Here is a 55,382-nt window from a genome sequence, read left to right as displayed (position 1 = left end):
ACGGCCGGGCCGACCACCCCGGACGGCACGACGAGCGCGACGTCCCCCACCACGACGACGACCAGTCCTGCGACGACCAGGGCGACCACCACGGCGAAGCCCCGGCCGACCGTGAAGCCCACCTCGCGGGCGACGACCCCGAAGCCTTCCGCGACCGGCCTCACCAGCCTGCGCGGCAACACCCGCAACGCGATCGCCTGGGCCCCGCTCTCGAACCCCGCCGACGTGCACGTCGAGGGCTCGGTCCCCAGCTACCGCGCCTGGTCGACGTCGAAGGTCCTCGTCGTTGCGGCGTACCTCGACACCGTCGTCGACGGCGACCCGAGCCGCATCCCCGCCCGGGAGCGCGGCTGGATCAAGGCCGCCCTCACCGCCTCCGACGGCGACGCCGTCGTGGCCATCCGGAACGAGATCCCCGGCCGGCCCGGCCCCGCCATCGACCGCGTCCTGCGCAGCATCGGCGACACCACGACCTCGGCCCCCGACACCTCGCAGGGCTCGATGCAGTGGACGGTGCGCCAGCAGCTGCGCTTCATGACGGCCCTGCACTCCGGCCGCGTCGTCTCCCCGGAGGCCAGCGCCTTCCTGCTCGGCCAGATGCACCCCATCGCGGCGCACCGGTGGGGGCTCGGCCGGATCGGGGCCGGGTCGTTCAAGGGTGGCTGGCTGCGCGCGGACACCGAGACCCGCCAGATGGGCATCGTCGGTGGGTATGCCGTGGCCATCATCACCGCGGGTGACGGCCCGGCGGTGCTCCAGACCGACGGCGACTCCGCGCACGTGCAGCAGATGGACCGGCTGGCCGCCCTCCTCGCCACCCGCCTGCGCTGAGAGGATGCCGACCATGGCTTCCGAGGCGAAGAAGTTCCCCGACCTGTGGGTCGACCCCGAGGACGACCCCAGGGCGGCGGCGGGCAGCTCGGCGACCGACGAGCGCAGCGTCCTGCTCGAATACCTGCGCCACTTCCGGATGACGTTCGAGCTCAAGTGCGACGGCCTCGACGCCGAGCAGATGGCGCGCCGGTCGGTGGAGCCGTCGACCATGTCGCTGCTGGGACTCCTGCGGCACCTGGCCCACGTCGAGCAGGTGTGGTTCCGGATCACCATGGAGGGCAACGAGATCCCGCGCCTGTGGGGCAAGGACCAGGACCGGGACGCTGACTTCGACGGCGCGGTCGCGGACGACGCGGTCGTGACCGAGGCGTGGGAGGCGTGGCGTCGCGAGGTGGCCCACGCCGAGCAGTTCGTCGACCGGGCGGACAGTCTCGACATCGTCAGCCAGCACCCGACCCGCGACCCGATCACCCTGCGCGAGCTGCTCGTGCACCTCATCGAGGAGTACGCGCGGCACTGCGGCCACGCCGACCTGATCCGGGAGCGGATCGACGGGCGCACGGGCCAATAGCCTGTCGGGGTGAGCGACGAGCAGCGAGACGACCCCGTCCAGCGGTATGCCGTGCTCCGGCCCGGGCTGGTCGAGGTCACCGAGGGCTTCACCGCGCTCGTGCGCGAGCTGCTCGACGACGCGGGCATCAACTACCTGAGCGTGACCGGCCGCACCAAGAGCGTGGAGTCGTTCGCGGCCAAGGCGGCGCGCACGGTCGACGGCCAGCCGGTCTACGCCGACCCGCTCAAGGACGTCACCGACCAGATCGGCGTCCGGGTGGTCACCTACCTGCGCGGTGATGTCACGGCCGTGGCCGACGTCCTCGCCGACCAGTTCAGCGTGATCGACGACCGCGACATGGGTCGCGAGACCGCCCGCCAGGGACGGTTCGGGTATGCCAGCCGGCACCTGCTCGTGGCACCCGACCCGCTCAAGGCGCTGCCCCCGGCATACGAGGGGCTCAAGGGGCGCACCGCCTCGGTGCAGGTGCGCACGATCCTCCAGCACGCGTGGGCGGAGTTCGAGCACGACATCCGCTACAAGGGCACGGTGCCGCAGGAGCACGTGCCCGACCTCGACCGCCGGTTCACGCTGGCCGCGGGGCTGCTCGAGCTGGCCGACCGGGAGTTCTCGGAGATCCGTGACCGGCTGCAGGCGAGCATGGAGGGCCAGCAGGTGCCGACCGGGCAGGACGACCCGCGGATCAGCGCCGCCGACCTCGCGACGTTCCTCGCGGGCCAGTTCCAGGGCGCGCGCTGGTCGCGGACCGACCACTACGCGTGGATCTCGGGGCTGCTGCTCGAGCTGGGCATCACCTCGCTCGACGAGCTGGCGGGGCTGCTGCGCTCGATCGACGTCGACGGCATCACCGCGCGGATGGGGTACCGGCACGCGCCGGCCGCCGTCCGCCGGCTCGACGACGCCCTGCTCGCCGTCTTCGGCCAGCGGTACATCGGCCTGCACGGCAACGCCCACCGCGAGGCGGCGCTGCGGGCCAGGCTGGAGAAGCTCCGCGCCTGACCCGCTGCCCCCTCAGCGGGTCTTTGAGCGATCCCGGTGGTCAGGACCGCTGCGACCGCTCAAAGACCGTGGTGCCCGGGACCGTTCAGCGGCGGGTGGCCGTCACGAGCAGGTACTCCCAGGGCATGACGCCGTCGTCGAGGTGCCGGTCGCCGAGCTCCGCCAGGGCGGTGTCGAGGGCGGCCACCTGGTCGGGGTCGTCGGCGATGCGGCGGTAGGTCGCGATCGTCGGGCCGTAGTACGCCTTGAAGAAGTCGCGGAACTCGCCACCGTCGGCGAACCGGTCGACCGGCAGCTCCTCGCGCACGGCTTCCAGGCCCGTGACCCGGTCGCCGAACAGCTCGCGGACGTGGTCCTCGTCGCCCCACAGCGGCGGGGGCTGGGCTCCGGGCGGCGGCGGCGCGGCATACGGCTTCATCGTCGCGAACATCTGCCCGATAAAACCTGCGGGCGTCCAGTTGACCAGTGCCACGCGGCCGCCCGGGCGGCAGACCCGCAGCAGCTCGTCGGCGGCGGGCTGGTGGTGCGGCGCGAACATCACGCCGACGCACGAGGTGACGGCGTCGAAGGTGGCGTCGTCGTACGGCAGGCGCTCGGCGTCACCGACCTCCCACGCGAGCTCGACCCCCGCCTCGCGTGCCAGGGCCCGGCCGGCGTCGAGCAGCTCGGGCGTCAGGTCGCTCGCGGTCACGGCGGCGCCCGTTGCGGCGGCCGGGACGGCGACGTTGCCCGAGCCCGCGGCGACGTCGAGCACCCGGTGGCCGGGCCCGATCCCCGCGGCGGCGACGAGCCGCGGCCCGAGCGCGGCGATGACCTCGGACGCGACGGCGGGGTAGTCGCCGAGCGCCCACAGGGCGCGGTGGGCGGCCTTGAGCGCCGTGTCGTCGACGGCGGTGGTGGTGGTGGTCCCGGCGGTGCCGGTCTGTGCAGTCATGGTGTTCTCCTCGCTGGTCCGTCCTGCCGGACCAGCGTGCGGCCGGGGCCCAGGCCCGCTCCAGTGCCGGATGTGTACCGGGAGCAGTTCTCGATCTGTACTAGCCGGGGGCTCGCCGCCGGGCGTCTACTGGTGGGCACGAGCCGAGGAGTGTGCGCGATGACGTCGTACGGCCAGTTCTGCCCGGTGGCCAAGGCCATGGAGGTCCTCGACGAGCGGTGGACCCTGCTCGTCGTGCGCGAGCTGCTCATGGGCAGCACGCACTTCAACGAGCTGCGGCGTGGTGTGCCGAAGATGTCGCCGGCGCTGCTGAGCAAGCGGCTGCGGTCGCTGGAGCGGGCCGGGATCGTCGCCCGCTCGGTGCGCGGGCAGCGGGTCGTCTACGAGCTCACCGACTGCGGCCGCGAGCTGGAGCCGGTCGTGAACACGTTGGGGCAGTGGGGACTTCGCTGGATCGGGGACCTCGGCGAGGAGGACTACGACCCCCACCTGCTGCTCTGGGACGTCCGGCGCTCGATCCCGGTCGACCGCTGGCCGCGCTCGCGGACCGTCCTGCGGATCTCCTTCGACGACGTGGCGCGGCCCGTGTCGCACTGGTGGCTCGTCGTGGCCCACGGGGAGGTCGACCTGTGCGACTACGACCCCGGCCACGAGGTCACCGCGACGCTCGAGACGAGCCTGCGGACGCTGACCCGCATCTGGCGCGGCGAGCTGGTCTGGCCCCAGGCGCTGCGCTCGGGCCAGGTGGTGGTCGAGGGCCCGGCATCGGTGCGCCGCGAGGTGCCGGAGTGGCTGGGGTACTCGCTGCTGGCCCAGTCGCTGCAGCCCGCCTGACGCGGGGTGCCCGGCGCGGAGTGCCCGGCGCGACGTCGCCTAGGGTGGCCCGATGACGTGGGGGCGTTGGGGGAGCAGGCTGCTCGTCGCGGGCGGGCTCGTCGGCATGCTCGTCGTCGGGTGGTCCTGGGGCCGGTACCAGACCGTCTGGGGTGACACCCCCTGCGAGCGAGACCGTGCACTGTGCGACGAGGTCGCGAACGTCGCCGCCCAGCGCCAGCTCGGGTGGTGGTATGCCGTGTGCGCGTCCCTCCTGATCGCCGGCCTCCTCGCGACGCTGGTCCGCCGGGGGCTCGCTCCCCGCGCCCCGGCCGAGCCCGGGGCGGCTGGGGGTGCAGCGACCGTTTGACCGCCCGCGGTGGTGGACGAGGGGTCGGTCGCGGCTGTCGTGGCCGGACCCGGCGCGGGGACGTGGCGGGTGGCGGTCTCCGCAGCCGGCCGGGCTGCGGCGGTCGCCGTGGGAGTGCTCGCGGCGGCGCCCTTCTGGCTGTTCGGCGGGTCCGCCCTCCTCCTCGCCGCAGGCGTCACCGCCATGCTGCTCCTGGCCTGGCTGGTCGACCTGCGCCTCCGCGGGTCCGGGCGGGCGGGTGACCTCGGCTCCCTGCTCGGCGCGGGGCTGGCGGCGGTCGGGGCGGTGGTGCTCTCCACCGTGGTGGTGGCGGCCACCGTGCACTGGTCGGCCCCGGGACGGCCCGGCGGCGACTCGTGGGGCTGGCTGCTGGCGGGCCTCGTCCTCGGCGCGGCCGCTGGTGCCGCAGCCGTGGTCGCGGGCCTCGTGCGCCTCGACCGGCGGGGCCTTCGGGTCGCTGCGACCACCGGGTGGGCCGTCGTCCTCCTGGCCGCCCTGGTGGGTGCCGCCAGCCCGCCGGGGCTGGCGGCCCTCGAGACCCTGCAGCGTGACCTGTACCCGACGGCCCTCGCCGCGCCGACCTCCCGCCCGCCGGTCGTGGAGCCCACGCCGGAGGCCGTCCCGACCATGCCGTCGCCCTCGGCCGCCCCGACCGATGAGCCCCGGGCCGTGCCGGCAGCGAGGGCGTGCACGCCCGGCGACCTCGCCCTGTCGGCACGCGGCTGGGACTCGGCGATGGGCACGTCCGCGGTCACGCTGGTCGTCAGCAACGGCAGCGACACCGCCTGCTGGGTCGAGGGGTTCCCGACCGTGGCGCTCGCCCAGGCGGGACGAGACCTCGGCGTCGACGTGCGCCGGTCGACCACGACGGCATACGGCACCGTTGTCCCGGCGCGGCGCATCGGGCTGCTCCCGAGGGGCGGTGAGGCGGTCGCCGCGCTCTCGTGGAAGGGCTACCGCGCCATGGCCGACACGACGAGCCCACAGCTCGTTTCCGTGACGTTGCCCGGCGCGAAGGCGCCGATACGGCTCCCGCTCGACGGCACGGCGCCGCGCATCGACGTCGTCGAGGGCGCGGTCATGGACGTGACCGCCTGGCAGTACCCGCCTGCGGGCTGACGGGCAGGCGGCGCGGGTCAGCCCTCGTGGATGGGCTGCTTGGGCAGCTTGCGCACCTTGGCCCGGCGGCGACGGCGCTCGGGGATCATCGACCGCATCTCCTCGAGCTTGCCGAAGCACAGCAGCCGGTCCTCGGCCTCGAGCAGCTGGCCGGGCTTGGGGTTGGGGACGACCTGCGTCCCCCGGTGCAGCGTCAGCACCGTGATGTCGCGGTCGGTCAGGCCCGAGTCCCGCAGCGGCTGCCCGACGAGGTCGGACGCCGAGTGCACGACGAGCTCGGCCACGCCGTACCCCGTCGACACCGTGAGCCGCTGGCGGACGTCGATCTCGGGGAACGCGACCTGGTTGGAGACGTAGTCGATGATCGCGCCGGCGACGTCGAGCTTGGTCGCGGTCTCGATGCCCTGGAGCCCGGGCGAGGAGTTGACCTCCATCACGAGCGGTCCCTCGTTGCCCTCGAGCATGTCCACGCCCGCGACCCGCAGGCCCATGATCTGGGCCGCCCGCACCGCCGTCTGCTCGTACTCGGGGGTCAGCTCGACGCCCTCCACCGTGCCGCCACGGTGCACGTTCGACCGGAACTCCCCGCCCTGCGCCGTGCGGCGCATGGCCGCCACGACGCGGTCGCCGACGACCAGGGCGCGGATGTCCCGGCCGCGGCTCTCGGTGACGAACGCCTGGATCAGCACGTTCTGCTGCGTGCTCTGGAGCGTCTCGATGATGGCCTCGGCGACCTTGATCTCCGGGGCGAGGATGACGCCGATGCCCTGCGTGCCCTCGAGCAGCTTGATGACGACCGGCGCTCCGCCGACACGGTTGATGGCGGCGTTCACGTCGGCGCGGTTGCGCACGAACGTGGTGGCCGGCATACCGATGTTGTGCCGCGACAGGATCTGCGTGGCGCGCAGCTTGTCGCGGGAGTTGGCGATCCCGTTGGCGGTGTTGGGCGTGTAGACGTCCATCTGCTCGAACTGGCGCACGACGGCCGTGCCGAAGTACGTGATCGAGTTGCCGATGCGCGGGACGACCGCGTCGTAGTCGGACAGCGGCCGGCCACGGAACTGCAGGTCCGGCTCGGGCCCGGACAGGTCGATGGCGAACCGGAGGGTGTTGAGCACCTTGACGTCGTGCCCGCGGTCGAGGGCCGCGGTGCGCAGGCGCTGGGTGGAGTACGTGCGGGGGGCACGCGAGAGGATTGCCAGTTTCACGGGGACGTCCCTGCCAAGATGGACCGGTGTCGAAGCCGAACCATCTAAGCACCCCCGTCGGGTGGCGCGAGTGGGTGAGCCTGCCCGGGGTGGGTGTCCCGTGGCTCAAGGCCAAGCTCGACACCGGGGCACGCACGTCGGCCCTGCACGCGTTCGACGTCGAGGAGCAGGACCGGGACGGTGAGGACTGGGTGCGCTTCTCCGTGCACCCCTGGCAGCGCTCGCCCCAGGACGCCGTCACCGTCGAGCGCCCGGTCCACGACCGGCGCACGGTCCGCAGCTCCTCGGGCCACCTCGAGGACCGGCTGGTCGTGCAGCTCGAGCTGTCCCTGGTCGGCCGCCCGGTGACCGCCGAGGTCACCCTCACGAACCGGGACGCGATGGGCTTCCGGATGCTCGTCGGCCGGGAGGCGCTGCGGCAGGGCTTCCTCGTCGACTCCTCCCGGTCCTACCTCGGCGGCCGCCCGCCGCTGTCGGTGCGGCGCCAGAACCGGGGTCGCTGATGGCCCGCCCGTCCTTCGCGATCGGCCCCGTCCGGGTCCGTGCCGGCAGCAAGCAGGACGTCGGCCTCCCGATCACCCGCCTCGTCACCGGCGCCGAGCTCAGCCTGCCCGTGCAGGTGATGCACGGCCGCGAGGACGGCCCGACCGTGTGGGTCAACGCCGCCATCCACGGGGACGAGGTCGTCGGGGTCGAGGTCGTGCGGCGCGTGCTCGCCGGGCTGTCGCCGAAGACCCTGCGCGGCACCCTGATCGCCGTCCCCATCGTCAACGTCCACGGCTTCATGGCGGGCGACCGCTACCTGCCCGACCGCCGCGACCTCAACCGGTCGTTCCCCGGCTCCTCGCGCGGGTCGCTGGCCGGGCGGATCGCGCACCTGATGATGACCGAGGTGGTCGCGCCCTGCGAGGTCGGCATCGACCTGCACACCGGCTCCGACGGGCGCACGAACCTGCCGCAGGTGCGCGCCGACCTCGACGACCCGAAGACCGTGGCGCTCGCCGAGGCGTTCGGTGCCCCGGTCATGCTGCACGCCAAGCTGCGCGACGGCTCGCTGCGCTCGGCCGCCCGGGAGACGGGGGCGACCGTCCTGCTCTACGAGGCCGGGGAGCCGTGGCGGTTCGACGAGTGGGCGATCACCGCGGGGGTCGTGGGCGTACGCCGCGTGCTGGCTGCCCTGGGCATGACCGATCCCGTGGACCTCGCCGAGGAGCCGAGCCTCGCCTGCCGCACGAGCGGCTGGGTCCGCGCGCGCGCCACCGGCATCCTGCACCTCGAGGTCGGGCTCGGCCGCCGGGTCGCGCAGGGGGACCGGCTCGGTGCCCTCTCGGACTCGTTCGGCCGGACGCTGCGGCTGGTGCGGGCCGACCGCGACGGCATCGTCATCGGCCACAGCCGCGCGCCGCTGGTGAACCGCGGCGACGCGCTCGTGCACATCGCGTCGGCCTGAGCCGGGACCTGCCGTGCCGCTGCAGTCCGTCGAGCTCGTGCTCGACGCCGCCACCGACGAGGCGGTGCGCGGGCTGTGGCAGGCCCTGGCCGAGGCCGGCCTGCCCAGCCAGGCCGACCACCGCGGCCCGACGAACGCGCCCCACGTCACCCTCGCAGCCGTCCCGGTCGTCTCCGCAGCGGCGGAGGAGGCGCTGGTGCCGCTCGCGGCCCGGTTGCCGCTGCAGCTCGAGCTCGCCGCGCCGGCGCTCCTGGGCGAGCGGCGGCCGGCGCTCGTCCTGCCCGTGCGGCCCGGTGCGGAGCTGGGCCGCCTCCACGTCGACGTGGACTCCGCGCTCGCGGCAGACCGCGCGGTTCCTGCTGGCGGTGCGGTCGCAGGGGACGGCCCGGGAGTGCCGGACGGCGGCGATGCGGAGCTGCCGTGGGTGCCGCACGTCACGCTCGCGCGACGGCTGCGGCCCGAGGTGTGCGGGGCGGCCCTGGCCCTTGTGCAGTCGCTGGACTCGCCCACCGCGGCCATCGGCACTGCCCTGCGGCGCTGGGACCCGGAGCTCCGCCGGGCCTGGCTGGTGGGCTGACCGACCGGCATACGTCATCGGGCCCTCGCCACCGTCGGTGGTCGCTCCTAGCCTCGGAGGACGACCCACCACCGTAGGAGGACGACGATGACGTCACGGCTCAACCCGTACATCGGGTTCAAGGACACCGCCCGCGAGGCGCTCACGTTCTACCAGCAGGTCTTCGGCGGCGACCTCACCATGAGCACGTTCGGTGAGTTCGGGCAGGCCGACCAGCCCTTCGCCGACGGCATCATGCACGGCCAGCTCGAGACGCCGCAGGGCTTCACGCTCATGGTGTCCGACACCCCGCCCGGCATGGAGTACCGCGAGGGCAGCCGCATCTCGGTCAGCCTCTCGGGCGACGACGGCGAGGAGCTGCACGGCTTCTGGGACAAGCTCTCGGAGGGTGGCAGCGTGTCGGTCCCGATGGACAGGCAGCCGTGGGGCGACGAGTTCGGGATGTGCACCGACCGGTTCGGTGTGGACTGGATGGTCAACATCGCCGGCGACCACTCCGGCGCGGCTGCCCAGGGCTGACCCTCCCCAGACCAGCCCGGATGCGCTGGCCTCAGTCCGCCGGTCCGCGGTTGCGCTCCTGGAAGGCGAGTGCGGGGCCGGCCAGGATGCCGCCGTCCACCGGCAGGGTGATCCCGGTGACCCAGGACGCGTCGTCGGAGGCGAGGAACGCGACGGCCGCCGCGATGTCCTCGGGCTCACCGACGCGCCCCAACGGGTAGAGGGGGACGAGGGCGTCCGGGTCCTGGTCGTCCCAGACGCGGGTGCGCACCGTGCCGGGGGCGACGACGTTGAACCGCACCGGCCGCTGCCCCTCGCCGACGCGGGTGGCCGAGTACTCGACCGCGAGGTTCTGGGCCAGGTTGGGCAGGGCCGCCTTGGCCAGCGAGTAGCCGACGTTGCCGAACGCGGCCAGCCCGTTCACCGACCCGGTCATGACCACCGAACCGCCCCACGGGGAGGCGAGCAGCTGGGGCAGGGCCGCCTGGATGGTGCGCACGGTGCCGTGCAGGGTCGGCTCGAGCTGGATCGACCACGACGCGTCGTCGAGCCCGTCGAACCCTTCGCCGGTGGCGACCCCGACGTTGCACACCAGCACGTCGAGGGCGCCGAACTGCTCCACGACGGCGGTCACCGCGCGCTCGAGGGCGTCCGCGTCGGTGACATCGCACTCCACGGCCAGGGCGCGGTCGCCCAGGGCGGTGGCAGCCTCCTTCGCCGCGGCCGGGTCGAGGTCGGCGAGCACGATGTTCGCGCCCTCCGCGTGCAGGCGCGTCGCGATGGCGCGGCCGATGCCGTGGGCGGCACCGGTCACCAGGGCGGTCCGGCCGGCGAACCGGGCGAGGGCGGGCGTCGAGGGGGAGGTCATGCCCCGAGTCTGTCGGATCCGCCCTCCCCGAGGGCGAACGCCACCAGCCCGTCGGGTGACAGCTGCCCGGCCAGGACGTCGACCGACCACCGGCGGTCCGCCTCCGGCAGCCGCTCCGTCGCCAGCACGTCGTCCGCGAAGTCGAGGAAGTCGTGCAGCGCCCGGGTGGCCTGGGCGTACCGGAGCCGCACCGGGTCGAGCCGCGCCGGTCCGTACCCCTCGACGAACGCCGCCTGGTCGGCCGGGGTCGGCGTCGCCAGCACGCCACCCACCACGAACATGAGGTCCCACTCCGGGGTCGCCAGCGCCGCGTCGTCCCAGTCCACCAGCCAGACGCCCGGCTCGTCGTCGGCCAGCAGCACGTTGCCCGGGTGTGGGTCGGTGTGCGCGACCACGCTGGGCGCGTCGGCCCAGGCGCGCGACTCGGCCGCCGTCGTGCGTGCCACCTCCCCGACCGCGAGCACGCGCTCGCGCCCGGCCTCCCACAGCCGCAGCAGCGCGGCGACGTGCGGGTCGCCGACGCCGGTGTCCTCGGTCTCCAGGTCCGCAACTGCGCTCGTCGCGTGCGGCCGCGCCCCGACCGCCCCCAGCCGCCGGTCGAGCTCGGTCAACCGCAGCAGGAGCGGTTCGGGGTCATGGCCCGCGGACGGCAGGTCCCGCAGCCCGGGGGTGTCGACCGGCACCCGGTGCAGGGCGGCGAGCAGGGCGCCGAGCGAACGCCAGTGACCCGGCTCGAGCCCGACCTCGATGCCCCGGCGGTCCGAGACCCACGGCACGACGCTCAGCCGCACCCCGAGGCGCTCGGACGTCAGTCCCACCCTCGTGCGACGGAAGCGGGGCCGGGACGCCGGGGACGCCTGCCTCCGCCAGGTGGCCCGCCACCGCGACGCCGGGCTGCGGACCGGTGCTGGTCTTCACGGCATACGCACGGCCGTCACCGGCGACGCCTCGAAACAGGGACGCACGCGGGTCGGCGCCCACCCCGACGGGGTGGACGCCGACGAGCCTGACACCGAACTCCTCGCGGACCCGGCGCAGGAGGTCCTGCGTCAGTGGACCATCACCGGCGGTGCCCCCTCGGTGTCCGCGTCGTCGAGCAGGTGCGACTCCTCGTGCCGGCGCGGCAGGAACAGTGCGGCGACCAGCGACAGGCTCACCAGCGAGGCGGCCACCCAGAAGGTGTGGGCGTACGCGTCGGCAGCCAGCTTGGCGACCTGGCCGGTCAGCGCCTGGGCCGCCGCCTGCGGGCTGCCGCCGTGGTCGGCGAAGAACTGGCCGACGAGGGGCAGCTTCGCGGCTGCCGCCTGGGCCGCCTTCGGGCCCTGCGTGGCGGCGACCTCGAGGTACTGGCCACCCTGGGCCGCCAGCGGCCGGCTGTTGATCTGGTTGGTCAGGACGACCGAGAAGGTCGCCACACCCACCGAGCTCGCGATCTGCTGGGTGATGTTGAGCAGGGTCGACCCGCGGGCGACGTCGTGGTGGGTCAGCGTCTTCAGCGCCGAGGTCATGATCGGCATCATCGTGCCGCCCATGCCCAGCCCCATGACGAACAGCACCGGGATGAGGAAGCCCCAGTGCGAGGAGTCGGCCTGGATCTGGGTGAGGGTGAACATGCCGCCGATGATGAGCACGAGACCGAACGGGACGATCCGGCCCACCGGGAACCGGTCGGCGAGGGCGCCCGCGATCGGCATGGTGAGCATCGCGCCGACACCCTGCGGTGCGACGAGCCAGCCGGCGTTGAGCGGCGTCTCGTGCTGGACCTGCTGGAGGAACTGCGGGATCAGCAGCAGGCCGCCGAAGAACGACGCCGCGAAGATGAACATCGTGATGATCGAGACCGTGAGGTCGCGGTTGCTGAACAGCCGCAGGTCGAGCAGCGGGTGCTTCGGCTTGAAGCTGTAGAGCACGAACGCGACCATCAGCGCGAGCCCGACCAGGCCGGGCAGCAGGACCTTGGTGTGGCCGATGCCGCCCTCGCCCGGGATCGAGGAGACGCCGTAGAGGAACAGCGCCAGGCCCGGGCTCATCATGAGCATGCCGACGAAGTCGAAGGACTCCGAGGGCTGCGGGTTGTCCTTGGGCAGGGCGAAGAACGCGTAGACCAGGGCGACGAGGCCGATCGGCGCGTTGATGAGGAAGATCCAGTGCCACGTGAAGTGGTCGATCAGCCAGCCGCCGAGGATGGGGCCGAAGATCGGGCCGAGCAGCATCGGGATGCCGAGGATCGCCATGAGGCGGCCCATCCGCTTCGGGCCGGCCGCGCGGGTCATGATCGTCATGCCGAGCGGCATGAGCATGCCGCCGCCGAGGCCCTGCAGGACCCGGAAGCTGATGAGCATGCCGATCGAGCTCGCGGTCGCGCACAGCACCGAGCCGAGGGTGAAGAGCAGGATCGCCATCATGTACAGGCGCTTGGTGCCGAACCGGTCGGCCGCCCAGCCGGACATCGGGATGACGGTGGCGAGGGCGAGGGTGTAGCCGGTGACGGTCCACGCGACGGTGGAGTACGCCAGCGGCTCGCCGCCGAACGCGGTCTGGAACGTGCGCAGGGCGACGTTGACCACAGTGATGTCGAGGATCGACATGATCGCCCCGAGGACGACGACACCGGCGACCTTGAGGACGGCGGCGTCGATCTTCTCGGGGTACACGGGTGTCGTGCCTGGTGCTGACATCGGCACCTCTCCGGGTGAGGAGGGACGGGCGGGCTCGCGGCGGACGTCGCGAGGTCGGGGACCCCCTGCGCGACGCTGCGCCGGCCCCTCGGTCGAGGCTAGTACCGGCCCCCGACAGCGCGCCCCCTCTTTTTGGAGGGTCTCCCCGAGGGGGTCGGTCGTGCCCGACCCCTCGCCACCGGGCGGGTCCGGCGCTGCCGGGTTAGCGTCGTGCCCATGGTCGACGTCGTCCGCTCCTTCCCGGTCAGCCGCCCACCCGCCGAGGTGGTCGCCTACCTCGCCGACTTCTCCAACGCCGTGGCCTGGGACCCCGGCACGGTGCGCTGCGAACGCGTCGACCCCGGACCCGTCCAGGTCGGCTCGCAGTGGCACAACGTCTCCAAGGTGCTGGGCCGGGAGACCGAGCTCGAGTACCGGCTGGTGACGATGGACAGCGACCACGTGGTCCTGCGCGGCACCAACAAGACCGCGACCTCGACCGACGACATCCGCGTCGTGGCGTCGCCGACCGGCAGCACGGTCACCTACTCGGCGCACATCGAGTTCAACGGCGTCGCCAAGCTGGCCGAGCCGCTGATGCAGCGGGTCTTCGAGAAGCTGGGCGACGAGACGGTGGAGGGCATCCAGCGCGAGCTCGGCGCTCCGTAGCCGTCGTCGCGGTGTCCGTGGGCCCACGCCCCTGTATGCCGTAGCGTCGCCACCGTGCCCCCGTCACCACGCGCGCCGCGGACGGACGCCGAGGTCCCGGCATACTGGCGCGGCCTCGGGCTCCCCGGGCTCGCCGACATCCACGTGCACTTCCTGCCCGAGCCGATGCTGGCGAAGGTGTGGGCCTACTTCGACGAGGCGGCGCAGCACTACGGGCAGCCGTGGCCGATCCACTACCGCGACGACGAGCCCACGCGGCTGGCCACCCTGCGGGCGCTCGGGGTGCGCGCGATCCCGTCGCTGACGTACCCGCACAAGCCGGGCATGGTGCAGTGGCTCAACGACTGGTGCGCCGACTTCGCCGCCCGCGTCCCGGACGCCGTCCACAGTGCGACGCTCTACCCCGAGCCCGGGGTCGGCGACCTGGTCGAGCGAGCGCTGGCCGGCGGCGCCCGGCTGTTCAAGATGCACGTGCAGGTCGGCCGCTACGCCCCGGACGACCCCCTGCTCGACCCCGGGTGGGCGGCCCTCGAGTCGGCCGGGGTGCCGGTCGTCCTGCACGCCGGCTCGGCCCCCAAGGACGGCGAGCACACGGGCCCGCGGCCGGTCGAGGCGGTGCTCGAACGGTTCCCCGAGCTCGTGCTCGTCATCGCGCACCTCGGCATGGGCGAGTACGACGCGTTCGCCGACATCGCCGAGCGCTACCCACGTGTGCACCTCGACACGACCATGGCCGGCACCGACTACGCCAACGCGTTCGCGCCGCTGCCACCCGCCTACGTCGAGCGGTTGGGCGGCCTGGCCGACCGGGTCGTCCTGGGTTCGGACTTCCCCAACATCCCCTACCCCTACGCCCACCAGCTCGAGGCTCTCGACCGGCTCGGCCTCGGCGACGACTGGCTGCGGAAGGTGCTGTGGCACAACGGCGCCCGCCTCCTGGGGTTGGACGAAGCGGGCCGCGCGGAGGTGGCCCCGGAGGGGGCCGCGTCGGAGGTGCACGGTGGCTGACCGCGTCGCCGAGGCCATGCAGGACCTGTATGCCGTGGGCCCGGACGAGTTCATGGCGACCCGGTCGCGCCTGGTCGCCGACGCGAAGGCGGCCTCGGACAAGGCGGCGGCGACCGAGATCGGCAGGCTGCGCAAGCCGAGCCTCGCTGCGTGGGCCGTGAACCTCACGGCCCGCGAGGCCGAGGACGTCGTGGCCGACCTCGTCGACCTGGGGGAGCGGATGCGGTCGGCCCAGTCGCGGCTCGACGCGGCGGCCCTGACCGGCATGCGCAAGGAGCGGGACGCCACCGTCGAGGTGTACGTGCGGGCTGCGACGCGGGCGGTCTCCGACGCGGGCCGGTCGCTGAGCCCGGCCGCGCAGCAGGAGGTTCGGGCCACGGCGATCGCGGCGCTCGCCGACGAGCGGGCGTCCGCTGCGGTCACGTCGGGGCAGCTCACGCGCTCGCTGTCCTACAGCGGGTTCGGTGAGGTCGACCTGGCCGAAGCCCTGGCGCGGACCACCGGTGGCGCGATCCTCACGGTGGTGCCGGGCGGCCGCGGCTCCCGGCCCGCCGGCCGCCCAGGTGGTGGCCGCAAGCCCCGCGACCAGCAGGTCGACGACGCGACGGCCGGGGTCGAGCGTGCCGGCGACGAGGGGGCGGACGAGGCGGCCGGTGACGGCGCGACCGGCGACGCGGCGGCCGAGCTCCGGGCCGAGCGCGAGGCCGAGCTGGAGGAGGCGGAGCGTCGGCTGTCCGACGCCGAGCGCGCAGTCGCCGCCGCGAGGGAGCGCGCCGAGGAGACCCGTGAGCGGCTGGCCGTGGTCGAGCGGCAGCTGGCCAAGGCGCGGGAGGCGGACGAGCGCGCGCTCGAGGCGGTCACCGACGCCGTCCGCGAGCGCAAGCAGGCCCAGGCCGCCCGGGACGACGCCCGGCAGGCGCTCGCCGACTAGTACGCGGCGTGCCGGACCCGCGTCCTGACCGGCCGGGTCCGTCGATCCGTGCGGGTCACCAGCCGTGCGTGCCCGGACCGCCCTTGAAGGGGCCGACCACCGCGTCGGTGACCCAGCCGCCGTAGAAGCCGCCCTCCTGCGGGCGGACCGTCTCGCCGTCGACGACGCACCGGTCGACCGAGCCCGGCATCACGGCATACGCACCGGCCAGGACCTCGAACCCGCGCGTCGGCTCGGGGTACGTCCACACGGCACGCGGCGCGACGACGTCGCCCGCGACGAGGTCGAGGTAGGCGGCGCGGCCCTTCCACTCGCACCACGACGAGCCCTCGGCCGGCCGCAGCGCGCCGGGGACGAACGCGTCGGCCGGCAGGTAGTACGTCGGCGGGTGGCTGGTCTCCAGGACCCGCCAGGAGCGGGTCGTGTCCGCCACGCGCACACCTCCCAGCCACACCTCGACGTGCTGGCTGCTGGTCTCGACGCGCGGCGGGCGGGGGTAGTCCCAGACGGACTCCTGTCCGGGACCCGGGGGCAGCGGCGTGGGGCGGCGCATGGCGCCACGGTAGGTCGCCGCGGGCGATCCCGCCGGTTGCGTCCTACGGTGGGGGCCGGAGGTGGTCCGATGACCGAGCAGCAGGCCGACCCGCCCCGGGAGGGGATCGACCCGGACGTCCCCCCGAGCGGCACCGGGTGCGTCGAGTGCCTCGAGGCCGGCGGGTGGTGGGTGCACCTGCGCCGGTGCGCGCAGTGCGGCCACATCGGGTGCTGCGACACCTCGCCGTCGCAGCACGCGACAGCCCACCACCGGCAGACCGGGCACCCGGTCATCACGAGCTTCGAGCCGGGTGAGGACTGGTTCTGGGACTTCCCGAGCGGGGAGGGCTTCCTCGGCCCGCGGCTCGCGGACCCCCAGAGCCACCCGGCGGACCAGCCCGTCCCGGGTCCCGCCGGCGCCGTGCCGGCCGACTGGCGCGACCACCTGCACTAGCCCGTCCTGGGGACGACCCGGGGCGCCGGTCTCGACGCGCCACCGGCGGCCGACTCGCCGCGCCGCCGGCCGCCGGACGTCCCCACGGCTCAGGGTCGACCCTGAGGTGACTAGTCCGTGGTGGGGGTCGAGATGGGTAGAAAGCCGGATGTGCCCGCACCCGCACGGGCGTCACCGTGGGGCCATGGCCCTCCACACCGAGCCGCACCCGTCGACGGCGACGACCGCAGACCTGCGTCGTCCGACCGCGCGGGACCGGCTCGCCCGCCGCGCACCGGGGGGTCGCGGCGGGGGGAGGGCCGCCAAGCTCCTGCTGTCCGGCGGCCTGGCGGTCGGCATCCTCGCCATCGCGCTGCCGAAGGTGGCCGGCGCCGGCTGGTCGCAGATCGCGGCCGTCCTCGGCGGGCTCAGCCTGCTCCAGGTCGCCGTGCTGACCGCCGTCTGGCTCGCGGGCCTGTGGGCGCAGACGCCCGCTCTCACGGCAGCCATGCCTGGCCTGTCGCACCGCCGGGCGCTGCTGCTCAACCTCACCGGCTCGTTCGTCTCGAACCTCCTGCCGCTCGGTGGCGCGGCCGGCACCGTCGCCAACTGGCGGATGGCCCGGTCCTGGGGGTTCACCACGGCCGCGTTCGGCCGCTGGGCCGTGATCACCAACCTCGTCGACACCCTGCTCAAGTTCGTCCTGCCCGGCCTGGCGCTCGTCTGGCTGGGCGTCGCGCGGGTGGAGGTGTCGAGCAGCGTCAGCACCGCGGCATACGTCGGGCTCGGGCTGCTCACCGCCAGCGTCCTCGTGGTGTGGCTCGTCGCCCGCGACGACCGCGCGGTCCGCTGGCTCGGCCGGTGCGCCGACCGCGTGGTGGCCCGGGTGCGGTTCCTGCCGCGCGCCGAGGAGGGGTATGCCGAGCGCGCGGCGTCGTTCCGCCGTGAGAGCGCCGGCCTCGTCGCCGCCGGCTGGGGCCGGATGGTCGGTGCCAAGCTCGCGTATGCCGCGCTGCAGGCGCTGCTCCTCTGGGCCGGTCTGCGGATGATCGGCGCCGACGTGCACCCGGCGGTCGTGGCCGCGGCGTTCGCGGTGGAACGGATCCTCACGATGGCCGCGATCACGCCCGGGGCCTCGGGGATCGTGGAGCTGGGGATGGTGGGGGTGCTCGTCGCGTTCGGGGTCGAGCCGGCGCTCGCCGCGGCCGGGGTGCTGCTGTACCGGGGCTTCATCTTCGGTGCGGAGATCCCGGTGGGCGGGCTGTCGATGCTCGCGTGGTCGCTGCGCCGCCGGCCGCTGCCTGCCTAGGCTCGTCGGGTGACGCCCGACCCGACACCGCAGGACGACACCCCGGAGGGGTCTCGCGCCGACCTGCTCGCGTGGGCGCGGACCCGGCTCGAGCAGGAGCGGGAACAGACGCTCGCTGCGCTGCGGGACCGCGAGGCCGACGTGGCCGCCATCGTCGCGGCGTCCGAGGGGTCGAACGCCGACGACGAGCACGACCCCGAGGGCGCCACGATCGCCTTCGAGCGCGCCCAGGTCGACGCCCTCGCCCGGCACGCGCTGGCCCACCTCGAGGAGGTCGCGGCGGCGCTGCGCCGGGTCGAGGACAGGAGCTACGGCACCTGCACGGTGTGCGGACGGCCCATCCCACAGGAACGGCTCGAGGCCCGGCCGACGGCGACGACCCACGTCGCCTGCGCCGGCTGACGGCCGTCGCCCGCGGGCCTGCCCGCCCTCACCCGGCTTTGGGGGTGCAGAGGTGACGGATACGCCACCTCTGCACCCCCAAAACCCGGGACCGAGGAGCGCGGCCGTCAGCGGGTCGGCTGGAAGCCGCGCAGCCGCAGGCTGTTCGTCACGACGAATACGGACGACAGCGCCATCGCACCACCGGCGATCATCGGGCTGAGCAGCCCCGACGCCGCCAGCGGGATCGCGGCCACGTTGTAGGCGAAGGCCCAGAACAGGTTGCCGCGGATCGTCCCGAGGGTGCGCCGGGCCAGCCGGATCGCGTCCGGAGCCGCACGCAGGTCACCCCGGACCAGCGTCAGGTCGCTGGCCTCGATCGCGACGTCGCTGCCGGTACCCATCGCGAGACCGAGGTCGGCCTGGGCCAGGGCGGCCGCGTCGTTGACGCCGTCGCCGACCATCGCGACCACGCGGCCCTCGTCCTGCAGGCGGCGCACCACGTCCACCTTGTCCTGGGGCAGGACGTCGGCGACGACCTCGTCGATGCCGACCGCCCTGGCCACCTCGTGTGCCGCGGCCTCGTGGTCGCCGGTGAGCAGGACCGGGCGCAGCCCGAGGTCCCGCAGCCGGCGCACCGCCTCGGCCGAGGTCTCCTTGACGGTGTCGGCGACCGCGACCACGCCGCGGGCCCTGCCGTCCCACGCGACGACGACGGCCGTCGCGCCGCGCCCCCGCGCGGTGTCGAGCGCTGCCGTGAGCTCCTCGGGCACGGACACCGACCAGTCAGCCATCAGCCGGGGGCGTCCGACGACGAGCGCACGACCCTCGACCACGCCATGGACGCCGAGCCCGGCGGTCGAGGCGAAGTCCGTCACCGCAGGCAGGTCGCGCGCCTCGGCGGCGTGCGCGGTGATGGCCGCGGCCACCGGGTGCTCGGAGGCGGCCTCGACCGCACCCGCGAGCCGCAGCACCTCGGCCGGGTCCTCACCCGGCGCAGCCACGACGTCCTGCACGGTCATCCGGCCGGTGGTCACGGTGCCGGTCTTGTCGAGCACGACGGTGTCGACGCGCCGGGTGGACTCCAGGACCTCGGGCCCGCGGATGATCAGGCCGAGCTGCGCGCCGCGTCCCGTCCCGACCATCAGCGCGGTCGGTGTCGCGAGGCCGAGGGCGCACGGGCAGGCGACGATGAGCACGGCGACCGAGGCGGTGAACGCGGCGGTCCACCCGGCACCCGCGCCGACCCAGAAGCCGAGGGTCGCGACGGCCAGCACGATGACGACCGGCACGAACACCGCGGACACGCGGTCGGCCAGCCGCTGGACCTGCGCCTTGCCGTTCTGGGCGTCCTCGACGAGCTGCGCCATCTGCGCGAGCTGGGTGTCGGCACCGACCCGCGTGGCGCGCACGACGAGGCGGCCGCCGGCGTTCACGGTCGCTCCGATGACGGCGTCACCGGGGCCGACCTCGACCGGCACGGACTCGCCCGTCACCATCGAGGCGTCGACCGCGCTGGTGCCCTGCTCGACCTCGCCGTCGGTCGCGATCTTCTCGCCCGGCCGCACCACGAACCGCGTGCCGACCACCAGCTCGGAGACCGGCACGCGCTCCTCGCGGGCGGACTCACCCTCGCCCCGCAGGACGCTGACCTCCTTGGCGCCCATCTCCAGCAGCGCGCGCAGGGCGGCGCCGGACGCGCGCTTGGCCCGCGCCTCGGCATACCGGCCGGCGAGGAGGAACGCGGTCACGCCCGCCGCCGCCTCGAGGTAGATGTTGCCCGCGCCGTCCGTGCGCTCGAGGGTGAGGCGGAACGGGTGGACCATGCCCGGCTCGCCGGCGGTGCCGAGGAACAGGGCGTACAGCGACCAGCCGAGGGCGGCCAGCGTGCCGACCGAGACGAGCGTGTCCATGGTCGACTGCCCGTGCCGCAGGTTGGTCCACGCGGCGCGGTGGAACTGCCACCCGCCCCACACGACGACAGGCGCGGCGAGGACGAGCGAGGCCCACTGCCAGTAGCGGAACTGCCACGCCGGCACCATCGCCAGGACGATGACCGGGGCGGCGAGGGCGGCCGAGACGAGGAACCGGTGGCGCAGGGCCGCCAGCGCGGTGTCGGCCTCGTCCTCCGCGGACCCGGGAGTCGCGCCGGTCGCCGCAGGCTCCCGGGGTGCCGGCACCTGCGCGGTGTAGCCGGTCTGCTCGACCGTCTGCACGAGGTCGGCGGGGGTGAGGGTGTCGGGGAACGTCACCCGGGCCTTCTCGGTCGCGTAGTTCACCGACGCCGTGACGCCCTCGAGCTTGTTGAGCTTCTTCTCGATCCGGGCGGCACACGACGCACAGGTCATGCCCCCGATGACGAGCTCGACGTCCCGGGTGTCGGTGGCGCCCGCAGGCCCCATCGTGGTCACTGCGCCAGGCTGTAGTTGCCCGCCTCGTCGAGCGCGGCGGACACCTCGGCCGGGGTGAGCTCGCGGTCGGCCTGCACGGTGACGGCGGACGTGCCGCCGGCCACGAGGTCGACCTGGACGTCGCTGACACCGTCGAGGGCGGTGAGCTCCTCGGTCACGGCGCTCGCGCAGTGGCCGCAGGTCATGCCGACGACGTCGAAGGTCTGGGTGCTCATTGGGGTTCTCCTCAGGGGTTCGGTCGGTGGTCAGTGGGTCGGTGGTCAGTCGGTCTGGGGTCAGGGGTCCGAGGTCAGGAGCGGACGAGCCGGGCGATGGCGTCGCTGGCCTCGCGGACCTTCTCCTGCGCCTCGGGACCACCGCTGCGGGCGGCGTCGACGACGCAGTGCTCGAGGTGCTCCTCGAGCAGCTCGAGCGAGAAGGACTGGAGCGCCTTGGTGGCCGCGGCGACCTGGGTGAGGATGTCGATGCAGTACTTGTCCTCGTCGACCATCCGCTGCAGTCCACGCACCTGTCCCTCGATGCGACGCAGCCGCTTGAGGTGGCTGTCCTTCATGGGGGTGTAGCCGTGCACCGGGTGTTCCGTCTCGCTCATGGCCATGCCAACAGCATACCCCCCGCCCGTATTTCCGTCGAGACGCAGGGTGGAGACAGCAAAACGGCAGTTGCTGACATGAAACGGGTCTTCAGGACTGCCGTTTCACGTCCGCAACTGCCGTTTTGCAGGGGGCGTGGCGTATGCCGGGCGCCGAGCCCGGGCGGAGGTCAGCGCAGGGGGTTGAAGGGCTTGAGCTGCTCGACCTGCTTGCCGGTGACCATGGTCTGCGCGAGCAGGCGGCCGGTGACCGGGCCGAGGGTGATGCCCCACATGCCGTGGCCGCCGGCGGCGAAGACGCGGGGGGACTTCGTGGCACCGATGAGCGGGAGGCCGTCGACCGTGCAGGGGCGCGAGCCGACCCACTCGTCCTGGCGGGCGTCGAGGTCGGCGCCCCGCAGCAGCGGGCGGGCGGCCTCGGCGATCGCCGAGATGCGGCGCTGGTCGAGCGCGGCCTCGGGCTTGCGGAACTCCATCATGCCCGCGACGCGCAGCCGGTCACCGATCGGCGTGCAGGCGACGCGCTGGGCGGGGAAGTAGACCGGGCCGTTCGGGACGTGGTCGATCGCGACCGAGAACGAGTAGCCGCGGCCGGCCTGGACGACGTTGCGGACGCCGAACTGCTTCGCCAGCTTCCCGAGCCAGGCGCCGGTCGCGAGGACGGCGGCGTCGAACTCCTCGACCGAGCCCTCGGCGGTGGTGACGGCGACGCCACGACCGGTGTCGCGGATGTCGGACACGGTGGCGCCGTCGACGATCTTGCCGCCGCGGGCGCGCACCGAGTCGGCGAGCGCGTGGACGAAGGCGCCGGGGTTGATGAACCGCTGGCCCTTGAGCAGGATCGCCGCGCCGATCTCGTCGGACAGGCTGGGCTCGATCGCCCGGGCCTGGTCGCCGGTGAGCGCCTCGAACTCGATGGCCTGGCCCGCGGCGTGGATGTGCTCGATCTCCTCGAGCAGCGTGCGGCGCTCGACCTCTGTGCGGTACGACGCGAGGAACGACTTGGCCTCGATGGTGTCGGCCTGGACGCCGCCGGCCTTGAGCAGGTCGAAGCTCTCCAGCGACAGGTCGTTGACCGGCACCAGCGAGCCCATGGCCTTCTTCCAGGCCTTCATCGTCGAGTGCCGGGTGAAGCCGGTGACGAACCGCAGGAAGTCCGGGTTGGCGCTCGGCGGCACGTAGACCGGCGACGAGGGCGACAGGACGGCGCGGATGCCGTACTTGAGGACGGCGGGCTCCGGCAGCGGCGTCGCGATGCCCGGCGTCAGCCAGCCGGCGTTGCCCCACGACGACCCGGCGGCCACGCCCTCGCGGTCGAGGACGACCACCTCGACACCCTGCTCCTGGAGGAACCAGGCGGTGGACAGGCCCACCATGCCGGCGCCGACGACGGCGACACGACGGGGGGCGGGGAGACCGGCAGCGGTGACGGCGGGGGAGGAGGTCATGTCCTCGAGCGTGACAGGACCGATGCGGCCTCGCCTTGGTGCCATCGCATGAATCCGTGCGACCCAGTTGTGCTGATGGCACAACCTGGCCGACACTGGGACCGTGCTCGCCGTGACCGACCTCGTGGGCACCCTCTCGGGTCTGCTCACCCTCGCCGTGCCGCACGAAGGTGCCGAGGTCGACGACCTCACCATCGCCGAGCCGGCCCACGGCGTCGTCGGCCAGCCCGGCGACCTCGTGCTCGGTGTCGGCGTCGACGGCCCCTCCGGGGCCCTCCAGGTCGTCGCCGACGCGGCCGCGGCCGGCGCGGGCGGCGTGGTGCTGCGCCGGTCCCTCGGCCGCCGCCGCGACGTCCGGAGCCGAGCCCGCCGGGAGGGCATCGCGCTCGTCGAGCTGGCCGACCAGGCCTCGTGGGCGCACCTCGTCTGGCTCCTGCGCGGCGTCCTCGACCGCGCCGCGGTCGGCCCGGGCCGGCGCGAGGACGCGCCCGTGCAGGACGATCTCTTCGCGCTCGCCGACGCAGCCGCCGGTCTCGTCGACGCCCCCGTCACCATCGAGGACGCCCAGTCGCGCGTGCTCGCATACTCCTCCCGCCAGGACCTCACCGACCCCGCCCGGGTGTCCACCATCGTCGGGCGTCGCGTCCCCGACGAGGTGCTGGCGACCCTGCGCGCCCAGGGCGTCTTCCGCCGCCTCGCCCGCTCCTCCGAGCCGGTCTACGTCCCGGCGTCCGGCGGCACCAAGCCGCGCCTCGTGGTCCCGGTCCGCGCCGGTGGTGAGTGGCTGGGCTCGATCTGGGTCGTCGTCGAGCAGCGGCCGCCGGCGGCCCTCGTGGCCGAGCTGGTGCAGACGTCGGCCGTCGTCGCGCTGCACCTCCTGCGGCTGCGGGCGCAGAGCGACCTGTCGCGCCGCGTGGCCGCCGACAGGTTGCGCGGCGTGCTGTCCGGAAGCACCGCCGGCGCCGAGGAGTGGCTGCCCGCGGGCCCGTGGCGGGTCGCCGCCCTGGGCGCCGCCGGGGACGCCGGCCGCACGCTCGACGTGTGGGAGTCCGTGCTGCGGCGCCAGGCGTGGACCTCGCCGCTCATCGCCGAGCTCGACGGCCGGGTGTATGCCGTGGTGCGCGACACCGAGGACGCCGCCGCGGGCTCGTGGGCGTGGCTGTGCGCCGTGGTCGAGCGGGCCCGGCGCGAGGGCCTCGACCTCGTGGTGCGTGCAGGCCGGCCGGCCCACCAGCCGGCCGGGCTCGAGCGCTCGCGCAGTGAGGCGCAGGAGGCGGACCGGGTCACCCCGAGCGGTGAGGCCGTCGCGCGCCACGAGGACGTCTGGGCGCAGGTGACGATCGCGCGCGCGGCGGCAGCCCTGCCCGACGAGGCGCTGGGCCCGCTGCGCCTGCTGCAGGAGCACGACGCGGTGCACGCGACCGACCACCTGCGCACCCTCGCGGCCTGGCTGGACCACCCGGGAGCCCCCAGCGCGGCCGCCCGGGCGATCCACGTGCACCCCAACACGATGCGCTACCGGATGAACCGGGTCGCCGACCTGGCCGGGCTCGACCTCGAGGACCCGGCGGTGCGGCTGGCCGTCCGCCTGCAGCTCGCCGCGCTGGAGGGCGCCCCCACGGCGTAGCGGTGCTGCCCCGCCGGGTCCCGCTGCGGGCGCCCTCGGCGGGCTGCGGTCTCAGTCCACCCAGTGGTTGTCGTGGTACCGCATGAACTCGTCGCGCTCGGCCTCGGTCATCGTCTCGCCGGCCCCCAGCCGCGCGAGCCCCTCGAAGTAGGCCTCCCGCGGTGCACCCGGCGCGAAGTGCAGGAGCATCGAGGCGGGACCCGACTCGTTGCGGAAACCGTGCAGCCCGCCGGCCGGCACGTGCACGAAGTCGCCGGAGCGCATGACGTTCCACGCCGTGCCGTCGTAGATCGTGACCTCGCCGTCGAGCACGTAGAACGACTCGGTGATGGTCCGGTGGAAGTGGGCATCGGGACCGCTGCGGGGACCGGCGAACTCCCACCGGTACAGCCCGTAGGTGCCACCACTGCCCTCACCGGTGGTGAGGTAGTGGACGCGGTTCCCGTTGGGGTAGACCAGGTCAGGCTCGTCGCCGGCCAGCCTCGCCCGCGCGCTCACCTCGCCCGTCTCGCCGTCGTAGATCGGTGGTGGATAGCTCATGGCGCCATCGTGCCCGCGGAGGCGGACGGGGTCACGCACTTTTGCCGTGTGAAGCCCCCGTGCGCCGCTGGACGGGTCCCGGCATACGCCACGTCCCCCTGCCGGCACCCTCCCGCCGTAGAAGTGCCCCTTCTTCGCCCCCGGCCGGAACGTTCCCGTCCACCGCGAAGAGTGGGCACTTCTACGGGGTCTGAGTCGGGGTCGGCGTCGACGCCTAGCGGTCGTGCACCGTGGCGAGGAGCGCGGCATACCGGCCCAGGACCTCGGCGGACGAACCGTCGTCCGCCGGATCGAGGGTCTGCTCCACGCGCACCGGCCACGTGGGCGGCTCCTGCTCGCCGGACAACACCCACGCGGCCTGGCGCGCGGCCCCGAGCCCGACGTACTCGCCGGGCTCGGGCACCGCGACCGGCACGCCGAACAGCGACCGCGCCACCTCCCGCACGGCCGCCGACGCCGAGGCCCCGCCGATGAGCAGCACCCGCTCGACCGGCGTCCCCAGCGCCCGCAGGGCGTCGACCCCGGCGACCAGGTTGGCGAGCATGCCCTCCACGGCGGCGCGGGCCAGGTTCTCCGGGGTCGCGTTGGTCCGGGTGAGGCCGCCGAGGGTCCCGGTCGCGTGCGGCAGGTTCGGGGTGCGCTCGCCGTCGAGGTACGGCAGCAGGCTCAGCCCCCCGGCCCCGGGCTCCGCCGCCAGCGCGAGCCGGTCGAGGCCGGCGAGGTCGGTCCCCACCAGCTGGGCTCCCGCCGTCAGCACCCGGGCGGCGTTCAGGGTGCACATCAGGGGCAGGAAGCCGCCGCTCGCGCTCGCGAACCCGGCCACGTCGCCGCTCGCGTCCCGCACCGGGCTCGCGGCGTCGGCGAAGACCGCACCGCTCGTCCCCAGGGACACCACGACGTCGCCGCGCTCCAGCCCCAGCCCGAGGGCGGCACCGGCGTTGTCGCCCGTGCCGGGACCGACGACCATGCCGGACCCGGTCCGGCCCGCCTCCTGCGCCGGCCCCAGCACGCGCGGCGTCCCGAACTCGCGCCCGAGCGCGAGCCGCTGCAGGTCGGGCAGGTAGGCGTCGTCGACGGCGCAGAAGTACCCGGTGCCCGATGCGTCACCCCGGTCCGTCACGTGCTCGCGGAAGCCGTTGCCCTCCTTGAGGATCCGTGAGGTCAGCCAGTCGTGCGGCAGCACGACCCGTGCGAGGCGCTCGGCGTGCTGCGGCTCGTGCTCGGCCAGCCACCGCACCTTGGTGACGGTGAAGCTCGGCACGGGAACCAGCCCGGTCCGGTCGACCCACTCTGCAGCCCCGCCGAGCTCCTCGATGAGGTCGCGGGACGCGTCGGCGGAGCTCGTGTCGTTCCAGAGCATCGCCTCGCGGATGACCTCGTCCGACTCGTCGAGCGCCACGAGCCCGTGCTGCTGGCCGCCGACCGCGATCGCCGACACGCCCTCGAGCAGGCCGTCCGCGGTGGCGGCCAGGTAGGCCTCCCACCACCGGTCGGGGTGGACCTGGGTGCCGTCGGGGTGGGGGGCGCGACCGGTGCGCACCACGCGGCCGGTCCCCGCCTCGCAGACGACGACCTTGCAGGACTGGGTCGAGGAGTCGACCCCGGCGACCAGGGTGGGCGCGGTCTGGTCGGGGGCGGCGCTCATTCAGTCCTCCATCACGATGCAGACCTTGCCGGCGGTGCCGGCGTCCGCGACCTCGTATGCCGTGCCGGCGTCGGCGAGCGGGTAGCGGTGGGTCACGACCACCTCGGGGTGCAGGCCGGTGCGGACGAGCAGGTCGAGCAGCTCGCCCATGTGCTGCAGCGAGGTGACCCACGACCCGTGCAGCGTGACCTGCTTGTGGATGAGCAGGTCCGACACGGCGAAGTCGACCCGGCCGCCCTCGCCGACGAACACGCAGCGGCCCCACCGGCGGGTGTTCCGCAGCGCGGCGACGCGGGCCGGTGCCGCACCCGAGCAGTCGATGGCGACCTCGCAGCCCTCCCCACCCGTGGCGGTGGCGACGGCCTCGTCGACCTCGTCCGCGGTCACCGCCACGTCGACCAGACCGAGCCCCGCCGCCAGCGCGACCCGCTCCGGCGAGGTGTCGGTTCCCACGACCGTCGTCACGCCGAGCGCCCGGCCGAGCATGGCAGCGGCGAGGCCGACCGGCCCCAGCCCGGTCACGAGCAGCCGGTCCCGCCCGGACACGCCCGCCCGCAGCAGGCCCTCGTAGGCCGTCCCGAACCCGCACGACACCAGCGCCCCGTCGACGAAGGTCAGCGGCTCGGGCAGCAGCAGGCAGGACGCCTCCTCGGCGAGGAGGTACTCGGCGTGCCCACCGTCGCGCTGCCACCCGTGGGCGGCGCGGAACGGCGAGAGGCAGCCCACGGCATACCCACGGCGGCACTCGTCGCACATCCCGCACCCGGCGATGTGGTAGACGACGACCCGGTCGCCGACGGACAGCCGGCGCCTGCCGGGCCCGACCTGAACGACCTCGCCGCACGGCTCGTGACCGGCGACGACGCCCTGGTAGGCCTCGGCGCCGTGGCCGAGGTGCTCGCGGTAGATGGCGCGGATGTCGCTGCCGCAGATCGAGGATGCGCGCATCCGCAGGAGCACCTGGCCGTGGCCGGGGCGTGGCACGTCGACCTGCACGTGCTCGACGGTGCTGTCGCCGGGCAGCCGCACCCCCCGCATTGTCGCCGGGAGGCTCACGACTGCGGCTCGATGACGGACTTCACCGCGCCGGGGGTGTCCCGGGCGGCGGTGAGGGCGGCGGCGGTGTCGGCCAGCGGGAACCGGCCGGTGACGAGCCGCTCGAGGTCGACCTGGCCGGAGGCGACCAGAGCGATCGCGGTGGGCCACGTCCCGGCGTACCGGAAGGTCCCGGTCACGACGAGCTCGCGCTCCTGCACGACCGACAGCGGCAGCGCCAGCTCGTCGCCGCCCATGCCGACGAGGACGGCCCGGCCGGCCGGGGCCAGCGCCCGGATGCCGTCGGCCGTGGCCCCGGGGTGCCCCGAGCACTCGAGCAGCACCTCGGGCGCCGGCCGACCGGCGCACGCGTCCGCGAGCGACTCCCGGCCGGAGTCGACGGTGCGGGTCGCGCCGAGCTCGCGCGCGACCGCGAGCCGGTCGGCGTCGATGTCCACGACGACGACCTCGCTCGCCCCGGCCGCGCGGGCGACCTGCACGCACACGAGCCCGATCGGGCCCGCGCCCGTGACCAGGACCCGCGAGCCCGGCCCGACTGCTCCCTTGCGGCAGGCCCAGACGCCCACGGACAGCGGCTCGCAGAGCGCGGCCTCGAGGTCGCTCACGGAGTCGGGCACCGGGTGGGCGAACGCGTGGTGGATCGCCACGAGCTCGGCCAGCGAGCCGTCGACCGGCGGCGTCGCGTGGAAGACCATGTCGGGGCACAGGTTGTACCGCCCGGCGAGGCACTGCTCGCACGCCCGGCACGGCACGCCGGGCTCGATCGACACCCGCTGCCCGACCCGCGAGGGGTCGACGTCCTCGCCGACCGCCTCGACGACACCAGCCGCCTCGTGGCCGAGGACGAGGGGGGACTCGACGACGAACCGGCCGATGCGGCCGTGGTCGAAGTAGTGCGTGTCGGAGCCGCAGACGCCCACCGCCCGCACGCGCACGAGCACCTCGTCGCGGGCGGGGACCGGTTCGGGACGCTCGTGGAGCTCGACGACACCGGGCGAGGTCAGGACTGCGACGCGCATGCGGTCAGTCTGCCCCGCCGCCCGTGGCGCCGTCGCCCGCACGGGCGTCCCACTCCTCGAGCGTGACCCGCGCGCCGACGGTGTGCAGCCGCTCCAGGGCCGAGGTGTAGGCCGCCGCGAACCGCTCGTCGTCGGCGAGGTCACCGAAGAGGTCGCGGTCGCGGACGAAGGCGAGCGGGTCCTCGCCCTGGCGTGCCGCGGCGGCCATGACCCGGTCCCTGAGCCGGTCGACCACCTCGATGGGCTCGCCCTGCTCGTCTCGCCCCTCGGCATACCGGGCCCACGAGGCGACCACGAGGGCGGACAGCTCGATCTCGCCACCGCTGCGCAGGTTCTCCCGGATGACCGGGACCAGCCACTTCGGGATGCGGTCGGAGGACTCGGCGCAGAGCCGGGCCAGGGTGTCGCGCACCTCGGGGTTGGCGAACCGCTCGACGAGCTCGTGCCGGTACGCGTCGAGGTCGACCCCCGGCACCTCCGGCAGGGTCGGGCTGCCCTCGCGCTCCATGTACGCGAGCAGGAACCGGCGGAACAGCGGGTCCTGGCAGACCTCGTGCGCGTACCGGTACCCGGAGAGGAAGCCGAGGTAGCACAGGGCCTGGTGGCTGGCGTTGAGCAGCCGCAGCTTCATCAGCTCGTACGGCACGACGTCGTCCACCACCTGCACGCCGGCGTCCTCGAACGGCGGGCGCCCCTGGCTGCCGAACGAGTCCTCGAGCACCCACTGGGTGAACGGCTCGCAGACGACCGGCCACCCGTCGCGCACCCCGAACTCCTCGGCGAGCCGGTCGACGTCCTCCTGCGCGGTGACCGGCGTGATGCGGTCGACCATGCAGTTGGGGAACGCCACCTCGCGGTCCATCCAGTCGGCGAGCTCGGGGTCCTTGAGCCGGGCGAAGGCGGTGATCATCCGCCGGGCGACGTCGCCGTTGTCGGGCAGGTTGTCGCAGGACATCACCGTGAACGGCGCCCGACCCTCCCGGCGGCACCGGTCCAGCCCGGCCGTGATGAACCCGAACACGGTGGTCGGCGCGTCACCGGCGGCGAAGTCCGCGGCGAGGTCGCCCTGGATCGACGGGTCCTGCGCGTCGAACTCGCCGGTGACCTGGTTGACGAGGTAGCCGCCCTCGGTGATGGTCGTGGACACGATGCGGGTGCCCTCGTCGGCGAGCCGGTCCACGACGGCGCCGGGGTCGTCGGGCGCGAACATGACGTCGACGATGCTGCCGATGACGCGTGGCTCGCGGTGCCCGTCGGGGTGCTTGACCACCAGCGTGTAGAGACCGTCCTGGGCGCGCAGCGTGTCGATGATCCGGCGGTCGTGCGGCAGCGCCCCGACCCCGCACAGCCCCCACTCGAGCGCCTCGCCGTCGTTCATGAGCGCGTCGAGGTACATCGCCTGGTGGGCGCGGTGGAACCCGCCGACGCCGAAGTGGACGATGCTCGCGGTCACCTGCGACCGGTCGTATGCCGGGACGGCCACGCGGGGGTCGAGGTCGCCGAGGGCCTCGTCCGACAACGGGACCGGCGTGCTGCCGGGAGCTGCGTCGCCCTGGTCGGGTGCTGCTGCTCCGGTCACTTCACGGCTCCCATCGACAGGCCCTGGACCAGCTTGTCCTGGGCGGCGAAGCCGGCCGCCAGCACCGGCAGCGACACGACGAACGACGCCGCGCAGACCTTGGCGAGGAAGAGCCCCTGGCTGGTGACGAAGCCGGTCAGGAACACCGGCGCCGTCCCTGCCACCGTGCCGGTCAGCACCCGGGCCAGCAGCAGCTCGTTCCAGCTGAAGATGAAGCAGATCAGGGCGGCCGACGCGATGCCCGGCATGACGACCGGCGCGACGATGTCCTTGAGGGTTCGGGTCAGGCTCGCGCCGTCGACCGACGCGGCCTCGAGCATCTCCACCGGGACCTCGGCGAGGAACGAGCGCAGCATCCACACGGCGATCGGCAGGTTCATCGAGGTGTAGAGCAGGATCAGCCACCAGATGTTGTCGAGCAGCCCCACCTTCTGCGCGAAGAGGTACAGCGGCAGGATGCCCGCCACGATCGGCAGCATCTTGGTCGACAGGAAGAAGAACAGCACGTCGGTCCACTTCTTCACGGGGCGGATCGACAGGGCGTAGGCCGCCGGGAAGGCCAGCAGCAGGACGAGCACCGTCGACAGGATGCTGGCCGTGAGGGAGTTGAGCAGCGGCGGCCAGGGCCCGGCGTCGAAGAAGGAGCGGTAGCCGTCGAGGGACAGCGGGGCGAACACGTCGGGCGGGTTCTTCGCCGCGTCGGTCTCCTTGTGGAACGACGTGAGGATCATCCACAGCACCGGCAGCGCGAACAGGATCCCCACCACCCACGCGGCTGCGGTCAGGAGCATCCCGCTGCGGGGCGCACGGGCATGCCGGATCTCCTGGCGCGGGCCCGATCCCGGGACGGTGCCCGACCGGCGCGCCTGTCCGGTCGGTCTCGTAGTGGTCTCCGGCTCGGCCGCGGTGCTCCTCGTCGGCTGGCTCATCGGGTCTCCTCCCTGAACAGGCTGAAGGCGGTGCGCAGTGCGGCGGTCGCGATGAGGATGGTGCCGATCACCACGACCACGCCGGCGGCGGACGCCCGGCCGTAGTCCTGTGCGGTGTAGAAGGTCTGGTAGATGAAGTAGGGCAGGTTCGCCGTGCCGAGGCCCCCGGACGTGATCGTGAAGACGTGGTCGAAGTTCTGCACCACGTAGATCGCGCCGAGCAGCGCCGAGAGCTCGATGTACTGGCGCAGGTGCGGCAGCGTCATGCTCCGGAAGATCTGCCACGAGCTGGCCCCGTCGATCCGCGCCGCCTCGACGACGTCCAGCGGCCGGCTCTGCAGCCCCGCCAGCAGGATGAGCATCATGAACGGGGTCCACTGCCACACGAGGGCGGCGACGATCGCGATGAGCGGGTTGTTCGTGATCCAGTCCGGCTGCGGCGCGCTGTCCCCGAACACCGCCTTGAGCAGCCCGTTGAGCAGGCCGTACTCGGGGTTGTAGAGCGCGTGCTTCCACAGCAGCGCCGCCGCGACCGGCACGACGAGGAACGGCGTGATCATCAACGTGCGCACGGCCCCGCGACCGGCGAACCTGCGGTCGAGCAGCAGGGCGATCGCCAGGCCGAGGACGAGGCTGACGACGACCACGCTGACGGTCAGCAGGATGGTGACGAGCACTGCCGACCGGGTGTTGGTGTCGGTGAAGACGCGGGCGAAGTTGTCGAACCCCGCGAACCCGCGCTCGTCCGGGTAGTACGCGTTCCAGTTCATGAACGAGATGACCAGGGTCGCCAGGAACGGCACCTGGGTCATCACGATGATGAAGACGAGCGCGGGCAGCAGGGGTGCGCGTCGCGCCCACTCACCCGACTTCTGCAGGGCCCGTCGCGGCGATGTGGCCTCGCCTCTGCGCCCCGGACGGGCCGTTGCCGTGGTCGCCATCACTGCCCCCTTGACTGGTAGCGCTCGGCGACGTCGTCGGCGAGCTGTTGTCCCTTGTCGAGCGCGTCCTTCACCGACGTCTTGCCCGCGATGGCCGAGCTCACGTCCTGGCTGACCTGGGTGCCGAGGTCGGGGAACTCGGGGATGTCGACGAACTGGATGCCGATGGCCGGCCGCGGCTGCACGCCCGGGTTCTCCGGGTCGGCGGCCTCGATGGCGGCCTTGGTGGGCCCGGCGAAGGCGGAGGACACCTTGAGGTACTCGGGGTTCTCGTAGGTCGAGGCGCGCTTCCCGGCCGGCACCTTGGTCCAGCCCAGCTGGGTGCCGACGAGCTTCTCGTAGTCCTTGCCGCTGGCCCAGGAGATGAACTTCCAGGCGTTGTCCTTCTTGGTGCTGGCCTGCTGGATCGACCACGACCAGGCCTAGAGCCAGCCCGAGGAGTCCGTCTTCACGACCGGGGCCGGCGCGTAGCCGAACTTGCCCTTGGTGGGGGAGTCGTCGGCCTCGAGCGAGCCTGCCGCCGAGGTGGCGTCGTACCACATGGCCACGTTGCCCTGGACGAGGTTGTTGAGGCACTCGGTGAACCCCGCCTGCGGTGCGCCCTTCTCGCCGTGCGCGCGGACGAGGTCGACGTAGAACTGCACGGCCTGCCGGAACTCGGGCGCGTTCACCTTCGGCGTCCAGTCCTTCTCGAACCACGTGCCGCCGAAGGTGTTGACGACGGTGGTGAGCGGCGCGAAGAGCTGCCCCCAGCCGGGCTGCCCGCGCAGGCAGATCCCCCGCATGCCGGGCTTGGCGCCGTCGACCTTGGCCGCGATGTCGGCGACCTGCTGCCAGGTCGGCCTCGCCGGCATCGTGATGCCCTTGGCCTGCAGGATGTCCTTGCGGTACATGAGGAACGAGGACTCGCCGTAGAACGGCTCCCCGTAGACCTTGCCGTTGCTGGACAACGAGGTCCGCATCGGCTTGAGGATGTCCTGCTGGTCGAACGACGGGTCCTTGGCGATGTAGCCGTCGAGCGGGGCGATCCACCGCGCCTTGGCGTAGATCGGGATCTCGAAGTTCGACAGGGACGCGACGTCGTACTGACCGGCCTGGCTGGAGAACTCCTGGCTGATCTTGTCGCGCACGTCGTTCTCCGGCAGCACGGTGAAGTTCACCCGGATGCCGGTCTGCTTGGTGAAGTTCGCAGCGGTCAGCTTCTGCAGGTCGACCATCTGGGGGTTGTTGACCATGAGGACGTTGATGCTGTCCTTGCCGCCGCCACCCCCTCCGCCGCCACCCCAGCCGGCACAGGCCGACAGGCCCAGGGTCGTCGCCGTGGCGGCAGCCACCACCGCTGCTCGTGAGATCCGGTTTCGCACGCGTCCTCCTCCGTCACCGTCGACGGCTCCCTGATGGAACAGCTTGCTCTGCGCTCAGATGAGCGCCATGATGCGCAAACGAGTAACCCGAGTAAAACCGCGCCGGGGGACGCTGTCAACGGGGAGGATGGAGCCGTGACCGACGACGGACCCGCAGAGCTCGTCCTGCTCGCGGCCGTGGCTCGCAGGCACTACCTGCAGAACCAGTCGAAGGTGGAGATCGCCGAGGAGCTGGGGATCAGCCGGTTCAAGGTCGCCCGGCTGCTGGAGTCCGCCCGCGAGCGCGGCCTGGTCCGCATCGAGATCGTCCGCCAGGGCGCGCTCGACGTCGACGCGTCGGCTCGGCTCCAGGAGCGCTACGGCCTGCGCCACGCCGTCGTCGTCGAGCCGGCCGACCACGACCCCGGCTCCGTGCGGCACCAGCTCGGGCGCGCGGCCGCAGAGCTGCTCGCCGAGGTGCTCGAGCCCGGTGACGTGCTGGGCCTGCCCTGGTCACGGATGGTGCACGCCATGGTGGGGGCGCTCACGACGCTGCCCCCCGTGGAGGTCGTCCAGCTCACGGGTGCGATCGCGCTGCCGGACTTCGACAGCAGCGCCGTCGACATCGTCCGTCGGGCAGCGCGGCTGGCCGGCGGCCCGGCGCGGGTCTTCTATGCGCCCTTCGTCTTGGACAGCAAGGCGAGCGCCGACGCGCTGCGCCGCCAGCCGGCCGTCGCCGAGGGGATGCAGGCGGCCGCCCGGGTCACCAAGGCGGTCGTCGGGATCGGCAGGTGGGCCGAGGGGCAGTCGACGATCCACGACCTCCTCGACGAGGCGGAGCGTGCCACGCTGGCGCGTGCCGGAGTCGTCGGAGAGCTGGCCGGCGTCTTCTTCGACGCGAGCGGAAAACCGTTGCGCCCCAAGGTCGCTGCGCGGCTGGTGACCATCGACGCCGACGTGCTCGCCGGCATACCCGAGGTCGTCGCCGTGGCATCCGGCCACGCCAAGGCGCCCGCCGTCCGGGCGGCCCTCGGCGGTGGGCTCGTGCAGGGCCTGGTCGTCGACACCGGCCTCGCCGAGGCGCTGCTCGCCGACTGAGGAGCCTCTTGCCAGGCCGTCCGAACCTGTGGCAGGGTCGTTCATGTAAGCGCTTTCAACGATGAGAGGCGGACGACGTGGCGACTTCCTCCGGTCCCCGCGCGGGAGCGACGATCTACTCCGTCGCCGAGCGTGCGGGCGTCTCCATCGCCACCGTCTCGCGGGTCCTGCAGGGCTCGACCGCCGTCTCGGAGACGACCCGCCAGCGGGTGCTCGAGGCCGCCGACGAGCTCAGGTACGTGCCGCTCGGCGCCGCCCGCAGCCTGGCCGTCCGGCACCACGAGGCCCACGGGCTGCTGCTGCCCGAGCTCTCCGGTCCGTACTACTCCGAGCTGCTCATGGGCTTCGAGTCCCGCGCGGGCGAGCTGGGGCAGAGCGTCGTGCTCATGCTCGCCGAGGGCAAGCGCGACGTCGCCGCGGCGGTGCGCAAGCTCGCGACCCGCGTCGACGGGGTGGCCATGCTCGGGTCCTCCGCCATCCCCGACGCCGCGGTCACGGCCCTGCGCGGCAGCAAGCCGGTCGTGCTCATCGCCGGCGAGGCCCGGCCCGAGATCGACGCCGTCACCTCCGAGAACACCGGCAGCGCCCACGCCATGACCGTGCACGTCCTCGGGCACGGCCGGTCGCGGGTGCTCTTCGTGGGTGACCCGGACTCCGGCCCCGACGTGCGCGAGCGGTATGCCGGCTTCGTCGCCGCCCACGACGAAGCCGGCCTCGTGGCCGCCCCACCGGAGCGGGTCGCACTGCGCGAGAGCGCCGGCAGCGAGCTCGCGGACCGGGTGCTGTCGGGTGTCGTCACCGCCGACGCGCTCGTCTGTGCCAACGACGAGATCGCCCTCGCCGTCATGAAGCGGCTGCGCGAGGGCGGCCTGTCCGTCCCCGACGACGTCGCGGTCACCGGTTGGGACGACGTGATGACCGCCCGCTACGTCGTGCCCGGCCTGACCACGGTCCGCCAGCCCGTGCGCGAGCTGGGCGCCTTCGCCGCCGACCGCCTGCACGAGCGCATCACCGGCGCACCCGTGCTGCGGGACACCCGGATCATCCCCACCGAGCTCGTCATCCGGTCCTCGTGCGGCTGCGCCGCCGAGCCTGCGCCACGGCGCTGACCGCCCGCCACGCCAGACCTCAGCTCCCCGAGACCACCTCCAGCACGTCCGCAGAACACCGTTCCGTCCGCACCCCTCCCCAGGAAAGAGGAACCCCCGATGAGACGCACACCCGCGATCGCGGTCGCGACCCTCACCGCCGCAGCACTGGCCCTGAGCGCCTGCGGCCGCGACAACGCCGCCGCCGGCGGTGGCGCCGAGAAGGCCAGGGACATCAGCTCCGGCAAGGCCACCGGGACGCTCACCGTGTGGGCCATGGGCGCCGAGGGAGACAAGCTGCCCGACCTGCTCAAGGACTTCGAGGCCGCCAACCCCGGCGTCAAGGTCAACGTGACCGCCATCCCGTGGGACTCCGCCCATGACAAGTTCACGACCGCGATCACCGCCGGCACCACCCCCGACGCCGCGATGGTCGGCAGCACGTGGATGGGCGAGTTCGCCGCCCTGGGTGCGCTCGACCCGGTGCCGCCGTCGATCGACACGAGCGCGTTCTTCGAGGGCGCGCAGAAGACCAACGAGGTCGACGGGACGGACTACGGCATCCCCTGGTACGTCGAGACCCGCCTCGTCTTCTACCGGACCGACTTGGCGAAGAAGGCCGGGATCACGACGCCCCCCACCGACTGGGACGGGCTCAAGTCGATGGCCAGGGCCATGCAGACCAAGGCCGGCGCGAAGTACGGCATGGGGTTCCAGGCCGGGGGTCAGGGCTCGTGGCAGTCGATCATGCCGTTCGCGTGGTCGAACGGCGCCGACCTCACCAAGGACGGCGGCAAGGCCTACAACTTCGACGACCCGAAGATCCTCGAGGCCGTGAAGTACTACCAGAGCTACTTCACCGACGGGATCTCCGACAAGGCCGCCCCGAACACCCCGACGACCGAGCCCGACTTCAAGTCCGGCCGCGTCCCGATGTTCATCTCCGGTCCCTGGATGATGTCCGCCGTCGAGAAGGTCGGCGTGAAGAAGGACCAGTACGACGTCATGCAGGTGCCCGCGAAGGAGAAGTCGTCCTCCTTCGTCGGCGGCTCGAACTTCGCCGTCTTCAAGAAGTCGAAGAACCGTGACAGCGCCTGGAAGCTCGTGCAGTGGCTGTCCGACCCCAAGGTCCAGGCCAAGTGGTACGGCATGTCGACCGACCTGCCGTCGGTGAAGTCGGCGTGGGACGACCCCTCGATCTCCGGTGACCCCAAGCTCGCCACGTTTGGCAAGCAGCTCGAGACCGCGCAGGCCCCGCCGAGCTTCCCGTCGTGGGAGCAGGTGGCCACCGCCTTCGACACCGAGATGGAGAAGGTCATGAAGACCGGCGCCGACCCCGAGGCCGCGCTCAAGGCCACCCAGCAGCAGGCCGAGTCGATCGGCACCGGCCGGTAACCATGGGTGCCACCACGGTGACCGCCGCTCGCGAGGGGACGGACGAGACCCGTCCGTCCCCCCGCGGGGGCGGCGCGGCCGGGGCGTCCCGCCGGCGGCAGGGGATCGCCGCCTGGGTCCTCGCGCTGCCGTTCTGCCTGCTCTTCCTCGTCTTCACGGCCTGGCCGGTGCTGCAGTCGCTCTTCATGAGCTTCACGGACACCCGGGCCCGCGACCTGCGCACGCCGTTCGCCGTCGACGTCGTCGGGGTCGAGAACTACGCCAAGGCGCTCTCGGACCCGATCTTCCGCCAGTCGATGCTCAACACCGCCTACTTCGTGGTCGTCGGCGTCCCGCTCACCATGGCGATGGCGCTGGCTGCCGCCGTCGCCCTCGACCGCGGGATCACCCGGCTGCGCGGCCTGTTCCGGCTCGGCTTCTACACGCCGGTCATCACCTCGATCGTCGCCGTGGCGGTCGTCTGGCGGTTCCTGCTCGAGCGCGACTACGGGCTGCTCAACACCGCCCTGGGCTGGGTGGGCGTCGACGGGCCGAACTGGCTCGGCGACCCGGACTGGGCCATGCCCGGCCTGATCCTCATGGCGTCCTGGCGCAACTTCGGCACCGGCATGGTCATCTTCCTCGCCGGGCTGCAGGCCGTGCCGTGGATGCTGCACGAGGCCGCCGCCATCGACGGCGCCGGCGCCTGGCGGCGGTTCCGCCACATCACCCTGCCGCTGCTGCGCCCGACCCTGCTGTTCGTGTCGGTGACGACCGGCATCGGCTACCTGCAGTTCTTCGAGGAGCCGTTCGTCATGACCAACGGTGGCCCGCTCAACAGCACGATCTCCATGTCCATGTACACGTACCGGCAGTTCGGGTTCGGCAACTACGGCCTGGCCGCGGCGATGAGCTACATCATCTTCGTCATCGTCGCCGTCGTGACCGCGATCCAGTTCCGGCTGCTGCGAGAGAACACGTGAGGACGCCATGACCCGGACCCGTTCCCAGTGGTGGCTCTACGTCGTCCTGACCCTCGTGCTGGTCGTCGTCGTCGCACCGTTCGTGTGGATGGTGCTCGGCAGCTTCAAGACCCAGGGCGAGCTGCTGTCCAACCCGCCGACGTGGTGGCCGCACGCCGCGACGCTCGACAACTACACGCGGCTGTTCTCGCGGTTGAACTTCTCGCAGTACTTCCTCAACTCGACCGTCGTCGCGGTCTGCGTCACCGCGGGCAACCTGCTCTTCTGCTCGATGGTCGGCTACGCCCTCGCGATGCTGGACTTCCCCGGCCGGCGGGCGCTGTTCCTCGTCGTCATGGGCACGCTGCTCATCCCCGGCGTCGTGACGTTCGTGCCGCTGTTCGTCCTCGTGACGAACGTCGGCCTCGCGAACAGCCTGCCCGGCCTGGTCCTGCCCTTCCTCGTCAGCCCGTTCGGCGTCTTCCTCATGCGGCAGTACATCAGCGGACTGCCGCGCGACCTGCTCGACGCGGGCCGGGTCGACGGCGCGAGCGAGCTGCGCATCTTCGCGCGGATCTTCCTGCCGCTGTGCGGACCCGCACTCGCGACCCTGGGGATCCTCACCTTCCTCGGGTCGTGGAACAACTTCCTCTGGCCGCTCGTGGTCGCGCAGGAGGAGAGCAGGTACACCCTCCCCGTCGCCCTCGCCCTCTACTCCAAGGGCCAGAACTCGACGCAGTACGGGCTGCTCCTCGCCGGGGCCACCGTCGTCGTCATCCCCGTCCTCGCGATCTTCCTCGCCTTCCAGCGCCGCTTCATCGAGGGAATCGCCTCCACCGGCATCAAGTGACCGCACCCACCCCCTGAAGATCGGAACCGTCATGGCCACCCCTTCGCCCGACTCCCGTCCCACGCCGTCCCTGCCCACCCCCTCCCGTCGCCAGCTGCTCGTCGGCGCCACCGCCGCGGCCGCCGTCGGCCTCACCGCCACCCGGGCGAGTGCCTCGACGTATGCCGGTGCGCCGGCGCGCGCGGCCGGCGCACCGGCATACGTGCGCGGCAGCGGCGGGGACGTCCACGCGACGCGCATCCGCACGTGGGCGGCCGACACGTGGCGCAGCCTCGTGGCCATGACCGACCCGTCGACGGGCCTGCCGGCCGACAACATCCCGGAGACCCTTGCGGCACAGGACCGCTCGGGCTACACGTCGCCCACCAACATCGGTGGGCTGCTGTGGTCCACCGTCGTCGCCCGGGACCTCGGCATCATCAGCCGCGGCGAGTGCACGACCCGCCTCCTGCGCACCCTGCGCACGGTCGACCGGCTCGAGCACCACACCCCGAGCGGGATGTTCTACAACTGGTACGACGAGGCGAGCGGCGAGGTCCTCACGACCTGGCCGGACGACGGCAACCGTGTCTACCCGTTCCTGTCGAGCGTCGACAACGGCTGGCTGGGCGCGGCCCTGCGGGTCGTGATGAACGCCGACCCGGGGGCGGCGCCGCTGGCGCGCAGGATCTTCGGCCGGATGCGCTGGGACATGTTCTACGACGCGGACACCTCCCACCCCGGGGTCCGACCCGGCGGCCTCATCCACGGCGGGTTCTACGACGCACCACCGCCGCCCGGGTTCTCGGGCTACACCGGCAACCACACCGGCGTCGGCCCGGACGTCTGGTACACGAACCACCACTACGACACCACCGTGTCCGAGACGCGGATCACGAGCTACCTCGGCATCCTCACCGGCCAGATCCCGGGCAGGCAGTACTACGCGATGTGGCGCACCTTCCCGGCCAGCTGCGACTGGGCGTGGCCGGAGATGCAGCCGGTCGGCGAGACCCGCACCTACGACGGCATCGAGGTGTTCGAGGGCGCGTACACCTACCGCGGCATGCGGATCGTCCCGGGCTGGGGCGGCAGCATGTTCGAGGAGCTCATGCCCGACATGTTCGTCCCGGAGTCGAGCTGGGCACCGCGCTCGTGGGGGCTCAACCACCCGCTGCACGTGCGGGCGCAGCGCGAGCACGGGTTGCTCGAGGCCGGCTACGGCTACTGGGGCTTCTCGCCGTCGAGCAACCCCGCAGGCGGCTACCGGGAGTACGGCGTGGACCAGCTCGGCATGAACCCGGACGGCTACTTCTCCGACCAGGAGAAGACCAACGTCGACGCCGGGTTCGGCGACTGCCGCGAGGGGACGAACCCGCACCCGACGTTCGGTGACGGCGTGGTCACCCCGCACGCGTCGTTCCTCGCGATGATGCACGAGCCGCGGGAGGCGGCCGCCAACCTCGCGCGGATCCAGGACGAGCTCGGTGCCTACGGCCGCGGCGGCTTCTTCGACGCCGTCGCCGTCCGGTCCGGCACGGTCGCCCGCCGCTACCTGTCGCTGGACCAGGCGATGGTGATGGGCTCGATCGGGAACGTGTTGGCGGACAACGTGATCCGTCGCGCGTTCAGCACCCGCGACGTGGAGCGCGCCCTGCGTCCAGTCCTCGGTGTGGAAGAGTTCGGAGCCGGACCCGCCTGACCCCCGTGGGCGCGTCCCCACCCCCTGACGGGGACGCGTCCACGGGCCCACCACCCGTCGCCCGGCGCGGCGGGACCGCACGACCCCACGACGAAAGGCACGCATGGAGCCCGTGAGGAAGACCTCACCGGACGGAGTCCAGTACCGCGACCTCAACCGCAACGGCCGGATGGACCCGTTCGAGGACCCCCGCCTGACGGTGGAGGAGCGGGTCGCGGACCTCCTCCCGCGCCTCTCCCTGGAGGAGAAGGCCGGGCTGATGTTCCACACCGTCATCGAGGCCGGCACGGACGGCACGGTCAAGGAGGCGCCGGGGGCGATCAGCAAGTCGCCGACCAGTGACGTGGTCCTGCGCAAGCACCTCACCCACTTCAACGTGCACGCCCTCGACGACGCCCGCATGGCGGCCCGCTGGCACAACGCCCTCCAGGCCATCGCCGAGCAGGCGCCCCACGGCATACCGGTCACGGTGTCGACGGACCCGCGGCACTCCTTCATCGAGAACGCCGGCGCGTCCTTCGCGGCCAAGGCGTTCTCGCAGTGGCCCGAGGCGCTCGGCCTGGCCGCCCTGCGCGACGAGGACCTCGTGCGGCAGTTCGGCGACGTCGCCCGGCAGGAGTACGTCGCGGTCGGGATCCGGATGGCCCTGCACCCCACCCTCGACCTCGCGACCGAGCCGCGGTGGGCCCGGCAGTCGGGCACGTTCGGGCAGGACCCCGACCTCGTGAGCCGGCTGGGCGTGGCCTACCTCAAGGGGTTCCAGCAGGACGTGCTCGGCCCGGACAGCGTCGCCTGTGTCAGCAAGCACTTCCCCGGCGGCGGCCCGCAGAAGGACGGCGAGGACGCGCACTTCCCCTACGGCCGCGAGCAGGTCTACCCGGGCGGCCGGTTCGAGGACCACCTCAAGCCGTTCCCGGCGGTCATCGAGGCCGGGACCGCGGCGATCATGCCCTACTACGGCATGCCGGTCGGGCTGGAGATCGACGGCGAGAAGATCGAGGAGGTCGGCTTCGGCTACAACAGGCAGGTCGTGACCGGCCTGCTGCGCGAGAAGCTCGGCTACGACGGCGTCGTCCTCACCGACTGGGAGCTCGTCAACGACAACCACGTCGGCGACCAGGTGCTCCCGGCCCGGTCGTGGGGCGTCGAGCACCTCGACCCGCACGGCCGGATGGAGCTCATCCTCGAGGCGGGTGCCGACCAGTTCGGCGGCGAGGAGTGCGTCGAGGTGCTGCTCGACCTCGTCCGCGACGGCCGGGTGAGCGAGGCGCGCATCGACGAGTCGGCCGCCCGGCTGCTCACCGTGAAGTTCCGCCTCGGCCTCTTCGACGACCCCTACGTGGACGAGGAGGCCGCAGCGGTCACCGTGGGGCGCAAGGACTTCCGCGACGCCGGGTATGCCGCACAGGCCGCGTCGGTCACGGTCCTCCAGAACGGCACGGACCACCGGGCGCCAGTGCTACCCCTCGCCCGGAGCCGCCGCGTCTACGTGGAGAACCTGTCTCCCGACGCGGCGTCGCAGCTCGGCGAGGTCGTCCAGCGCCCGGAGGACGCCGACGTCGCGGTGGTGCGCCTGCACGCGCCGTTCGAGCCACGGTCGGACCTGTTCCTCGAGTCGTGGTTCCACCAGGGGTCGCTCGACTTCGCGCCGGGGCTCGTGTCGCGGCTCGAGCGCATCGCCCGGTCGTGCCCCCTCGTCCTCGACGTGGTGCTCGACCGGCCGGCGGTGCTGACACCGCTGCTGCCGTTCGCGAGCGCGGTGGTCGGCAGCTACGGCAGCAACGACCACGCCCTCGTGGACGCTCTCACCGGGGTCGTCGAGCCGGTCGGCCGACTGCCGTTCGACCTGCCGCGGTCGATGGAGCAGGTCCGCCGGCACGGGGAGGACGTCCCCGGGTACGACGACCCGCTCTTCCCCTTCGGCCACGGCCTCGGCCTGCCCGCGCCCACCGGCTGAGCCCGCGCGCAACGCCCGGCCCGGCCGCATACCTCCCCTCCTGCCCCCCCGTAGAACGGCGGTTGCTCGACGACCCGCGGGATGACAACCCGCGGGAAGCCGCGCAACCGCCGTTTCGCGGAAGGGGGTGGAGCGGTGGGCGTCGGTGTGGCCCTGCGTCAGCGGGCGTGGGTGGCGGCCCAGGCGCGGTCCTGGCGCTGGGACCACAGGCGGTCCGCCGCGTCGATGCTCGCCCGGCTCGACAGGTCGACGCCGGCCCGGTGTGCCGCCGCCTTCGCGCGGGCGGTCGTGAGGTCCGGCGCGCGGAACTGCTCGGGCACGATCGTGCGGTCGGCCGCGGCATACCGGCGCTGCTGCGTCGCCAGCGTCGTGCTGGAGTCGGCCGCCACCCGCAGGGTGGCCGCGGTGACGGTCAGCGCCGAGCCGGTGAGCGGTGTGCTGACGAGCGGGGCGTAGCCGTCGCGGTGCCCGGCGACGTTCGGGTGGTAGCTCTCGCTGACCGGGTTGGACAGGCCGTTGAGCCACTCGGTGCTGTCGCAGACGGCGTGGCCGGTGAAGCGGCTCGTCGGGTTGGCGAACGAGAAGCCCCTGGCCGACGCCTGCGCCGACAGCTTGCTGTTGAGCAGGTCGGCGGTCGAGTTGAGCCGCGACTCCTCGGTGGGGGAGAACCAGGTGAACGCGTTGCAGTCCTCGCCGTTGAAGATCCGCGGGTAGCCGACGACGGTGACGCGCGCGTTGGGCGCCTTGGCCCGGATCGAGGAGTAGAGGGTCGACAGCCGGCCCGGGAGGACGTTGTTGATGATGTACTGCGCGTCGTCGATGGCGCCGTTGCAGTCGCTCATCCAGCCCGGCTGGGCGCACTCGGTGAGGACGTCGGCGAACCCGGCGTCGTTGCCCCCCACGGAGATCGACACGTAGGTCGTGCCCGAGCCGAGCGCCGACAGCTGGGTGTTGGTGACGTCGGCGACCTTCGCGCCGGAGCAGGCGCGGAAGTTCAGCGCGAGGCCCTTGTTGGCCGCGATGAGCGAGGGGTAGGCGTAGACCGAGCGCTGGCACGAGGTGCCGTCGTTGATGTACGTGCGGGTCCCCACGCCGGAGGAGTACGAGTCGCCGAGCGCGACGTACGAGCTCGCCGCCGATGCGGGTGTGGCCGAGATGGTCAGGGCCGTCGCGACACCGAGTGCCGCGAGCGCGCCGAACGTGCGGGTTCTCGCCATTGAGGTCTCCCTGCGGTCCAGTGGGTCGGTGGTCCGCACCCTAGGGCGGCGCCCGCTCGCGGCGGGAGGGTCGGGGACGGACCCTTGCCAAGTCCTGACCATCCGCAGGCCAGCCCGCGACCCGCGCTCCGAACCCCGCCCCGAACCGGGCCCTGACCTGCGCAGACGCCGTCGGCTCGAGTGGCGGGGCGCCCGGCGAGGGCATAGGAATAACGGGCGACGCACGGGCGTCGCCGAACCCAGGGAGAAGAGCCATGAGCGAGACCCCCATGAACGACGACGACACGATGGGCACGGGCGAGGGTCCGGCCGACGGCGGCGCGAACGCAGGCGGCCACGACGGCGGAGCCGACGGTGGCGCTGGTGGCGAGGGCACGGCCGACGGCGGCGCGAACCTCGGCGGCCACGACGGCGGGGCCGATGGCGGAGCCGACGGTGGCGCTGGTGGCGAGGGCACGGCCGACGGCGGCGCGAACCCCGGTGGCCACGACGGCGGTGCCGACGGCGGGGCGGATGGCGGCGCGGACGGTGGCGCCGGTGGCGAGGGCACTGCCGACGGTGGCGCGAACGCAGGTGGCCACGACGGCGGAGCCGACGGTGGCGCGGACCCGGCCGACCGGGGCCTGTGAGCGCAGCTGAGCCGACCGTCGTGACGACGACCGACCAGCACCGGGAGCACGTCCAGTCGGGCGGGCTCCCGGTGCTGTCGCGGCTCGTGGGGGTCGAGCCCGAGGAGTTCGCCCGCCGCTACTGGTCCCGCGAGCCGCTGCTGACCCGCGCGGCCGACCTGCCGCTGCCCTTCGACGACCTGTTCTCCGCGGCCGCGGTGGACGAGCTCGTCTCCACCCGCGGCCTGCGCACGCCGTTCCTGCGCATGGCCAGGAACGGCACGACCCTGCCCGAGCGCAGCTTCACCCGCGGCGGCGGCATCGGCGCCGCGATCGCCGACCAGGCCAGTGACGACGCCGTCCTGTCCCACTTCGCCGACGGCGCCACGCTCGTGCTGCAGGGCCTGCACCGGACCTGGGAACCGGTGGTGCGTTTCTCCCAGTCCCTCGCCGCCGGGCTCGGCCACCCGGTGCAGGTGAACGCCTACGTGACGCCGCCCCAGAACACGGGCTTCAGCGACCACTACGACGTCCACGACGTCTTCGTCCTGCAGGTCGCGGGCGAGAAGCGCTGGCGCATCCGGCCCCCGGTGCACCCGCTGCCCCTGCGTGACGAGCCGTGGACCGACCACCGCGCCGCCGTCGAGGAGGCGGCCGCGGGAACCGACCCCCTCATCGAGACGACCTTCCGTCCGGGCGACTGCCTGTACCTGCCCCGCGGCTACCTGCACTCCGCCACGGCCCTCGGCGGCACGAGCATCCACCTCACGATCGGGGTGCACGCCTGGACGCGACGGCACGTCGCCGACCAGCTCGTGCGGGCCGCCGTGGCCCGTGCGTCCCGCGGCTCCGAGCTGCGGTCCGCCCTCGCCGTGGGAACCGACCTCGTCACCGCCGGCCCGGACCACGACGACGTCGAGGCCGTGCGCCGGGCCCTGCTCGACGCCATCGCGGAGGTCGACGCCAGCGAGCTCGCCGCCGGCCTGGCCGGTGCGGCGCGCGCCGCGCAGCGACCGGCTCCGCTGTCGCCGCTGGCCCAGGCCGAGGCGGCCGCCGCCGCCGTCGAGTCCACCGTCGTGCGGGTCCGCGACCACGTCGAGGCCACCCTCGAGCCGGCCCCCGGTGGGGCGGGTGGCACGGTGCTGCGCAGCCGGGTGGGTGCGCTCCCCGTCGCGGGCGGCGACCTCGCGGCCGTCGAGGCCCTGCTCGCGGACGGGCAGGCGAGCGCCGGTGCCCTGGGGGTCGAGCTGGCGCGCACGCTGCTGCGCACGGGCGTCGTCGTCCCCGGATGACCACGCCCCGCTGCTCGACGTCGGCGCGGCGTCGCGGCGACCCCATGCTCGGGACCGCCGCGCCCGCCACCCGCTGGCTCCTCCTCGAGCACCCGGGCGGGTGGCTGCCCGCCGCGTTCGACAGCCCCGGCCTGCCACGCGAGATGGGCACGACCGTCCACCGCACCGCCCTCGCCGTGGGTGGCCGCGCCGTCCTCGTCCGTCGACCGGGACGCCGCCCTTCCGGCGCCCAAAGGCACTGGGGCGTCGTGGACACCGACGGCCGCCAGCAGTGGGGCACCTGGTCCGGTGCCGACGGGCTCGAGGCCGCCGTCGCCGCGCTGCGTGACGGCCCGGACCCCCGCGGCGGCTCCGGTCCCGGCGGCGGCTCCAGCCCTGCCGGAGAGCCGGGCCCCCAGCTGCTCGTGTGCACCCACGGCCGGCACGACGTCTGCTGCGCCGTCCGTGGCCGACCGGTCGCCGCGGCCGTGGCGGACCGGTGGCCGGAGCAGACGTGGGAGTGCTCGCACATCGGCGGCGACCGCTTCGCCGCGAACCTGCTCGTCGTCCCGGACGGCACCACCTACGGCGGGCTCGACCCCGACTCCGCCGTCGCCGTCGTGGAGGGGCACCTGGCCGGCCGGGTCGACGTCGAGCACCTGCGCGGGTTCTCGACGGTCCCACCGCCCGTCCAGGCGGCGCTCGCCGCCGTCCTGCGCGACCACGGCGACGGGGGTCCGCGGGACGTCCGGCCCGGCGCGGTCACCGCCACCGCCGCCGACACGTGGGAGGTCGAGGTCCTCGGTGGCGCCGGCCTGCCCGCCCGCACGGTCGTCGACGTACGCCGCGGGACCCAGCCGGCGGCCCGCCTCACCTGCCGGGCGCCGGGGGAGGCGACGGCATACACGTATGCCGCGATGCCCCGCCCCCGGTGAGGGCTGCGGGACGCGCGACGCACCACCTCCGCGTAGACCCGTCGTCGGCGGTCGGGCCGGCGCTGGGAGGATGGGCGCGTGCGTGAGGTGGTCGTGTCGCTCGTCGCCGCCCTCGCGGTGGCGTGGCTCGCGCTCGTCGTCGCGCTGCTCGTGGCGCGCCCCCGCGGCGGCGCGCTGACCGAGTCCGTGCGCCTCCTGCCGGACCTCGTCCGCCTCGTCAAGGACCTCGTGACCGACCGGTCGCAGCCGGCGTCGGTCCGGTGGCGGCTCGTCGCCCTGGCCGCCTACCTGGCGCTCCCGTTCGACCTGGTGCCGGACTTCATCCCGGTCGTCGGGTACGCCGACGACGTCGTGGTCGTGCTCTGGACGCTGCGGTCGGTGCTGCGCCGCGTCGGGGTCGAGGAGTGCCGCCGCCGGTGGCGCGGCACGGACGACGGCTTCGACGCCCTGCGCCGGCTCACCCGCGTCTGAGCTGCGCCCGCACGCCGATCCGCGGGGGTGAGCGGCCGGGCGGGTGCGTCAGGGGCTGGTGGACGCGGGTGTCGTGGCCGTGATGCGCTCGGTCGTGCGTCCGAGGTCGGGGGAGCACGAGCGCGCCGCTGACGCCCCCTTGGTCGCCGTCGCCGTCGCCGTGCCGGACGACCGGGTCGCGCCCGGCAGCTGCGGCGCGGCGGACTCGATCCGCGAGCCGTTGATGAGGGTGACGTCGTCGTACGCCGGACGCCCCTCGACCACGTTGCGGAACTGGTAGCGCGTGAGGGAGGCGAGCCGGCAGTCGTCGCCGAACGCCGCGATGTCGAACGCCGACGGCTGGCCGGTGAGCTCCTCGCCGTTGCCGCCCTCGGCGACGAAGTGGCTGAACGGCCCGCCGCCGGTGAAGGTGCCGACCTGGATCCGGTTCCCCTCCAGGGCCGCGGTGTGCATGTGCCCGTTGACGCGTATGCCGGCCCGCTTCACGTCCTCGACGGCGGCCGGCTCGTGCGACACCAGGATGTCGGGCGACGGCTGGTCGGCCATGGCCGCGACGTACCGGGCGGCGGCGGGCTTCTGCTTGGCGGCGTTGTCCTGGTTGTCGTCCCCGAACCAGCGCGGGTCGTTGAAGCCCGCGATCCGCACGCCGGCGATCGACTCGACCCGGTAGGTCGTGTCGTCGGGCTGGAGCAGGACCACGTTGGGGACCTTGGCGAGCCGGTCGAGCAGCTCGCGGTCGACGTCGGAGCGCGCGTCGTGGTTGCCCTTGACGAACAGGTACGGCACCCCGAGGGACTCGATCCCCTTGAACACCCCGGCGGCCTCGGCCTCGGTCGCGGTTCCGAAGTTGACGAGGTCGCCCGCGTCGATGACGGCGTCGACGCGCTCGCGCTGCACGATCGTGCGCATCAGCGGGTACTGGTTGCCGCCGTGGATGTCCGAGACGAGCAGGAACCGGGCGGCGACCGGGCTGCTGAGGTTCTGCGGCGCGTACTTGTCCTGCAGCGCGGACGACAGCGCCAGCAGGTTCTTGAGGTACGGCGTGGTCTGCTCCGCGCGGGTCTCGACGCCCTCGAGCAGGTCGGCGTTGCGCTGGACGGCGCCGAGGATGCCGGTGGTGGAGAAGGACGCGAACCGTTCCGGCTGGTACGTCCACGCCACGACGGCGAAGGTCACCAGGCAGGACGTCGTCCAGGTCACGACCGTGCCCCACTGCACGGCGCGCAGGGGGAGCCGGCGTCCGGCGGGCCGCGCCCGCTGGCGGCGCCACACGGCATACCCGCCGAGCAGGAGGGCCGCCACGAACAGCGCGCCGAGCGCGAACCGCAGGGCCAGCCCGGTCGCGGCGTCGGTGGCGGCCTTCTCGAGCTCGAGCGGGCCGGGCTCCAGCGAGCGGACCGAGATGTTGGGGCGGGAGAGCAGCTCGGTGATCCGCTCCTTGACCTGGACCTCGGCACGGATGCCCGGCGCAGGCACGATGCCGCCGAACTCGAGGCGGATGTTGCCGAAGGTGGTCGGCGCCGTGATGGTCGAGATGTCGCCCGGGTCGAGCGACAGCCGCAGCGTCGCGTCGTAGTTGAGGGTGCCGGCGTGCACCGGGAACAGCGTCGTCGCGGCCACCCCGCCGGTGTTGCAGGCCACGAAGACGGCGAGCGCCGCCACCACCCGACCGAGCCACCGGAGCACACCGGTGCCGCGTCGCGCGCTTCCTGCCGGCGTGCCCACCCGACCACCGTAACCGGCTCTCCCGGCGGGCACCGGGGACGGCACCTAGGGTTGCGCGTATGCCGCCGAGCCCCAACCCGTTCGAGGGCCGCGACTTCGCGGCAGTGCTGTTCGACATGGACGGGACGCTGATCAACTCGATCCCGGTCGTCATCCGGTCGTGGGTCCAGTGGGCCGGCGAGATGGGGGTGGACCCCCGGCGGCTGGCCGGCTTCCACGGCGTGCCGGCGCGCGGGGTCGTGGAGGCGCTGCTGCCTGCGGAGATGGTCGACGACGCCGTCGCGCGCATCGAGCAGATCGAGGTCGGCGACACCGCCGGCATCACGGTCCTGCCCGGGACGCTCGACGCGCTCGAGGTGCTCACCGCCGGCGACCCGCAGCACTGCGCCATCGTCACCTCCTGCACCGAGCCGCTGGCCGCGGTGCGGATCGGGGCCACCCGGCTGCCCGTGCCGGCCGTGGTCGTCACCGCCAGCGACGTCGACCGGGGCAAGCCACACCCGGACCCCTACCTCCTGGGGGCGCGCCGGCTGGGCGTCGACCCGGCCGACTGCCTGGTCGTGGAGGACGCGCCCGGCGGTCTCGAGGCCGGGCGGGCCGCGGGCTGCGCGACCCTCGCCGTCACCACGACGACCGACCCGGCGGACCTGCTCGCCGACGCGGTGGTCACCGACCTCGGCGAGGTCCGGTTCGCGCTCGACGGTGGCCGCGTTCGCGTGACGACGGGAGTTACCCGGCCATAGGTTGAGGCGCATGGACGCTGACGTCATCGTCGTGGGGGCCGGCCTCGCCGGTCTCGTCGCCACCGCGGAGCTCGCGGACGCCGGACGCCGCGTCCTCCTCGTCGACCAGGAGAGCGCGACGAACCTCGGCGGCCAGGCGTTCTGGTCCTTCGGCGGACTGCTGTTCGCCGACAGCCCCGAGCAGCGGCGGATGGGCGTCAAGGACAGCGCCGAGCTGCTGTGGCAGGACTGGCAGGGCTCGGCCGGGTTCGACCGGCTGCAGGACGAGGACCGCTGGCCGGTCCAGTGGGCAAGGGCCTACTGCGACTTCGCCGCGGGGGAGAAGCGGTCGTGGCTGCACCAGCAGGGGATGCGCTGGTTCCCGGTCGTCGGCTGGGCCGAGCGCGGGGACGGCAGCGCGTCCGGCCACGGCAACTCGGTACCGCGGTTCCACATCACCTGGGGTACCGGCCCCGGCGTGCTCGAGCCGTTCCTGCGCAGGGTCGGCGAGCACGTCGCCACCGGCCGGGTCGAGCTGCGGCACCGGCACCAGGTCGACGAGCTCGTCACCGACGGCGGTGCCGTCACCGGCGTGCGCGGCACCGTGCTCGCCGACGACCCGGCCGAGCGCGGGCGCCCCACGAACCGCGACGCGGTGGGTGAGTTCGAGCTCACCGCCCAGGCTGTGGTCGTCACCAGCGGGGGCATCGGCGCCAACCACGACCTCGTCCGCGCTAACTGGCCGGAGCGGCTCGGCACCCCGCCGGACCGGATGATCACGGGCGTCCCGGCATACGTCGACGGGCGCATGCTCGCCATCACCGAGCGGGCCGGCGGGCGCCTGGTCAACCGCGACCGGATGTGGCACTACGTCGAGGGCATCTCGAACTGGGACCCGATCTGGCCCGCCCACGCGATCCGCATCCTGCCCGGCCCGAGCTCGATGTGGTTCGACGGCAACGGCGACCGCCTCCCGGCGCCGTTCTTCCCCGGGTTCGACACGCTCGGGACGCTGGCCCACCTGCGGCAGACCGGGCACGACCACTCGTGGTTCGTCCTCACCACGCGCATCCTCGGCAAGGAGTTCGCCCTCTCCGGCAGCGAGCAGAACCCCGACCTCACGGGCAAGTCCGTCAGGGGCGTGCTCGGCCGCGCTCGCACCGACATCCCCGCGCCGGTGAAGGCGTTCCTCGAGCGCGGCGCCGACTTCGTCTCGGCCGACACGCTGCGCGAGCTCGTCGAGAAGATGAACCGGCTCACCCCCGACGCCCCCCTCGACCTCGCCCACGTCGAGCGGCAGGTGCGCGACCGCGACGCCCAGGTCGAGAACGCGTTCTCCAAGGACGCCCAGGTCACCGCCATCCGCGGGGCGCGGAACTACCGCGGGGACAAGCTGATCCGCACTGCCGCACCGCACCGGATCCTCGACCCCGAGGCCGGCCCGCTCGTCGCCGTCCGCCTCAACGTCCTGACCCGCAAGACCCTCGGCGGCCTGGAGACCGACCTCTCCGCGCGCGTCCTGTCCGCGTCGGGGGAGCCGGTGCCCGGCCTGTATGCCGCGGGCGAGGTCGCCGGGTTCGGCGGCGGTGGCGTGCACGGGTACCGCTCGCTGGAGGGGACGTTCCTCGGCGGGTGCATCTTCAGCGGGCGCACCGCCGGACGCGCGGCCGCGGCCGAGGTCGGCTGACCCGGTCCGGCAGACCGGGGTGCCCGACTCCGTGCCCGACCTCGGACGGCCGCGATGGCGCAGGCCCCGGTGCCCGGTCAGGCCGCGAAGGGACCGCCCGCGCCGAACACCGCTGCGGCGAAGCGCTCGCCCACCAGCTGCTGCGTCTGGGCGTCGGGGTGCAGGTCGTCGGGCAGCGGCAGCCGGGCCTCGTCCTGCGGGCCGTAGAGCGTGAGCCCGTCGAGCAGGTACAGCGCGTCGTCGTCGGCGCTCCGAGCGGCCACCACCTCCGCGAGCACCTCGCGCACCACCTCGAGCGTGAGCCGCCCGGCCGCGACCTCGGCCGGGTTCCCCGTGGCGACGAAGCGCAGCTGGCCCGTGCCGAACGACGCGGGGTCGAACGCGGCCGGTCCGGGTGTCTGCTCGTGGATGGGGCAGTACAGCGGTGACACCAGCAGCAGCGGCGCCGTCGGGTGGCCGTCGCGGATCGTGTCGAGGTACCCGTGGAGGGCCGGCCCGAGGGCCCGGCGGCGCATCACGTCGCCGTTGACGAGGTTGATGCCCACCGCGAGGCTGACGAGGTCGGCCGGGGTGTCGCGCAGGGTGGTCGCCACGAAGGGGTCGAGCAGCGCGCTCCCGCCGAGGCCGAGGTTGACGAGGTCGACGCCGGCCGAGCGCGCGGCCACCACGGGCCAGGTGCCCGTCGGTCGGGTCGCGTTGGAGCCCTGGCTGATCGAGCTGCCGTGGTGCACCCACCGGCGCCGGGTGCGCGGAAGTGGGGCCAGTGCAGCGTCGCTGCGCAGGGCGACCAGCGCGGTCTCCTCGTTGTGCGGCAGCCACACCTCGACGTCGTGCTCGCCGGGCGGCAGTGCGATGGCCAGGGTGGTTGGCTCGCCCTCACGCAGCTCGGACCGCCCTGTCGCGAGGTCGATCACGAGGTCGTCGCCCCCGGTCGCGGTGAGCTCGTCGGTGACCTCGCCGTCGACGACGACGTCGTACCGGCCGGCCGGGCGCGGCGGCGCACCCGGGTAGACCCGCTTGGTCGGGAGCACGTCGAGCTCCACCCGGTCGGACCCGGTGCGGAACGCGAGCCGGACCCCGGCGGGCTGCGCCTGCGCCATGAGGACCTGCGGGTCGCCGCCGGCGCGCAGACGGGCGGAGGCCGGCAGGCGGTGCAGCCGGGTCGCCCGACCGGTCTGCTCGAGCTCGGCGACGCCGACGACGAGGTCGGTGGTCAGGGGGGTGTGGATCACTGCGGGTCTCCGGTGGGGTCGTGGTCGGTCCAGGTCTGCAGGGTGTGGTGCACGGCGTCGAGGATCGCGGTCCAGCTGCTCGTGGCCGCCGGGGCACTGTGGTCGAAGCCGCCGGCGAGCTCGAGGTCGACGAAGCCGTGGACCACGCTGCCGACGAGGCGGACCGCGTGGGTCCGCGCGTCGCCGTCGAGGTGGTAGCCGCGCAGGACCGCGCCCAACAGGTCGGCGTGGCGGGGTCCGGCGCTGTCGGCGGCGGTCGCGGCGTCGAGCGGTGTCTGCATCGCGGCCCAGCGGCCGGGGTGCCGGGCGGCATATGCGCGGTAGGTGTCGCCCAGGGCGCCGAGCGCGTGGCGGCCCGACCGACCGGCCAGCGCGTCGGCGAGCAGCGTCGCGGTCTCGTCGAGCGCGAGCAGGGCGACCCGGCGGCGCAGGTCCGGGGTGCCGCCGACGTGGGCGTAGATGCTGGCGGTCCGGACCCCGAAGCGTCGGGCGACCGCGGCAGCGGTGACCGCCTCGAGCCCGTCGGCGTCCGCCAGCTCGGCGGCCGCGACGGTGAGCCGCTCGGCGGTGAGGCCGGCGCGTGGCATTCCTACTCCATTTCGTCGATTGCCTAATGAGTGTAGGAAAACGGGACGCCCCTGTCGAACCCGAGCGGCCGCGCCCGGCGGCTCAGCCGTTCGGACGGGGGTGAGCGGTAACGCGCGGCGCCGGCGAGGCACCCCGGCATACCCTCGCGTCGTCGCACACCGGAAGAGCAGGGGGAGACGCGCCGATGTTGTTGCGCCTGCTGGGGCTGCAGGCCCTGGGGTCACTCGCCGCCACGCTGCCGCCCCGGGCCGCGCGGGCGGCCACCCTGCTGGTCCTCGTGCTCGCGAACACGATCCCGCTGTGGGCCGTCGCGACCGGGCGCTGGGGAGCCGGCGACGTGCTCGTCGTGTTCTGGCTCGAGAACGTGGCGGTCGGGGTGTGGACGCTCGTCCGGATCGCGACCGCCCTGGGGGCCCTCGCCCCCACCCGGAACGGCACCCCGGCCATGGCGTTCACGGGCGGCGGGCCCGCGATCGCCCTCCCGGCGGTCGTGGCCAGGGTGTTCTTCGCGGGGTTCTTCTGCGTGCACTACGGCGCGTTCACCCTGGCGCACGGCATCTTCACGTGGCGGCTCGCGCACCGGCTCGGGACGACGGGCAGCGTCGGCGGCTACCTGCTCGTCCTGCTCGCACTGGTCGCGAGCCACGGCGTCGCGACGGCCGTGTACTGGTTCGCCCGCGGTGAACGGCTGACCACGGGGCCGCAGCAGGCGATGGCGCAGCCGTACGGGCGGGTCGTCGTGCTGCACGTGGTCGTCCTCGGGAGCGCCTTCCTCCTCGCACGCGACGGTGGCGGCACCATCGACGCCGGCGGCCCGGTCGCCGGCGCGACGGCCGTGCTGCCGGCCGTCGCGCTCGTGGTCCTCAAGACCCTCGTCGACTCCGGCCTGCACCTGCGGGCGCACCGCGCCACGGACGCCCCGGTCCCCGTGCCCGTTGCCTGACGCCGGGGCGACTCAGGGCAGGCGGATCTGCACCACCGCGTCGAGGACGGCCAGGGGCAGCGACCCGGAGTCGAGCACGGCATTGTGGAACTGCCGGATGTCGAAGGCGTCGCCCTGCCGCTGCTGCGCCTCGCGCCGGATCCGCAGCAGCTCCAGCCGGCCGACCATGTAGCTGCACGCCTGCGCGGGGTAGGTGGCGTACCGGTCGATCTCCGCACGCACGCCCTCGAGCGCCATCGCGCAGTGCCCGGCCATGTAGTCGACCGCCTGCTGGCGGCTCCAACCCAGCGCGTGCATGCCTGTGTCGACGACGAGTCGGCAGGCGCGCATGGAGTCCATCGTCAGCATGCCGAGCCGCTCGAGCGGCCCTGAGTACAGGCCCATCTCGTCGGACAGCCGCTCGGTGTAGAGCCCCCAGCCCTCGGCGTAGGCGTTGAAGACGACGTGCCGCCGGTAGTCGGGGAGGTCCGTGAGCTCGACCGCGATGGCGAGCTGGAGGTGGTGGCCGGGGATGCCCTCGTGGTACGCCAGCGCCTCGATCTCGTGCCGGCCCCAGCGCGACGGCGGCGAGGTGTTGACGAAGAACGTCCCCGGCCTGGAGCCGTCGTCGGCCGGTGGGTAGTAGTAGGCCGCGGCGCCGTGCTCGGTCGCCTGGACCACGCAGTCGGCCTGCGGCAGGCGGTCGAACCACTCGGGCATGGCCGCGCGGGCCTTGGCGAACGCCGCCTCCGACGCGGCGACGATGTCCTCGCTGCTGGTGTGGCGGCCGTCGGGGTCCGTGCGCAGGCGCTCGCGGACCGCGGCCGGGTCGTCGAGGCCGAAGACCTCACCGCCGAGCCGGCGGTACTCCTCGTCGAGCGCCTCGATCTGGGCCAGGCCGAGGTCGTGGATCTCCTGCGCCGACAGGGACGTCGTGGTGTGGTGCGCCAGCAGCGTGGCGTAGGTGGCGGCCCCGTCGGGAAGGTGCGCGAGGCCGACCTGCTCGTCGCTGCGGGCGTGCGGGGCGACCTCGTCGCGCAGCACGTCGCGGTACCGGGCCAGGCCCGGGCGCACGTCCTGCTCGACCGCCTCGCGCAGGCCGGCTCGCCATGCGTCGGTGTCGAGCCCCTCCGGCGCGGTGGCCGTCACGAGCAGCGGGTCCTCCTCGAGCGGGAGGGCCAGCCACTGGTCGACCTGCTCGACGACGCCGTCGACCGCGAACGCCGCGGGCGTGCGGCCGGCGGCGACCCCCTCACGGTGCCGCTCGGCGAGGTCGTGGAGGTGCCGCCCGATGCCGCGGTACTTGTCGACCATCGCCTCGGCCACCTCGACCGTCGGCAGCGCGAGCATGGGCACCGTCACCTGCAGGTCGGACTGGATGCCGAAGACGGGGTTCGCGCTGAGCTCGGCCATCCGCGTGGCGGCGACGTCGGCCTGGCTGTCGGCGTCGAAGGCGACCATGTCGCGGGTGATGCGGTCCTGCAGCTCCAGGCCCTCGTCGGGGATGGCCCGCGCGCGCTCGGCGAACTCGCGCGCCGCCGCCACCTGCTCGTCCTCCGCGGCCCGGCTCGCGTCCTCGTAGCGGCCGGCGTGGCGGTAGTCGCCGATCATGTGGGCCCAGGTCGGGTTCGTGGTCATCTGCCAGGCGTCGAAGTCGTCGGCCAGCTGCCGGACCGCCTCGCCCCCGCTCGTCGCGTC

At 73.5% G+C, this 55,382-nt stretch carries 53 protein-coding genes and 1 pseudogene (2 of these 54 running past the window's edge); 31 read left to right on the top strand and 23 right to left on the bottom strand.

The genetic code is table 11. From position 1 onward, the window contains the following. The 3 genes in view from J2X64_RS07645 to J2X64_RS07635 are tightly spaced (at most 13 nt apart) and all read left to right on the top strand, a layout consistent with a single transcriptional unit that may run on beyond the window. Positions 1–831: the 3' portion of a hypothetical protein gene (locus J2X64_RS07645; RefSeq protein WP_310151888.1), read on the top strand. 84 nt of this gene lie to the left of the window's left edge; only the last 831 of its 915 coding nucleotides appear in the window; the start codon falls outside the window, past its left edge; its stop codon occupies positions 829–831. Between the two features lie 13 nt (positions 832–844). Then, complete coding sequence (locus tag J2X64_RS07640) at positions 845–1,405, top strand: DinB family protein (RefSeq protein WP_310151886.1); 561 nt, start codon at positions 845–847, stop codon at positions 1,403–1,405. Positions 1,406–1,414: 9 nt separating this feature from the next. After that, on the top strand, positions 1,415–2,407 hold the full coding sequence (locus J2X64_RS07635; RefSeq protein WP_310151883.1) for a GTP pyrophosphokinase: 993 nt from the start codon (positions 1,415–1,417) through the stop codon (positions 2,405–2,407). 85 nt (positions 2,408–2,492) lie between these two features. On the opposite strand, the gene J2X64_RS07630 is transcribed toward J2X64_RS07635, so the two are convergent. Then, positions 2,493–3,341 (bottom strand): methyltransferase domain-containing protein, encoded by an 849-nt coding sequence (locus J2X64_RS07630; RefSeq protein ID WP_310151880.1) that lies wholly within the window; start codon positions 3,339–3,341, stop codon positions 2,493–2,495. Between the two features lie 159 nt (positions 3,342–3,500). Here J2X64_RS07630 and J2X64_RS07625 point away from each other — a divergent pair, with 159 nt between their 5' ends. Genes J2X64_RS07625 through J2X64_RS07615 form a run of 3 tightly spaced genes read left to right on the top strand, consistent with a single transcriptional unit; the run spans position 3,501 to position 5,643 of the window. Beyond that, positions 3,501–4,175: a helix-turn-helix domain-containing protein gene (locus J2X64_RS07625; RefSeq protein ID WP_310151877.1), complete on the top strand. Its 675-nt coding sequence runs from the start codon at positions 3,501–3,503 to the stop codon at positions 4,173–4,175. A 52-nt stretch (positions 4,176–4,227) separates the two neighbouring features. Then, a complete protein-coding gene (locus tag J2X64_RS07620) occupies positions 4,228–4,524 on the top strand; it encodes a hypothetical protein (protein WP_310151874.1) in 297 nt (98 codons plus the stop codon). A gap of 9 nt (positions 4,525–4,533) precedes the next feature. Continuing rightward, positions 4,534–5,643: a DUF4232 domain-containing protein gene (locus tag J2X64_RS07615; RefSeq protein WP_310151871.1), complete on the top strand. Its 1,110-nt coding sequence runs from the start codon at positions 4,534–4,536 to the stop codon at positions 5,641–5,643. A gap of 17 nt (positions 5,644–5,660) precedes the next feature. On the opposite strand, the gene J2X64_RS07610 is transcribed toward J2X64_RS07615, so the two are convergent. Beyond that, the gene (locus tag J2X64_RS07610) at positions 5,661–6,851 is read right to left on the bottom strand and encodes a RimK family alpha-L-glutamate ligase (protein WP_310151868.1); all 1,191 of its coding nucleotides are present in this window, start codon (positions 6,849–6,851) and stop codon (positions 5,661–5,663) included. Positions 6,852–6,877: 26 nt separating this feature from the next. On the opposite strand from J2X64_RS07610, the gene J2X64_RS07605 reads away from it, so the two are divergent. The 4 genes from J2X64_RS07605 (at position 6,878) to J2X64_RS07590 (ending at position 9,397) form a co-directional block, all read left to right on the top strand. Beyond that, on the top strand, positions 6,878–7,354 hold the full coding sequence (locus J2X64_RS07605; RefSeq protein WP_310151865.1) for an ATP-dependent zinc protease: 477 nt from the start codon (positions 6,878–6,880) through the stop codon (positions 7,352–7,354). Next, entirely contained in the window at positions 7,354–8,301 is a 948-nt protein-coding gene (locus J2X64_RS07600; RefSeq protein WP_310151862.1) for a succinylglutamate desuccinylase/aspartoacylase family protein, read from the top strand. The genes J2X64_RS07605 and J2X64_RS07600 overlap by 1 nt, the downstream gene beginning before the upstream one ends. Before the next feature lie 13 nt (positions 8,302–8,314). After that, positions 8,315–8,878 (top strand): 2'-5' RNA ligase family protein, encoded by a 564-nt coding sequence (locus J2X64_RS07595; RefSeq protein WP_310151860.1) that lies wholly within the window; start codon positions 8,315–8,317, stop codon positions 8,876–8,878. 87 nt (positions 8,879–8,965) lie between these two features. After that, positions 8,966–9,397, top strand: coding sequence for a VOC family protein (locus tag J2X64_RS07590; protein ID WP_310151857.1), 432 nt, complete (start codon positions 8,966–8,968; stop codon positions 9,395–9,397). Positions 9,398–9,428: 31 nt separating this feature from the next. On the opposite strand, the gene J2X64_RS07585 is transcribed toward J2X64_RS07590, so the two are convergent. From J2X64_RS07585 to J2X64_RS07575, 3 genes are all read right to left on the bottom strand, one after another. Next, complete coding sequence (locus tag J2X64_RS07585) at positions 9,429–10,244, bottom strand: SDR family NAD(P)-dependent oxidoreductase (protein ID WP_310151854.1); 816 nt, start codon at positions 10,242–10,244, stop codon at positions 9,429–9,431. Continuing rightward, a complete protein-coding gene (locus J2X64_RS07580; RefSeq protein ID WP_310151851.1) occupies positions 10,241–11,062 on the bottom strand; it encodes a phosphotransferase in 822 nt (273 codons plus the stop codon). Before J2X64_RS07580 ends, J2X64_RS07585 begins: the two co-directional genes overlap by 4 nt. Positions 11,063–11,293: 231 nt before the next feature. Then, positions 11,294–12,922 (bottom strand): DHA2 family efflux MFS transporter permease subunit, encoded by a 1,629-nt coding sequence (locus tag J2X64_RS07575; RefSeq protein WP_310151847.1) that lies wholly within the window; start codon positions 12,920–12,922, stop codon positions 11,294–11,296. 216 nt (positions 12,923–13,138) lie between these two features. Between J2X64_RS07575 and J2X64_RS07570 the strand changes: the two genes are divergently transcribed. The 3 genes from J2X64_RS07570 to J2X64_RS07560 are packed head-to-tail and all read left to right on the top strand — an operon-like array spanning position 13,139 to position 15,509. Further along, positions 13,139–13,570 carry an SRPBCC family protein gene (locus tag J2X64_RS07570; protein ID WP_310151844.1) on the top strand — a complete coding sequence of 144 codons (432 nt, stop codon included), beginning with the start codon at positions 13,139–13,141 and terminating at the stop codon, positions 13,568–13,570. Positions 13,571–13,624: 54 nt separating this feature from the next. Further along, positions 13,625–14,578 (top strand): amidohydrolase family protein, encoded by a 954-nt coding sequence (locus J2X64_RS07565; RefSeq protein WP_310151841.1) that lies wholly within the window; start codon positions 13,625–13,627, stop codon positions 14,576–14,578. Continuing rightward, positions 14,571–15,509, top strand: a complete 939-nt coding sequence (locus tag J2X64_RS07560) for a hypothetical protein (protein WP_310151838.1) — start codon at positions 14,571–14,573, stop codon at positions 15,507–15,509. The genes J2X64_RS07565 and J2X64_RS07560 overlap by 8 nt, the downstream gene beginning before the upstream one ends. 55 nt (positions 15,510–15,564) lie before the next feature. On the opposite strand, the gene J2X64_RS07555 is transcribed toward J2X64_RS07560, so the two are convergent. After that, on the bottom strand, positions 15,565–16,062 hold the full coding sequence (locus J2X64_RS07555; protein WP_310151835.1) for a DUF427 domain-containing protein: 498 nt from the start codon (positions 16,060–16,062) through the stop codon (positions 15,565–15,567). A gap of 69 nt (positions 16,063–16,131) precedes the next feature. Between J2X64_RS07555 and J2X64_RS07550 the strand changes: the two genes are divergently transcribed. The 3 genes from J2X64_RS07550 (at position 16,132) to J2X64_RS07540 (ending at position 18,187) form a co-directional block, all read left to right on the top strand. Next, on the top strand, positions 16,132–16,497 hold the full coding sequence (locus tag J2X64_RS07550; protein WP_310151832.1) for a UBP-type zinc finger domain-containing protein: 366 nt from the start codon (positions 16,132–16,134) through the stop codon (positions 16,495–16,497). A 184-nt stretch (positions 16,498–16,681) separates the two neighbouring features. Continuing rightward, positions 16,682–17,785 carry a lysylphosphatidylglycerol synthase domain-containing protein gene (locus J2X64_RS07545; RefSeq protein ID WP_310151829.1) on the top strand — a complete coding sequence of 368 codons (1,104 nt, stop codon included), beginning with the start codon at positions 16,682–16,684 and terminating at the stop codon, positions 17,783–17,785. A gap of 120 nt (positions 17,786–17,905) precedes the next feature. Further along, positions 17,906–18,187 (top strand): TraR/DksA C4-type zinc finger protein, encoded by a 282-nt coding sequence (locus tag J2X64_RS07540; protein ID WP_397444033.1) that lies wholly within the window; start codon positions 17,906–17,908, stop codon positions 18,185–18,187. Between the two features lie 107 nt (positions 18,188–18,294). Here J2X64_RS07540 and J2X64_RS07535 read toward each other — a convergent pair whose 3' ends face one another. The 4 genes from J2X64_RS07535 to J2X64_RS07520 all read right to left on the bottom strand — a co-directional run bounded on the left by J2X64_RS07535 (position 18,295) and on the right by J2X64_RS07520 (position 22,617). After that, positions 18,295–20,568, bottom strand: coding sequence for a heavy metal translocating P-type ATPase (locus J2X64_RS07535; protein WP_310153168.1), 2,274 nt, complete (start codon positions 20,566–20,568; stop codon positions 18,295–18,297). A 5-nt stretch (positions 20,569–20,573) separates the two neighbouring features. Further along, entirely contained in the window at positions 20,574–20,792 is a 219-nt protein-coding gene (locus J2X64_RS07530; RefSeq protein WP_310151819.1) for a heavy-metal-associated domain-containing protein, read from the bottom strand. Positions 20,793–20,866: 74 nt separating this feature from the next. After that, entirely contained in the window at positions 20,867–21,169 is a 303-nt protein-coding gene (locus tag J2X64_RS07525) for a metal-sensitive transcriptional regulator (RefSeq protein WP_310151818.1), read from the bottom strand. Positions 21,170–21,339: 170 nt separating this feature from the next. Continuing rightward, on the bottom strand, positions 21,340–22,617 hold the full coding sequence (locus J2X64_RS07520) for an FAD-dependent oxidoreductase (RefSeq protein WP_310151815.1): 1,278 nt from the start codon (positions 22,615–22,617) through the stop codon (positions 21,340–21,342). A 103-nt stretch (positions 22,618–22,720) separates the two neighbouring features. Here J2X64_RS07520 and J2X64_RS07515 point away from each other — a divergent pair, with 103 nt between their 5' ends. Next, on the top strand, positions 22,721–24,244 hold the full coding sequence (locus tag J2X64_RS07515; protein ID WP_310151814.1) for a helix-turn-helix domain-containing protein: 1,524 nt from the start codon (positions 22,721–22,723) through the stop codon (positions 24,242–24,244). Between the two features lie 51 nt (positions 24,245–24,295). On the opposite strand, the gene J2X64_RS07510 is transcribed toward J2X64_RS07515, so the two are convergent. The 8 genes and pseudogenes from J2X64_RS07510 to J2X64_RS07475 all read right to left on the bottom strand — a co-directional run bounded on the left by J2X64_RS07510 (position 24,296) and on the right by J2X64_RS07475 (position 33,317). Beyond that, a complete protein-coding gene (locus J2X64_RS07510; protein WP_310151811.1) occupies positions 24,296–24,784 on the bottom strand; it encodes a cupin domain-containing protein in 489 nt (162 codons plus the stop codon). A 214-nt stretch (positions 24,785–24,998) separates the two neighbouring features. Beyond that, positions 24,999–26,429 carry an FGGY family carbohydrate kinase gene (locus J2X64_RS07505; RefSeq protein WP_310151806.1) on the bottom strand — a complete coding sequence of 477 codons (1,431 nt, stop codon included), beginning with the start codon at positions 26,427–26,429 and terminating at the stop codon, positions 24,999–25,001. Beyond that, the gene (locus J2X64_RS07500; protein WP_310153165.1) at positions 26,430–27,467 is read right to left on the bottom strand and encodes a zinc-binding dehydrogenase; all 1,038 of its coding nucleotides are present in this window, start codon (positions 27,465–27,467) and stop codon (positions 26,430–26,432) included. 14 nt (positions 27,468–27,481) lie between these two features. Then, the gene (locus J2X64_RS07495; protein WP_310151803.1) at positions 27,482–28,504 is read right to left on the bottom strand and encodes an NAD(P)-dependent alcohol dehydrogenase; all 1,023 of its coding nucleotides are present in this window, start codon (positions 28,502–28,504) and stop codon (positions 27,482–27,484) included. Between the two features lie 4 nt (positions 28,505–28,508). Beyond that, positions 28,509–30,083 (bottom strand): mannitol dehydrogenase family protein, encoded by a 1,575-nt coding sequence (locus tag J2X64_RS07490; RefSeq protein ID WP_397444019.1) that lies wholly within the window; start codon positions 30,081–30,083, stop codon positions 28,509–28,511. After that, the gene (locus J2X64_RS07485) at positions 30,080–30,874 is read right to left on the bottom strand and encodes a carbohydrate ABC transporter permease (RefSeq protein WP_310153159.1); all 795 of its coding nucleotides are present in this window, start codon (positions 30,872–30,874) and stop codon (positions 30,080–30,082) included. Before J2X64_RS07485 ends, J2X64_RS07490 begins: the two co-directional genes overlap by 4 nt. A 134-nt stretch (positions 30,875–31,008) precedes the next feature. Continuing rightward, positions 31,009–31,953: a sugar ABC transporter permease gene (locus tag J2X64_RS07480; RefSeq protein WP_310151800.1), complete on the bottom strand. Its 945-nt coding sequence runs from the start codon at positions 31,951–31,953 to the stop codon at positions 31,009–31,011. Then, positions 31,953–33,317 (bottom strand): annotated as a pseudogene (locus tag J2X64_RS07475) (ABC transporter substrate-binding protein). Before J2X64_RS07475 ends, J2X64_RS07480 begins: the two are co-directional and overlap by 1 nt. Positions 33,318–33,452: 135 nt before the next feature. Between J2X64_RS07475 and J2X64_RS07470 the strand changes: the two are divergent. From J2X64_RS07470 to J2X64_RS07440, 7 genes are all read left to right on the top strand, one after another. Further along, positions 33,453–34,394, top strand: coding sequence for a sugar-binding domain-containing protein (locus J2X64_RS07470; protein WP_310151798.1), 942 nt, complete (start codon positions 33,453–33,455; stop codon positions 34,392–34,394). A 77-nt stretch (positions 34,395–34,471) separates the two neighbouring features. After that, positions 34,472–35,503, top strand: coding sequence for a LacI family DNA-binding transcriptional regulator (locus J2X64_RS07465; protein WP_310151795.1), 1,032 nt, complete (start codon positions 34,472–34,474; stop codon positions 35,501–35,503). Positions 35,504–35,602: 99 nt separating this feature from the next. Continuing rightward, positions 35,603–36,877, top strand: coding sequence for a sugar ABC transporter substrate-binding protein (locus J2X64_RS07460; protein WP_310151792.1), 1,275 nt, complete (start codon positions 35,603–35,605; stop codon positions 36,875–36,877). A gap of 2 nt (positions 36,878–36,879) precedes the next feature. Then, entirely contained in the window at positions 36,880–37,839 is a 960-nt protein-coding gene (locus J2X64_RS07455; RefSeq protein ID WP_310151789.1) for a sugar ABC transporter permease, read from the top strand. Between the two features lie 7 nt (positions 37,840–37,846). Continuing rightward, entirely contained in the window at positions 37,847–38,668 is an 822-nt protein-coding gene (locus J2X64_RS07450; RefSeq protein WP_310151786.1) for a carbohydrate ABC transporter permease, read from the top strand. Positions 38,669–38,699: 31 nt separating this feature from the next. After that, the gene (locus J2X64_RS07445; RefSeq protein WP_310151783.1) at positions 38,700–40,349 is read left to right on the top strand and encodes a glucoamylase family protein; all 1,650 of its coding nucleotides are present in this window, start codon (positions 38,700–38,702) and stop codon (positions 40,347–40,349) included. 103 nt (positions 40,350–40,452) lie between these two features. Then, positions 40,453–42,306 (top strand): glycoside hydrolase family 3 N-terminal domain-containing protein, encoded by a 1,854-nt coding sequence (locus J2X64_RS07440; protein WP_310151780.1) that lies wholly within the window; start codon positions 40,453–40,455, stop codon positions 42,304–42,306. 158 nt (positions 42,307–42,464) lie between these two features. On the opposite strand, the gene J2X64_RS07435 is transcribed toward J2X64_RS07440, so the two are convergent. Then, positions 42,465–43,523 (bottom strand): SGNH/GDSL hydrolase family protein, encoded by a 1,059-nt coding sequence (locus J2X64_RS07435; protein ID WP_310151777.1) that lies wholly within the window; start codon positions 43,521–43,523, stop codon positions 42,465–42,467. 254 nt (positions 43,524–43,777) lie between these two features. On the opposite strand from J2X64_RS07435, the gene J2X64_RS07430 reads away from it, so the two are divergent. From J2X64_RS07430 to J2X64_RS07415, 4 genes are all read left to right on the top strand, one after another. After that, positions 43,778–44,152: a hypothetical protein gene (locus J2X64_RS07430; protein ID WP_310151774.1), complete on the top strand. Its 375-nt coding sequence runs from the start codon at positions 43,778–43,780 to the stop codon at positions 44,150–44,152. A gap of 20 nt (positions 44,153–44,172) precedes the next feature. After that, entirely contained in the window at positions 44,173–45,423 is a 1,251-nt protein-coding gene (locus J2X64_RS07425) for a JmjC domain-containing protein (RefSeq protein ID WP_310153156.1), read from the top strand. Next, positions 45,420–46,337, top strand: coding sequence for a sucrase ferredoxin (locus tag J2X64_RS07420; RefSeq protein ID WP_310151771.1), 918 nt, complete (start codon positions 45,420–45,422; stop codon positions 46,335–46,337). Before J2X64_RS07425 ends, J2X64_RS07420 begins: the two co-directional genes overlap by 4 nt. Positions 46,338–46,415: 78 nt before the next feature. Further along, positions 46,416–46,808: a YkvA family protein gene (locus tag J2X64_RS07415; protein ID WP_310151769.1), complete on the top strand. Its 393-nt coding sequence runs from the start codon at positions 46,416–46,418 to the stop codon at positions 46,806–46,808. Positions 46,809–46,856: 48 nt separating this feature from the next. Here J2X64_RS07415 and J2X64_RS07410 read toward each other — a convergent pair whose 3' ends face one another. Next, positions 46,857–48,533: a metallophosphoesterase gene (locus tag J2X64_RS07410; RefSeq protein WP_310151766.1), complete on the bottom strand. Its 1,677-nt coding sequence runs from the start codon at positions 48,531–48,533 to the stop codon at positions 46,857–46,859. A 59-nt stretch (positions 48,534–48,592) separates the two neighbouring features. Between J2X64_RS07410 and J2X64_RS07405 the strand changes: the two genes are divergently transcribed. Next, positions 48,593–49,276 (top strand): HAD-IA family hydrolase, encoded by a 684-nt coding sequence (locus J2X64_RS07405; protein ID WP_310151763.1) that lies wholly within the window; start codon positions 48,593–48,595, stop codon positions 49,274–49,276. 10 nt (positions 49,277–49,286) lie between these two features. Continuing rightward, positions 49,287–50,942, top strand: coding sequence for an FAD-binding dehydrogenase (locus tag J2X64_RS07400; RefSeq protein WP_310151761.1), 1,656 nt, complete (start codon positions 49,287–49,289; stop codon positions 50,940–50,942). Positions 50,943–51,019: 77 nt separating this feature from the next. Here J2X64_RS07400 and J2X64_RS07395 read toward each other — a convergent pair whose 3' ends face one another. Then, positions 51,020–52,174 (bottom strand): SGNH/GDSL hydrolase family protein, encoded by a 1,155-nt coding sequence (locus J2X64_RS07395; RefSeq protein ID WP_310151759.1) that lies wholly within the window; start codon positions 52,172–52,174, stop codon positions 51,020–51,022. Beyond that, entirely contained in the window at positions 52,171–52,761 is a 591-nt protein-coding gene (locus J2X64_RS07390) for a TetR-like C-terminal domain-containing protein (RefSeq protein WP_310151757.1), read from the bottom strand. Before J2X64_RS07390 ends, J2X64_RS07395 begins: the two co-directional genes overlap by 4 nt. A gap of 185 nt (positions 52,762–52,946) precedes the next feature. On the opposite strand from J2X64_RS07390, the gene J2X64_RS07385 reads away from it, so the two are divergent. Then, positions 52,947–53,705 carry a DUF6498-containing protein gene (locus tag J2X64_RS07385; RefSeq protein WP_310151754.1) on the top strand — a complete coding sequence of 253 codons (759 nt, stop codon included), beginning with the start codon at positions 52,947–52,949 and terminating at the stop codon, positions 53,703–53,705. 12 nt (positions 53,706–53,717) lie between these two features. On the opposite strand, the gene J2X64_RS07380 is transcribed toward J2X64_RS07385, so the two are convergent. Further along, positions 53,718–55,382: the 3' portion of a DUF885 domain-containing protein gene (locus tag J2X64_RS07380; RefSeq protein WP_310151751.1), read on the bottom strand. Its footprint extends 21 nt past the window's final position; only the last 1,665 of its 1,686 coding nucleotides appear in the window; its start codon lies off the right edge, out of view; the stop codon is at positions 53,718–53,720.

It is taken from the genome of Phycicoccus sp. 3266 (assembly GCF_031456495.1).
GTDB lineage: Bacteria > Actinomycetota > Actinomycetes > Actinomycetales > Dermatophilaceae > Pedococcus.
This window is presented reverse-complemented; position numbering and strand designations above follow the sequence as displayed.

What these genes read in the sequence shown, in the direction of transcription:
- J2X64_RS07640 (WP_310151886.1), top strand. Translation starts at nt 845, where the DNA reads ATGGCTTCCGAGGCGAAGAAGTTCCCCGACCTGTGGGTCGACCCCGAG.
- J2X64_RS07630 (WP_310151880.1), bottom strand. Translation starts at nt 3,341, where the DNA reads ATGACTGCACAGACCGGCACCGCCGGGACCACCACCACCACCGCCGTC.
- J2X64_RS07625 (WP_310151877.1), top strand. Translation starts at nt 3,501, where the DNA reads ATGACGTCGTACGGCCAGTTCTGCCCGGTGGCCAAGGCCATGGAGGTC.
- J2X64_RS07620 (WP_310151874.1), top strand. Translation starts at nt 4,228, where the DNA reads ATGACGTGGGGGCGTTGGGGGAGCAGGCTGCTCGTCGCGGGCGGGCTC.
- J2X64_RS07600 (WP_310151862.1), top strand. Translation starts at nt 7,354, where the DNA reads ATGGCCCGCCCGTCCTTCGCGATCGGCCCCGTCCGGGTCCGTGCCGGC.
- J2X64_RS07590 (WP_310151857.1), top strand. Translation starts at nt 8,966, where the DNA reads ATGACGTCACGGCTCAACCCGTACATCGGGTTCAAGGACACCGCCCGC.
- J2X64_RS07585 (WP_310151854.1), bottom strand. Translation starts at nt 10,244, where the DNA reads ATGACCTCCCCCTCGACGCCCGCCCTCGCCCGGTTCGCCGGCCGGACC.
- J2X64_RS07575 (WP_310151847.1), bottom strand. Translation starts at nt 12,922, where the DNA reads ATGTCAGCACCAGGCACGACACCCGTGTACCCCGAGAAGATCGACGCC.
- J2X64_RS07570 (WP_310151844.1), top strand. Translation starts at nt 13,139, where the DNA reads ATGGTCGACGTCGTCCGCTCCTTCCCGGTCAGCCGCCCACCCGCCGAG.
- J2X64_RS07555 (WP_310151835.1), bottom strand. Translation starts at nt 16,062, where the DNA reads ATGCGCCGCCCCACGCCGCTGCCCCCGGGTCCCGGACAGGAGTCCGTC.
- J2X64_RS07550 (WP_310151832.1), top strand. Translation starts at nt 16,132, where the DNA reads ATGACCGAGCAGCAGGCCGACCCGCCCCGGGAGGGGATCGACCCGGAC.
- J2X64_RS07545 (WP_310151829.1), top strand. Translation starts at nt 16,682, where the DNA reads ATGGCCCTCCACACCGAGCCGCACCCGTCGACGGCGACGACCGCAGAC.
- J2X64_RS07535 (WP_310153168.1), bottom strand. Translation starts at nt 20,568, where the DNA reads ATGGGGCCTGCGGGCGCCACCGACACCCGGGACGTCGAGCTCGTCATC.
- J2X64_RS07530 (WP_310151819.1), bottom strand. Translation starts at nt 20,792, where the DNA reads ATGAGCACCCAGACCTTCGACGTCGTCGGCATGACCTGCGGCCACTGC.
- J2X64_RS07525 (WP_310151818.1), bottom strand. Translation starts at nt 21,169, where the DNA reads ATGAGCGAGACGGAACACCCGGTGCACGGCTACACCCCCATGAAGGAC.
- J2X64_RS07520 (WP_310151815.1), bottom strand. Translation starts at nt 22,617, where the DNA reads ATGACCTCCTCCCCCGCCGTCACCGCTGCCGGTCTCCCCGCCCCCCGT.
- J2X64_RS07510 (WP_310151811.1), bottom strand. Translation starts at nt 24,784, where the DNA reads ATGAGCTATCCACCACCGATCTACGACGGCGAGACGGGCGAGGTGAGC.
- J2X64_RS07505 (WP_310151806.1), bottom strand. Translation starts at nt 26,429, where the DNA reads ATGAGCGCCGCCCCCGACCAGACCGCGCCCACCCTGGTCGCCGGGGTC.
- J2X64_RS07500 (WP_310153165.1), bottom strand. Translation starts at nt 27,467, where the DNA reads ATGCGGGGGGTGCGGCTGCCCGGCGACAGCACCGTCGAGCACGTGCAG.
- J2X64_RS07495 (WP_310151803.1), bottom strand. Translation starts at nt 28,504, where the DNA reads ATGCGCGTCGCAGTCCTGACCTCGCCCGGTGTCGTCGAGCTCCACGAG.
- J2X64_RS07485 (WP_310153159.1), bottom strand. Translation starts at nt 30,874, where the DNA reads ATGCTCCTGACCGCAGCCGCGTGGGTGGTGGGGATCCTGTTCGCGCTG.
- J2X64_RS07480 (WP_310151800.1), bottom strand. Translation starts at nt 31,953, where the DNA reads ATGGCGACCACGGCAACGGCCCGTCCGGGGCGCAGAGGCGAGGCCACA.
- J2X64_RS07460 (WP_310151792.1), top strand. Translation starts at nt 35,603, where the DNA reads ATGAGACGCACACCCGCGATCGCGGTCGCGACCCTCACCGCCGCAGCA.
- J2X64_RS07455 (WP_310151789.1), top strand. Translation starts at nt 36,880, where the DNA reads ATGGGTGCCACCACGGTGACCGCCGCTCGCGAGGGGACGGACGAGACC.
- J2X64_RS07450 (WP_310151786.1), top strand. Translation starts at nt 37,847, where the DNA reads ATGACCCGGACCCGTTCCCAGTGGTGGCTCTACGTCGTCCTGACCCTC.
- J2X64_RS07445 (WP_310151783.1), top strand. Translation starts at nt 38,700, where the DNA reads ATGGCCACCCCTTCGCCCGACTCCCGTCCCACGCCGTCCCTGCCCACC.
- J2X64_RS07440 (WP_310151780.1), top strand. Translation starts at nt 40,453, where the DNA reads ATGGAGCCCGTGAGGAAGACCTCACCGGACGGAGTCCAGTACCGCGAC.
- J2X64_RS07435 (WP_310151777.1), bottom strand. Translation starts at nt 43,523, where the DNA reads ATGGCGAGAACCCGCACGTTCGGCGCGCTCGCGGCACTCGGTGTCGCG.
- J2X64_RS07430 (WP_310151774.1), top strand. Translation starts at nt 43,778, where the DNA reads ATGAGCGAGACCCCCATGAACGACGACGACACGATGGGCACGGGCGAG.
- J2X64_RS07420 (WP_310151771.1), top strand. Translation starts at nt 45,420, where the DNA reads ATGACCACGCCCCGCTGCTCGACGTCGGCGCGGCGTCGCGGCGACCCC.
- J2X64_RS07405 (WP_310151763.1), top strand. Translation starts at nt 48,593, where the DNA reads ATGCCGCCGAGCCCCAACCCGTTCGAGGGCCGCGACTTCGCGGCAGTG.
- J2X64_RS07400 (WP_310151761.1), top strand. Translation starts at nt 49,287, where the DNA reads ATGGACGCTGACGTCATCGTCGTGGGGGCCGGCCTCGCCGGTCTCGTC.
- J2X64_RS07390 (WP_310151757.1), bottom strand. Translation starts at nt 52,761, where the DNA reads ATGCCACGCGCCGGCCTCACCGCCGAGCGGCTCACCGTCGCGGCCGCC.
- J2X64_RS07385 (WP_310151754.1), top strand. Translation starts at nt 52,947, where the DNA reads ATGTTGTTGCGCCTGCTGGGGCTGCAGGCCCTGGGGTCACTCGCCGCC.